Here is a 57671-nt window from a genome sequence, read left to right on the forward strand (position 1 = left end):
TGCCCACACAGTTTGCTTGATAAATTGTTAAAGAGCGTTGACCGTATCTCAGGTCAGGGATGCGTATTCTACGCACTCCGTAGTATTCGTCAAGTTTTTATTTCGAACTTAATTTCCGTTCTTACAAACCCTTGTGACCGTGAGCGACTTGCCCCGTGTCAGTGGATGCGCATTATAGGGAAGCCTCGTTTTAGCGCAAGGGATTTTTGCTAAATAAACGCTACTTTCAACTAACTGCACAAAGTTGCAGCAAGATGGTTGCTTTTAGTACTAATCCACTTCAATTACAGGCTCAATCGCACCAATTCGGGTCACTAGCAGTTGGTCTATCTTATAATTGTCTATATCTACTACTTCAAACTTATAGCCTGCGTGCAAGACAAAGTCGGTGCGCTTAGGGATCTTGCGCAACATATACATCATAAAGCCGGCAATGGTTTCGTAGTTTTCATCGTTCGGAAAATCGTTGATGCTTAGTACTCGCATGACATCTTCTAGCGGAGTTGAGCCTTCTACTAACCAAGAGTTAGCGTCACGCGACACTATATGATCTTCCTGAGACTGCACCAGCTCCCCCATCACGATACTCATCACATCTTTAAGGGTAATAATGCCCACTACCATTGCGTACTCATTCATGATGATAGCGAAGTCTTCACCGGCACTCTTAAAGTGCTCTAACACCTCATACATAGATAAGGTGTCAGGAATAATAAGCGGCGTGCGAATAATGCCCTCTTTTTGTAGCGTTAACGGTTGTTGATGTAGTACCTGCATGAGTATGTCTCGCGAGTCTACGTAACCCACCACTTTGTCTAAGCTATCTTCGCATACCAGAAACTTGGCATGAGGGTGCTCTGCTATCTTATCTTTAATACTCTCTTGGCTTTCTATTAACGTAAAGTAGATAAGACACTCTCGCCCTGTCATCGCCGAAGTGACGGTACGCGATTCCATATCGAATACATTTTCAATCAGGTGGTGTTCTTGTTCTTGCAGCACCCCTGCTTGGGCCCCAGCATCCATCATGGCAATGATGTCTTCTGGTGTGATCTCGTCTTTACGCATCGTGGGTACTTTAAACAGCCGAAAGAATAAATTAGCTAAACCGTTAAAAAACCACACTAATGGCTTGAGTACCACAATAAAAAACGCCATGGGCCGCACCACTGATACGGCGATTCGCTCTGGCGCTATCATAGCCAGCCGCTTGGGCATGAGGTCGGCAAACAGAATGAACAACGAGGTCACCACGAAGAATGACATAAAAAACGCTGTTTTCTCTATCCAAGTACCGTCAAAAAACGATTGCAGCAGATCAGTAAGAAAAGGAGTGAAGGCCGCTTCACCCAAAATACCACCGAGAATGGCCACCGCATTCAAACCAATTTGCACCACGGTGAAAAAGTTACCCGGTTGCTCTTGTAGCAACAGCACCTTTTCTGCGTTGGGATCACCATCATTGGCCATCAGCCTTAACTTTATCTTTCGTGAGGCAGCCAGCGCTATTTCGGATACCGAAAAAAACGAACTAATCGCTACTAGCAACAACAGTACCAGCAGGTTCTCAAAAACAGTCATAGTGATGCTCACCGATAAAAATTAGATAGGATAAAAAGAGAAGCAAAAGCCGGAACAGTTAAGATCAGGATATCACGATACCTCTAGTTAAAAGACACCGAATTGGTGTTTTTAAGCGCCCTGCTCGTGATGGCAAAAAAGAACTATAAACAGAAAGGTGTTATCGTAATACTGACTTACGGAAAAATAAATACGAAGGTAAAAAAAGACTCTATTGATACAACTTAACCACCTGACGGCCGGGTCATCATCATGTTAATAAGGAAGCTATTACTCATTTGGCTGCTTATATGTGCCCTAATGCCAGCATGGGCGCTAGCAGATCAATCCGGCTATTGGTCATTTCAAGACTACCTTAGCGCCTATCCTAAACAGCAATTGTTAACCGAGTCCTTTGCAACTCGAGTCAGGGAAGCCGCCGAACCTTGGGCCCTTGCAACAAAAAAGCCAGTTCAGGTGGCCATGCTGGTGCCCGATATACAAATTTCTGACTATTGGGTTCGTAATAAGCAAAGCTTTATTCTGCGCTTACAAGAAATTGGCCTACCTTTTAACTTAACCAGTTACTCATCTCACCCGGCAACCACCCATAGAGAGCAGGAACAGCAATTAGCCGCTGCGTTAAATAGTGATCCCGATTATCTTATTTTAACGTTAAACTCCCTGCGCCATAGAGTCTTAATCGATAAGATAATGACTCGTGGTAGGCCCAAAGTTATTCTAATGAACATTACCACGCCGCTGAAGCATTTAGGCAAGAAACAACCTTTCTTCTATGTGGGCTTTGACCATAGGGAAGGTACTCGTCTATTAACCGATGCCATTAACCAGATGACAGGAAAACAAGCCAATTATCTGATGTTATATGGCACTCGAGGTTACGTTAGCCAGGCTCGAGGGGATGAATTTATTAGCTTAACCGCAAAGCAACCTGGTTTTATTATGCGTCAGGCTTTTTATACTGATGTCAGTCGAGAGAAAGCCAAGCAAGCAGTATTACAAACGCTGGCAAGTAAGCCTAATATCAACCTTATTTATGCTTGCACCACGGACATTGCCCTTGGTGCCATGGATGCATTAAAAAAATTGAACAAGGAAGAACATATCATTCTCAATGGATGGGGGGGAGGCAGCGCCGAGCTTGATGCTCTAGCTAATGGTCACTTAGACTTAACCGTGATGCGCATGAACGACGACAACGGCGTGGCCATGGCAGAAGCTATTCGCTTGGATCAAGCAGGCAAAGCACATTTTATTCCGCTGGTTTACAGTGGGGATTTTGCCGTGGTTGATAAACATACTTCCGCCACAGAATTGGAGCGCCTGAAAGATTATGCTTTCCGCTACTCCAAGCAATAATTCTCTACCCAACCGCTTGCTCAAGTTAGCTGTAACCATATTGCTACCCCTGCTATTGCTGCTGGCGATGATGTTGCTGATATTGGTCTATCGCAGCACTTCAACCATGATCAATGACAGTATCCGTTATCAATTGCAGGAGATTAATGATCGTTCGCAAAGCCGTCTCGACAGTTATCTGAGCGGACTCGATAATCTTTTATCCACTACGGTGGAAAACCATGAGCTGGCCAACATACTATTGCAAGATGATCGTCAAGCAGCCAAGCAACTGTTACAAAGCACCTTGAGTAACAGCTACGGTGAATACCTAGATTTACTGATCCTGACGCGACAAGATCAGTATTGGACCAACATGAACTCTCCGCTTTATTTATTGGAACACAGCTTAAAACCGCTGATCTCGAATACCCCTTATTATAACAAGTGGTCCAACATAGAATTAGACCCATCGCCGACACCTTTGATAGCAATGATACAGCGTTATCCTATCTTGTCGGTCAACTCCGGGCAGATAACGGGCAGTTTATTCGGCGGCCTGATCCTCAATGATAATTTAACTTTGCTAAGCTTATTAGGTGAAGAGATAAAAAACACTAATTTACAACTGGTATTAAGAGGCAAGCCTATTGGCCCTGTATTGGTGAATACTGATGTTTCCTCTCAGGTTTTCAGCCATGCTTTATCCTCTCAAGAGCAAATGGGACAAGTTCACGGCCACTACTTTAGTCTCCAACCGCTGCTTATTAATGGCGAACCTAGCGAGCTGTCATTGTTATTGTTAAGCGATAAAACCGCCTTTCATCAATTACAAAAAAACTACTTTTATCACCTGTTACTCGCCGTGGTATTGTTGCTAATCGCTCTCTCAGTCGTACTCCTCTATCGAGTAAAAGTAATCACTCGGTATTAGGGCCTGTTGAGATGCAGTCAAAAGCAAGCAAGCCACCTTGATCATGAAGACCAAGGTGGCTTGCTGTTATTACGCGTATCTATAAGCGCTAGCCCACGAGATTACCTCGTTATTATCTGGTTACTCAACAGTCACCGATTTGGCTAGATTTCTCGGCTGATCGACATCGGTGCCTTTTATTAATGCCACATAATAAGACAGCAACTGCAGCGGTATCGTATACACGATAGGAGCGATAGCTGCACTAACGTGGCCGACCTGCATTACGCGCATGGTGGCATCACCTTTAAAGCCCGCCTGTTCATCAGCAAACACATACAATTGTCCGCCCCGCGCCCGCACTTCTTCTACATTAGATTTTAGCTTTTCTAGCAAGTCGTTATTCGGTGCCACTACAATAATCGGCATATCCGCATCGATCAGCGCCAGCGGGCCGTGCTTAAGTTCACCAGCAGCATAAGCTTCGGCATGAATATAAGAGATTTCCTTGAGCTTCAGCGCCCCCTCCATAGCAATCGGATACTGCTCGCCTCGCCCAAGGAATAAGCTGTGATATTTATCGGCAAAATCTTCCGCCAACACCTCAATATCATCCGCCAGCGCTAGGCTATCAACAATGTGCCCCGGCAAGGCGCGCAAGTCCGTGACCAATTCACTTTCGGTGTCCGCAGTCATATTGCCGCGACAACGTCCCACCGCAATGACCAACATCAACAACCCCGCCAGCTGTGTAGTAAACGCCTTAGTTGACGCCACGCCAATTTCGGCACCGGCGCGTGTCATAAAGGTAAGCTCAGATTCGCGTACTAACGATGAGCTCGGCACATTACAGATAGCCAGGCTACTCATAAAGCCTAACTCTTTGCCCAATCGCAATGCCGCTAAGGTATCCGCTGTTTCACCACTCTGCGATAAAGTAATCAGCAGACTGTTGGGTCGGACCACCGATTTTCGATAACGAAACTCAGAAGCAATTTCAATATCGCAAGATACACCAGCCAGCGCTTCAAACCAGTAACGAGCAACCATGCCTGCATGATAAGAAGTGCCACAGGCAATCAACTGGATATGCTCGACCTTTTCGAAGATGTCCCGGGCGCCATTACCAAATGACTCCACTACAACCGCCGTGTCGGTGATCCGACCTTCGAGCGTATCGGTGATGGCCTTGGGCTGCTCGTAGATTTCTTTCAGCATATGGTGGCGATATTCACCTTTATCACCGGCGTCGTGAGTAACATCAGACTCCAGCTCGTCACGCACTACCGGGTTACCGTGGGTATCGAAGATATGAATTTCACGGCGGGTGACTTCAGCCACATCCCCTTCTTCTAAAAATAGAAAACGCCGGGTCACCGGCAATAGCGCCAACTGATCTGAGGCAATAAAGTTCTCACCTAATCCCAGTCCAATCACCAACGGCGAGCCAGAACGTGCCACGACTAAGCGAGAAGGATCACGTACATCCATCAACACGGTACCATAAGCCCCGCGCAGTTCTTTTACCGTGGTTTGCAGCGCCGCTAGCAACGAGTCGCATTGTTGACGGTGATAATGTACTAAGTGAGCAATCACTTCGGTATCGGTATCGGAGCTAAAGACATAGCCTTTTTCTTGCAGCTCTGCCCGCAATTGTTCATGGTTTTCGATGATGCCATTATGCACCACTACGATATCGCCAGATACATGAGGGTGAGCGTTACGTTGTGAAGGCTCGCCATGAGTGGCCCAACGGGTATGGGCAATACCGGTACCACCAGCCAGCGGCTGCACTTCGAGTGCAGCGGCCAGTGCTTGTACCTTGCCAAGCTCACGCAAGCGGCCCAATTGGCCAGAGGCTTGAATGATGGCCACGCCCGCCGAATCGTAACCGCGATACTCAAGACGACGCAGCCCTTCTACCAAAATTTCCGCTACATCACGCTGGGCAACCGCCCCTACAATTCCACACATAAATAGTTCCTTAGGATTTAGGAGCAATAATCAGGTTAATTCCCTTTTGCTCTAATTGTTGCTGCTGCTCAGTTGTGATGCCGCTATCGGTCACTAGGGTATGAATAGCTTCCCAGGGCAGCTCGAGGTTAGGGATTTTGCGGCCAATTTTGTCTGACTCCACCATCACCACCACTTCCCGCGCTACCTCAGCCATTACCCGAGATAATGCAGTTAGCTCGTTAAAGGTGGTGGTACCGCGCTCTAGATCGATACTGTCGGCACCAATAAACAACTGGTCGAAGTCATAAGAACGCAGTACCTGCTCGGCTACTTGGCCTTGAAAAGACTCTGAAGAGGCATCCCAAGTGCCGCCGGTCATCAATAAAGTGGGTTCGGGCTCTAACTCACGCAAAGCATTGGCTACCGCCAGTGAGTTAGTCATCACTACCAAACCATGCTTTTTAGCCAGCTCACCCAACAAGGCGGCGGTAGTGCTGCCGCTATCAATAATAATGCGATTATGATCACGGATACGCTCGGCGGCAGCTTTGGCCAAAGCTTGTTTTTGCTGGGAGACCGGCTCGTTGATGCGCTCGGCGACCATGTCACTGGGCACCAGCACGGCACCCCCATAGCGGCGCAGCAAGAGGCCGTTATTCTCCAGCGCAGTTAAATCTTTACGAATGGTCACTTCGGAGGTGGCAAAGCGTTGGGCTAGCTCATCTACTGTCACTTCTCCCTGCTCATTGAGCAGCGCAATAATAGTATGGCGACGCTGCTGCGTATTGGGTTTAGAAATGTGAACGCTCGGCTTAGCAATGTGGACTTTTGATTTCGACATGTATGCTTTAGATTTCGAATCGAAACAAAATACTAGCAGATCAAAAGATAACGGATCAAGTGTTAATAGCACTAGCGCTTCAAGATGAAAGCACGGCTGCAACCTTTACTATGCAATAGTGAATTAAGATACGGACTAAGGCACTGTAAGCCAGCCTAGACTCTGAGCCAAATAAGATGGAGTGATTCATGATCTGGCGTAAATTATAAATTCCTAATTTACGCTATACTCACATTCCTAACTTAGGATTTTACCTAATTTAATTAAGCAGTTGGATGTTTAAGAAGGCCATTATAATGTCGGTTTTAAGCACATCTCATTCGCCACCAAGCTCAGCACAGTCTGAGCTAGCGCAAGCCAATCTCACACAAGCTAACAGCGGCCAAGTCATCAAAATTCGTGGCGGCGTAGTGGATGTGCGCTTTGCTAATATTGCACCTCGTATTCATGACTTGCTGTATGCCGGCGATGACTCTACAGAAAAAATTCCCATGGAAGTGGCATCATTGCTTGATAACGGCGTAGTGCGCTGTATGTCATTAAGCAGCGTGCAAGGCTTAGGTTTAGGGATGCCCGTAGTGGCCACGGGTGCGCCGATTCAGGTGCCGGTGGGGGATGTGGTATTAGGCCGCATGCTGAATGTATTTGGTGAACCCATCGATAATAAACCCGCTATTGAAGACGCCGAGCGACGTTCAATTCATCAAGATCCCCCGCCTTTAGCGGATCGGGTGGTGCACAGTGAAATTTTAGAAACCGGCATTAAAGCCATCGACTTGCTATCGCCCATCGAGCGCGGCGGTAAAACCGGGCTCTTTGGCGGCGCCGGCGTCGGAAAAACCGTATTAATTACCGAACTGATTAATAATACGGTGCAGCATTATCAAGGAGTGAGTCTGTTTTGCGGCATTGGCGAGCGTTCACGAGAAGCAGAAGAGTTATATCGTGAAATGGGCGAGGCCGGGGTGCGCGATAAAACCGTGATGCTGTTTGGCCAGATGAATGAAGCGCCAGGAGTGCGCTTCTTGGTGGGTAAGTCGGCACTCACTATGGCTGAGTACTTTCGTGACGTGCAACAACAAGACGTACTGCTGCTGATCGATAATGTGTTTCGCTTTGTGCAAGCGGGCTCTGAAGTGTCCGGTTTATTAGGCCGCATGCCCTCGCGCGTGGGTTACCAGCCGACCTTGGCTACCGAGTTGGCATCCTTGCAAGAGCGTATTACCTCTACCAATAAAGCGGCCATTACCTCTATTCAGGCGGTGTATGTGCCAGCGGATGACTTTACCGATCCAGCCGCCGCCCATATTTTCTCGCATCTTTCGGCTTCCGTGGTGTTGTCTCGTAAACGCGCCAGTGAAGGCTTATATCCGGCGGTAGATCCACTGGCATCTGCGTCTGTGATGCTCACGCCTGCGGTAGTGGGCCAGCGCCATTACGATATTGCCCGTGATGTGCGCCGCACCTTGGCGGAATACGAAGAACTGCGCGATATTATTGCCATGTTGGGCATGGAAGAGCTATCCGCCCAAGACCGCGCCGTGGTAGCCAGAGCCCGTCGCCTAGAGCGGTTCTTAACTCAGCCTTTCTTTACTACCGGGTCCTTTACCGGTACGGGCGGTAAGCGGGTCTCAATTAGCGATACTTTAGCGGGCTGTGAAACCATCTTAAACCAAACCCAGTTCGACGATAATGAAATGGACTACTACATGATTGGCTCACTGGCCGACTTGAAACCGGCAGGGTTGGAGCAAGGAGCGGAGCAAAAGCCGAAGCAAGAAATAAAGCAAGAGCAGGAGGTGTGAGCATGACTCAACAGGTGAAAGAGCAGGGCGCGCAGTCATCCAGTCAAACAAAAGCCAAGCTACTGCAGGTTGAGCTGCGCCTGCCTACCCGCGCCTTATTTTCCGGCACTGCCCGTAAGGTGTTTGCCACCGCTCACAACGGCGCCTTTACACTATTGGTTAACCATACCGACTTTGTCACCGCCTTGGTGCCCTCGATACTGATTGTCACCGATGAAACCGGTAGCGAACTCTTTTTCGCCGTCGATGAAGGCATCTTAATAAAGAAAGACCAGCAGGTGCATGTCGCCATTCAGCGTGGGCTACAAGGGGAGTCACTATCAGCCATTAATGACTTAGTGAATACTCACTTCTTTGCGGTGGATGAAGAGGAAAGGGTAGCGCGCTCTGCTTTGTCACGCTTAGAAGCCAATATCGTGCGTCGTTTCGGTGACTTGCGAAAACCTTCTTTATGAGTAGGCAGTGTATGCAACCAGCGATGAGTAACGAATGATGAGTAACCCTAAAAAAGCAGCGGATAAGGCTGCCGAGGCCATGCGCCGCAGTGCACAGCGCACTCAACAGGCGCGCAGCACTAAAAGCGTCAGCCCATTACACGGCTTTAGTACCTTCGGCATTATTGGCTGGTCTATCGCCGTGCCCACGGTGGGCGGCGCCTTTTTAGGCGTGTGGTTAGATAAGATCGCGCCGCAGTCTTTTTCTTGGCCGATGGCGCTGATCTTGGGTGGCATTATGATCGGCGGCATTATCGCTTGGAATTGGATTAATAAAGAAGACAGCAAACAACACCAAAAGTCACCTAAGGATCAGCCATGATGATAGCGAACTGGCCACTATTGGAGCTGGGCATAGCGCTGGAGTTAATACTGGGTTTAGCACTGGGTATAGCGGTAAGCGCGAGCTTTTTTTGGGGCCTAAATTATGGCATCACTCAGGCACTTGACGCACCGCACCCCTCCCGCACCTTATTAATGAGCTTTGTATTACGCATGGCGTTGTTATTGGGTGTGGGTTTTGCGTTGGCGGCAGTGAGCGCCAGCTTATGGCCCTTGTTCGGTTATGTATTGGCCTTTTTTGTAGTGCGCGCAGTGTCGATACGTCGCGCTCGACGCGCCATCTTGGCGGCAAGCACAGATAAAGGAACTCTAGATGCGAGGCAGTAATTGATGCGAAGGACAATCTTATGCAAATGACACCGGATGATACGCTTATTTTCACCCTCGGCAGTTGGGCGGTGAATGCCACTATCGTCAATACTTGGTTGGTGATGGCGCTGTTGGTAGTCGCATCTTGGTTGGTTACCCGTAACTTACGACCCGATGTGCCGCCCAATCGCTGGCGTACCTTATTAGAGCTGATAGTAAAAACCATTCAAGGCCAGATTGAAGAGATCAGCTTAAAGTCGGCGCGCCACGTGTTGTACTTTGCCGGCAGCTTATTCTTATTTATTGCCGCCTCTAATTTACTGACGGTAATACCAGGCTTTATGCCACCAACCTCGTCTTTATCCACCACTATGGCGTTATCGCTGTCGGTGTTGTTGGCAGTGCCGCTATTCGGTATTGCCAGCAATGGCGTTAAGCACTATCTGAAAACCTTTATCCAGCCCTCTATCGTGATGCTGCCGTTTAATATCATCGGCGAATTTTCCCGTGGTATCTCATTGGCGGTGCGTCTTTATGGCAACGTCATGAGTGGCGGCGTAATAGTGGCTATTTTGCTCAGCATAGCGCCGTTTTTCTTTCCGGTACTAATGGATATGTTGGGCTTACTGACCGGACTTATTCAAGCGTATATTTTTGCCATTTTGGCGACCGTTTACATTGCAGCTGCAACTGAAGAATCAACCAAACCTCAGCAACAGGAATCCTTATGACAGATATCGCTATTATTGCCATTGCTTGTGTTTCTATCTTTACCGCCGGTATTACAGTGGCCATTGGCTCCATTGGACCCGCACTGGGTGAAGGCCGTGCTGCGGCGTCGGCCATTGCCGCCATCGCTCAACAACCGGATGCCGCACCTACCTTATCGCGCACCTTGTTTGTGAGCTTAGCAATGATTGAATCTACTGCCATTTATTGTTTCGTGGTGGCCATGATTTTGATTTTTGCCAACCCGTTTTGGGATGCGGTACGCGTGACCACAGGCGGCTAATTCTTTCATTGATAAGGTAATAATATGTCCATTGATTGGATTACCGTATTGGCGCAAATGGCTAATTTTTTACTGTTAGTCTGGCTGCTAAAGCGCTTTCTTTATCGACCTATTCTCGATGGTATAGATGCGCGAGAAGACGAGATTGCCAAACGTATGGCCGAAGCGGGCATTGCCGAGCAACAAGCCAAGGCAGAAGCCGCGCAATATAAAATGCAGCAAACTCAGTTGCATGAGCATAAAGAGCTATTGGTTACTGATGCGCTAAATAATACCAAGGCGCAACGGGATGCCTTATTAAGCGAGGCTCGCGCCAAGCTTGAGCAGGAACAACAAGACTGGCAACGTTTTTTGAGTGCCGAGCGCGCAAAGTTTAGCCAACAATTGCAGCGTAATGGTGAGCAAGCGCTGTTAACGCTCACTCGCAAGGCTTTGCATGACTTGGCAGATGAAAGTCTGGAAGCGGCCATCGTACGCCACGTGGGCAAGCGGCTGGTGCCTTTGGCCAGTGACTTAATTGAGGCGGCCGGCGATACAGACCAAGCGATAGCCTGCACTCGTGAGCCGTTGAGCTTGAATGACCAAGCGCAGTTGCGCAGTGATCTGCAACCATTATTGCCGCAACTGAGCTTAAGTTTTATGACTGATGCCGAACAAGCAGCCGGTTTAATACTGCGAGTAGGCGGCGCTCAAGTGGCTTGGACGCTGGATAGCTACACCGATGAACTGGAAAACCAGTTAAGTAAACGCCATGAATAAATCAGATACTTTAACTAACAACTTACCTGACACCGTATCTGGCCACTTATCTAGCAAAGAGCATGATGCGCAGTTTGCTCACTGGCTCGATAGCTTGGCCGACGTGCCCACGCCAGCACCGGTGATCACCGAGGTGGGCAAGGTGAGCGAAGTGGGCGATGGCATCGCTATCGTCTCTGGATTGGCGCGCGCACTGGCAGACGAACTCTTGCTGTTTGACTGTGGTGTGCTGGGCATAGTGCTGGATCTTGAGCCCGACCGCTTAGGCGTGATCTTATTAGGCCCTTCCGAGCAGATCCGTTTAGGCGAACCAGTGCGCCGCACGCGCAAAGTAGTGAGTGTGCCGGTGGGCAGTGCCTTGTTAGGCCGAGTGGTGGATGCCATGGGCCGCCCCAAAGACGGCTTAGGCACCATTGCTACTACCTTAATACAGCCTATAGAAGCGCCAGCGCCGGGGATTTTAAGCCGTTCGGCAATCGCGCGGCCCTTAGCCAGTGGCATGACTGCTATCGATGCCGCCATTCCGATAGGACTAGGCCAGCGCCAGCTAATTATTGGCGATCGCCAAACCGGTAAAACCTCATTAGCCGTGGATGCCATTCTTAATCAGGCTAATACGGATGTGGTCTGTATTTATTGTGCCATCGGCCAACGCGGCGATGCGGTGGCGCGGGTGATCCGTGCTCTTGAGCACGGCAATATGCTGGCGCGCAGTATCGTGATGGCAGCCGGTGATGAAGAGGCTCCGGGCCTGGCTTATATCGCACCTTATGCGGCCATGACTATGGCCGAGCACTTTTGTAATCAGGGCCAAGACGTACTGATCATCTTCGATGATATGACTCACCATGCCCGGGCTTATCGGGAGTTATCATTGTTGCTAAGACGGCCACCGGGCCGTGAAGCCTTTCCTGGCGATATCTTCTATGTGCATGCTCGATTGTTAGAACGCGCCGGACAATTTACCCAAGAAGCTGGCGGTGGCTCCATTACCGCCTTGCCGGTGGTGGAAACCCAAGCCGAAAACTTATCGGCTTATATCCCCACTAACCTTATCTCTATTACCGATGGTCAAATCTATCTCTCGCCGCGCTTAGTACGTAAAAACCAGTTTCCGGCGGTGGATTTGGGCTTATCTGTGTCGCGGGTCGGCGGCAAGGCTCAAGGGCCGGCATTAAGAGGCGTGGCTGGCAACTTACGGGTGACGCTGTCGCAGTTTGAAGAGCTAGAAGACTTTGCTCGCTTTGGTACCCGCTTAGATGATGCAACCAAGGCGCGCCTCACTCGTGGCACGGCAGTGCGCAATTCCTTACGCCAAGCGGAGCGCGATCCGCAATCGGTGCTAGAGCAATTAGCCGTGCTAATTTCTGCCATGGCCGGGGTATTTGATAGCTTAAGTGAAACTGTCGCCAGTGCCGCCATGCAGCAAGTACGCAGGGCGGCATTGCAACAACTACCGGAGGTGGCGCAACGCGTGGAGGCCAATCAAGCCCTCGACGAACACTATCAGCAAGAGATCCTGGTCATGGCCCGCGCCGTAATTGAAAAGATGCTGATTGAGAGTAATGAGCCGATTGGTACAGCGGCGACAGTCACAGGTAAAGACCAGCCAAACAGCCAGACAAGGAGTGAATAATGGCGCAGACGCTGGAATTCCTCACTCGACAACAGGCTACCCTGACCAGTATTCGCGGCATAGTGCACACCATGAAAACGCTGTCGGCGATTAATGCCAGCCCCTACGAGCAAGCGGCGCAGGCCATTGCCGAATATCGCCACACCTTAGAGCAAGGCTTTGCTGCCTTCGCCTATCGCACCGGACCATTACAAATAGCCCCTTTGCAAACCGAAAGGGCGCAAATTCGCCAGCAACTGTTGGTGGTATTTGGTTCGGATCACGGCTTATGTGGCAGCTATAATGAACTGCTTGCCGAACAGGTGCATCAATATGCGCTTGGCCTTGAGCTTAAACATGAGCCAGTCCTTAAACATAAGCCGCAGCCGCTAACCTTATTGTGCGTGGGTGCGCAAATGAACGATGCCTTACAAGCACTGGGCTTAATTCCCGAGGCCGTACTACTGCCGCCGGCTTCCGCCGATGGCATTGGTCGGTTAGCCACCGAGCTGGTGACCCGCATCGAAGCCTTTAGTCAGGCTCAGGGCTTACATAGCTCTACCGTCAATAGCACGGCAGTCGGCTTAGCCTTTACCCAACGTGCCGAGCATCATCTGCGCGATCCGCATATACAGGCTTTATTGCCGTTAGATCCCAGCTTATTAGCTAGGCCTAAACGCTGGGATTCGCGATCCTTACCCGATTACAATTTGCCGCCAGACACTTTATTGTCGGCGCTGCTGCGCAATTATCTGTTTGCCAGTATCTTTGGCGCCGCCGCCGAAGCCATGGTCACCGAAAATGCCGCCAGGCTGGCGCTAATGCAACAAGCCGAGCAATCGGTAGACGAGCGCTTAGAAGAAGTAAAAGGCGAGCTAAACTACGTGCGCCAAACCGACATCACCAACGAGCTGATGGATGTGATCATCGGGCACTTGGAGTAAGTGCGACATCGAGTCTGTTTGTTAGTCACAAATCCACTCAGTGCTCAGAGGCAACTGGATAGCCTCTTCCTTAGCATCGGAGTTGTCGGCGCAATTAAAAACGCGGCTGTGAAATTCACCGCCGCGTTTGTTTGTGTTTGACTTACAGCTGACAGCTTATCGCTTACGGCTTTTTCTTGGTTGGTCGTGGCCAGTTCTTGATATGACGCTGGGGTACGCGGGTGATCACCAGTTCTTCGGCGGCGACGTCTTTAGTCACTGTACTACCCGCGCCTAGGGTAGCGTTTTTACCGATGCGTACCGGCGCTACTAACTGCGTGTCTGAACCGACGAACACGCCGTCTTCAATGATAGTTTGAAACTTGTTCACACCATCGTAGTTACAGGTAATGGTACCGGCACCAATATTCACACCGTCGCCAATCTCGGCATCACCTAAGTAGCTTAAGTGACCGGCCTTAGAGCCTTTACCTAAACGGGTTTTCTTGATCTCTACGAAGTTACCCACATGGGCATCTTCGCCCAGTACCGCACCTGGGCGTAAACGCGCGAAGGGGCCGGCAGAGCTGGCGCACCCTAATTCGGCTTGCTCGATAATGGAGTAGGGCTTAACAACCGCATCATCACCAATCACGCAGTCTTTAAGAATGGCACCGGCACCAATAACCACGCGATTACCTAAAGTTACCTTACCTTCGATGATCACATTTACATCGATGGTGACTTCTTCACCTACGGTAAGCTCGCCACGCAAATCGAAGCGAGCCGGATCCAGCAAGGTCACGCCATCTCGCATCAAGCGCTCGGCCTGCATTTTTTGATAGGCGCGTTCTAAACTCGCTAGCTGTACCCGGTCGTTGGCGCCTTCCACTTCTGCGGTGCTGGCTGGGTGCACGGTGGCAATCTCGCAACCATCCGCATGGGCCATGGCAAAAATGTCCGTCAGGTAATATTCACCTTGGGCATTATTGTTGTTTAAGGCGCCTAACCAGCGCTTCAATAAACCTGCTTCGGCGACCAGCACTCCAGTGTTCACTTCATTAATAGCTAACTGCTCGGGGTTGGCATCTTTTTGCTCGACAATACCCACCACCTTACCGTTTTCACGCACGATACGGCCATAACCGCTGGGGTTAGCTAACTTTACCGTTAACAGCCCTACACCGCCGATAGGCTTAGCTGCCAACAGGGCCTGTAAGGTATCTGGCTGTAATAACGGCGTATCGCCATATAATACTAATACATTATCGTTATCGGCAATTTCAGGTAGCGCCACAGCAACCGCATGGCCAGTACCTAGCTGTTCAGCCTGATGCACCCAGCTTAAATCTGCGTTAGTAATGCGCGCTTTTAGTTGCTCGGCGCCATGGCCATACACTAAATGAATGCCATCGACCGCGCAGGCTTGTGCAGCCGCAATTACATGACTCACCATGGGGCGATTCGCCACCGGATGCAGCACCTTAGGTAAAGAAGAACGCATGCGGGTGCCTTTACCCGCAGCTAAGATCACAGCCTGTGTTGTCATTAGATTTCCCGTTAATATTTTATGTGAAGCGTTAACGGTGAAGAGTAAAGGGGAAGTGCCTGACCCAAACCTGTCATTCTGGTATCTCTTCACCCTTTACACTTCACTCTTTACCTTTATTACAGCCATTTTGATTTTTTTATAAAAAAAAAGCGACCCTAAGGTCGCTTTTTACGCGCGATTAATAACGCACGTTATCTTTTCAGCAACTGCAACACGCGCAGTTTTGCCACAGCGCGAGCCAGATCGGCGGCCGCTTCGGCATAGTTCACATCCGGAGAGGAACTATGCAACTTAGCTTCTGCCGACCGTTTGGCTTCTTCGGCCTTGGCTTTATCCAGATCTTCGGCGCGAATAGCAGTGTCGGCTAATACTTTGACACTGCTGTTCTGCACTTCCAGCATACCGCCAGAAACATACAGAACTTCTTGTTGACCAGACTTAGTCATATATTGTATTAAGCCTGGACGAATCGACGTCAACAAGGGGGCATGTCCGTAACGGATCCCCAATTCACCCTCAGAGCCGGAAACTGTCACCGCACTAACAGAACCAGAGTACAAAGACTCTTCGGCACTGACAATGTCTAGATGAAAGTTAAAATCGGCCATCAGGTTCTCCTTCGAGGCTTACAGTTTCTTGGCTTTCTCGACCGCTTCGTCGATAGAACCAACCATGTAGAACGCCTGCTCTGGCAACGAGTCGTAGTCACCGTCTAAAATACCTTTAAAACCACTAATGGTATCTTTCAGTGATACATACTTACCAGGAGCACCGGTAAAGACTTCGGCCACGAAGAAAGGCTGAGACAAGAAACGCTCGATTTTACGTGCACGAGATACCGTTTGCTTATCGTCTTCAGACAACTCATCCATACCTAAGATGGCGATGATGTCTTTCAGCTCTTTATAGCGCTGCAGTACAGTTTGCACGCCACGGGCAACGGCGTAATGTTCTTCGCCTACTACCTGTGGGTCCAACTGACGGCTGGTAGAGTCCAGTGGATCAACGGCTGGGTAGATACCCAGAGCGGCAATCTGACGGCTCAGTACTACGGTTGCATCTAAGTGAGCAAACGTGGTCGCTGGTGACGGGTCAGTCAAGTCATCCGCAGGTACGTATACCGCCTGCACAGACGTGATAGAACCGGTCTTGGTTGAAGTGATACGCTCTTGCAGAATACCCATCTCTTCAGCCAGTGTTGGCTGATAACCTACTGCAGAAGGCATACGGCCCAGCAGTGCAGATACTTCAGTACCTGCCAAGGTATAACGGTAGATGTTATCTACGAAGAACAGTACGTCACGACCTTCGTCACGGAACTTTTCAGCCATAGTCAAACCAGTCAGTGCTACGCGCAGACGGTTTCCTGGTGGCTCGTTCATCTGGCCGTATACCAACGATACCTTATCGATAACGTTAGAATCGGTCATTTCGTGATAGAAATCGTTACCTTCACGAGTACGCTCACCTACACCGGCAAACACAGAGAAACCACTGTGCTCGATGGCGATGTTACGGATAAGCTCCATCATGTTTACGGTTTTACCAACACCGGCACCACCGAACAGACCGACTTTACCGCCTTTGGCGAACGGACAAACCAAGTCGATAACCTTGATACCGGTTTCCAACAACTCAGAGCTGTTTGACTGCTCTTCGTAGGTAGGAGCAGTACGATGGATAGACCAGCGCTCTTCTTCGCCGATAGGACCCTTCTCATCGATAGGGTTACCCAGCACGTCCATGATACGACCCAGAGTCGAAACACCTACTGGCACTTTGATTGGGTTGTTGGTGCGCTCGGTTTCCAGACCGCGGCGTAAGCCGTCGGAGGAACCCATAACGATACAGCGTACAACGCCACCGCCAATTTGCTGCTGCACTTCCAGAACTATGCCCTGGTTTTGGCCTTCCGTCGTGATCTTCAGCGCTTCATATACGCGAGGAACCGCATCTTGCGGGAATTCCACGTCTACTACGGCGCCGATGATTTGGACTATGATACCCTTACTCATGTCGAATCCTCTAAACCTTTGAATACCCTTGCCTTTATACGGCACCGGCCCCTGCCACAATCTCGCTCAGCTCTTGGGTAATCGCAGCCTGACGGGCTTTGTTATACACCAATTGCAACTCGTCGATCATGTCACCGGCGTTGTCGGTAGCGGCTTTCATTGCCACCATACGTGCAGCCTGCTCACTGGCGAGGTTTTCTACCACACCCTGATACACTTGTGCTTCCACAAAGCGCACCAGTAGCTTGTCTAATAATGACTTAGGATCTGGCTCATAGAGATAATCCCAGCTGTGGGTGGCAACACTTTCTTCCGCTGCGGGTAAGGGCAACAGTTGATCGATCGTGGGTGTCTGAACCATGGTGTTTTCAAACTTGTTGTACACCAAATACAGTTTGTCTATCTCACCCGTGTTGTATGCTTCAAGCATCACGGTAACGGAGCCAATTAGCTCAGCCAGCGATGGGTTATCACCCAAGCCGCTCTTTGAGGCAATTACTTTACCGCCATAGCGTTTAAAAAAGCCGACCGCCTTGCTACCGATTAGGCCTAAATCAATCTCTGCGCCTTTATCGGACCATGCTTTCATGTCGGTGAGGGCTTGTTTGAACAGGTTAGTGTTCAGGCCACCACACAGGCCCCGATCGGTTGAGATAATGATAAAACCAACGCGCTTAACCTCACGGTCGTCCATATAGGGATGCTTGTATTCCAAGTTCCCTTGCGCGACGTTACCGATCACCTTGCGTATGGTTTCAGCGTATGGGCGGCTGTGGACCATTCGTTCCTGCGCTCTGCGCATTTTCGAGGCGGCCACCATCTCCATAGCGCTGGTGATCTTCTGAGTGTTTTTGACACTCCCGATCTTGCTACGTATTTCTTTTGCGCCGGCCATGTCGCTTCTCCAATTCAGGTGGCAGCAAACGCTGCCACATGGTTACCAGGACTGGGTAGCCTTGAAGCTATCCAGCAACGCAGTAAGCTGGGCAACAACGTCTTTGTTGTAATCCGCTTTCTCGTTGATATCTGCCATAGTGGCAGCATGTTCTGAACTGGCATAAGCGAGCAGGGCAGCTTCGAACGTAGTGATGAGGTTTAGCTCAACATCGTCCAAATAACCGTTTTCAGCGGCAAACAGCACCAAACCCTGTTCTGCAACAGACATAGGGCGGTATTGCTTTTGCTTCATCAGCTCGGTTACTTTCTGGCCGTGATTCAGCTGCTTGCGCGTGGCTTCATCTAGGTCAGAAGAAAATTGAGCAAATGCTGCTAATTCACGGTACTGAGCCAAAGCGGTACGAATACCACCAGACACTTTCTTGATAAGTTTGGTCTGTGCAGCACCACCAACTCGGGATACAGAGATACCCGGATCAACTGCTGGACGAATGCCTGAGTTGAACAGTTCAGTAGTCAAGAAAATCTGACCATCGGTGATCGAAATCACGTTAGTTGGTACAAACGCTGATACGTCACCAGCCTGGGTTTCGATGATTGGCAGAGCGGTCAAAGAACCGGTCTTGCCTTTCACTTCACCATTGGTGAACTTTTCTACGTAGTCGATAGAAACACGTGATGCGCGCTCTAGTAGACGGGAGTGCAAGTAGAAAACGTCACCTGGGTAAGCTTCACGACCTGGCGGTCGACGTAACAGCAAAGAAATCTGACGGTAAGCAACAGCCTGTTTAGACAGGTCATCGTATACGATCAGTGCATCTTCACCGCGGTCACGGAAGAATTCACCCATGGCACAACCGGAGTAAGGCGCCAAGTACTGCAGTGCTGCAGACTCAGAAGCAGAAGCCACTACTACGATAGTGTTGGCCAGTGCGCCATGCTCTTCCAGCTTGCGTACTACGTTAGAGATGGTGGACGCTTTTTGGCCGATGGCCACGTACACACATTTAACGCCAGAGTCTTTCTGGTTGATGATGGCATCAATGGCCAAGGCAGTTTTACCTACCTGACGGTCACCGATGATCAGCTCACGCTGACCACGACCCACTGGGATCATGGCATCAACAGCTTTATAGCCAGTTTGCAGCGGCTCATCAACCGATTGACGGTCGATTACACCCGGTGCAATCATTTCTACTGGTGAAAAGGTATCGGCAACAATGGCGCCTTTACCGTCGATTGGCTCACCCAAGGTGTTAACCACACGACCCAATAGATTACGACCTACTGGAACTTCCAGGATACGGCCGGTAGAGCGTACTTTCATGCCTTCGGCAAGATCCGTATACGGACCCATAACCACGGCACCAACAGAGTCGCGCTCTAAGTTTAATGCCAAGGCGTAAAGTCCGCCTGGCAGTTCAATCATTTCACCTTGCATGATATCAGCAAGACCGTGAACACGGATAATACCGTCACTTACAGAGACGATAGTACCTTCGTTTCGTGCTTCACTGACAACGTTGAATTGCTCAATACGCTGTTTAATCAGCTCGGCAATTTCAGTTGAATTCAGTTGCATGCTCTATTCCCCAATCAAGATTGCAGCGTTTCAGCCAAGCGGGACAGCCTGCCCCGAACACTTCCGTCGATTACTAAGTCACCGGCTTGGATAATAATGCCGGCCATCAATTTTTTATCGACACTGCAATTCAGCTTCACTTTGCGCTCTAGGCGCTTTTCAAGTGAGGCTTGAATCTTGGCCATTTGTTGCTTAGTCAGTTTGGCGGCAGAAACTACATTAGCTTCAACTACCCGGTCCAGATCTGCCTTCATTGCGGCAAATTCTAGAACCACTGCAGGCAACACACTCAAGCGTCCGTTTACGGCCATCACCTTTATCAGGTTCTGACCTTGCTCATCGAGCTGTTCGCCACAGACAGCCAAAAACACGTCGGCCATCTTTTCCGCGTTCAGATTGCTGTTGATAAGGTCTTCAACTTGCTTGTCAGTTGCCACTTGCGCAGCAAAACCCAGCATTATTAACCAGTTATCAACCGCTTTTTTCTCAACGGCAAAATCGAAAGCTGCTTTGGCATAGGGGCGAGCAATGGTTTTCATTTCCATAGCTCTATGTCCCTTACAGTTCAGCTACTACTTTCTCTAAAATGTCGCTATTAGCAGCGGCATCAATTTGACGCTCGAGGATTCTTTCTGCACCTACCAAGGCAAGAGCAGCAACCTGCTTGCGCAGTTCCTCTTTGACACGGTTGCGTTCGGCTTCAACTTCAGCCTGAGCCTGTGTCAGAATTTTTTCACGTTCAGCCTGAGCTTCACGTGTAGCATCCTCGACGATCTGGGCCTTGCGCTTGTTAGCCAGCTCAACAATGTGAGCAGACTGCAGCTTGGCTTCTTTCAACTGTTCAGTTGCATGATCTTGCGCCAATGCCAAATCTTTCTTGGCACGCTCCGCTGAAGATAAACCTTCGGCGATTTCTTTCTGACGACTTTCGATGGCACCCATCAGTGGTGGCCATACAAACTTCATGCAAAACCAAACGAAGATGATAAAGGCGATCGTTTGACCGAGGATTGTTGCGTTCATATTCATCGCAACTCTCCTTTAAAATAGTTAGCAGACTGATTGATAAACCGTGGCATTAAGCAGCAACGGCGAAAATCAGGTACAAAGCCATACCAACAGTAATCATTGGGATTGCGTCAACCAGGCCAACTACGATAAAGAAGTTAGTACGCAGAGCTGGCAGCATGTCAGGCTGGCGAGCAGCACTTTCCATGAACTTACCACCTAGCATAGAAATACCGATAGAAGCAGCAATTGCAGCGAAGCCCAGCATAACGGCGGCAGCGATGTAGATCATTTCCATTTTTTATTCTCCAATTATTAGCGGTTTAAACGACTGCTTGTTAAAATATTGTTATCTTTTGTTATTAATGTTCTTCAGACGCCATTGATAAGTAAACAACGGACAAGATCATGAAGATGAAAGCCTGCAAGGTGATTATCAAAATATGGAAAATCGCCCAAGGCACATTAAGAGCCCATTGAGACCACCACGGTAGTAAACCGGCAATCAAGATGAAAATCATCTCACCAGCATACATGTTACCGAACAGTCGCAAACCTAGCGAAATAGGCTTAGCGATTAGCGATACGGTCTCAAGCACCAAGTTAACAGGGATCAAGGTCCAATGATTCAGTGGTTGCAATGTCAGCTCTTTAACAAAGCCAGACACGCCTTTCTCTTTGATACTGAAGTAAATAATCAAAAAGAACACACCAAATGCCATGGACATGGTGATGTTAACATCGGCGGAAGGAACAACCCTCAGGTAAGGAACACCTAACAATTGTGCGCCATAAGGTATTAAGTCGACTGGTAGTAAGTCCATTGCGTTCATCAAGAAAACCCAGACAAAAATGGTTAGCGCCAACGGGGCCACTAACTTACTTTTACCATGGAAGACGTCTTTAACGGCACCATCTACAAAGCCCACTAACAACTCAACTGCACATTGTAACTTGCCGGGTACACCACTGGTTGCACGAGTTGCAACACTATGGAATAACCACAAGAACAGTATTCCCAGGACAACGGAAACAAGCAAAGAATCGATATTTAACGCCCAAAAACCCGAACCAACCTGTAAATGCGTCAGATGGTGAGAGATATAACCTTGGGAAGTTAAGACATCTCCTGTTGCAGCCATGTGTTTTCCTAGTAACGGTTGTTGAGAGTGAACGAAAGAATCCACTGCATCAGCAATGCTAGGGCGTAAGCCGTAAACAGAGGTGCATGAAGCACTTCCATAAACTTGAGCGCTATCACAAACAACAAGATAGTGCTGCCAAACTTAATCCCAGCCCCGCTGTAAAAGTCCGCCATTACGCTATCAGGCGTAGCATGCTTGGCGTTAAACGCCAAGACTCGCACGCTAAACAGACATTGGGGAACCCAGTAGATTCCGCCCCCTATCAGGGCGGAACGAGCGGCAATCTCACTCTGCATATAAAAAAACAGCGTGCCGACAGCCACTACCAAGAGTAATTGTCCAGACAAAATCACCAGCGCCATTTGCTTGTCGCTAAGGTGCGGCTTCATTTGCTCCACAAGAACTCCTGATACAGTTAAGGGCTTATTGGCCACACCAAGGTGTTGTCAGCTAAGCCCTAAAAAATCAGGTCAAATTATACCCGTGCCCCGCGTAAATGCAATTACAGTAACCTGTTATTTTTATAGGTTAACTTCGGTTTTTCCGAGCATTTACCACGAGTAAACCTCATTGCGTGTTTTTGTTATCTACTCTTCAGGCTCGTCGTTAATGCCAAAGAAATGACTTATTTTATCTAATTCATTCAATGAGTTATAAGATATAACCAACTTACCTTTATCTTTGTGAGTCGATTTAATTTCTACTTTTGCGCCCAGTTTAGCACCCATTTCTTGCTCAAGTTGGCTCATAAGCAAGGATCTGGGCTGCTCCAGCGCCGCCTTTTTAGGCGCAAGTGTTTGTTTCACTAATTTTTCAGTTTCGCGAACCGTGAGGCCTTTTTGGGCAACCAAGCGGGCTAACTCGGTCTGTTGCTCACCGATTATGGCCAATAAGGCACGGGCATGGCCCATTTCTAGCGAACCATGCTCCACTAATTGCTTCACTTCATCGTTAAGCTGAGCCAAACGCAGTAAGTTAGATACGCTACTGCGGCTCTTCCCCACGGCCTCGGCCACGGATAAGTGCGTAAAGCCGAACTCTTCAATCAGGCGTGACAGCGCGCGTGACTCTTCGATAACGTTAAGATCTTCACGCTGAATATTTTCGATCAAGCCAATTGCCATGGCTTCTTGGTCGGCCACATTCTTGATCAAACAGGGTATTTGACTTAAACCTGCAATGCGTGCCGCACGCCAACGGCGCTCGCCAGCCAATATTTCATAGCCGCCATCCGCGAGTGGGCGTACCACTATTGGCTGGATAATGCCTTGTTGGCGAATGGATGTCGCTAGCTCTTCTAGTGCAACCTGAGACATATCACGGCGCGGCTGATATTTACCTGGCTGTAGCTCATTTAAGGTCAGCGTTTGCAGTTCGCCATTGGCACCCGGCTGCGAGTGTGTGTCGGCCTGATGCTGACGCAGATTAGCGGCCGAGCTGGTACTGAGTAGCGCATCTAACCCTTTACCCAAACCGCGTCGTTTCATGTTCATATGATGAGTTCCGAAGATTCTTTAGAGTCCACAGCCAGTTCTTCTCGGCGTAATATTTCCCCAGCCAGTGCTAGATAAGCTTTGGCACCCAAGGAGGACTTATCGTAATACATGGCAGGCTGACCAAAACTGGGAGCCTCGGCCAATCGCACGTTTCGCGGTATCACAGTGCGATACACTTTATCACCAAAATGTGATTTAAGCTGATCGGACACATCATTAGACAGTCTATTTCGATGATCGTACATCGTTCGCAAGATGCCTTCTATTTTAAGATCAGCATTCACTACCGCCGCTAGCTTGCTAATGGTATCCACAAGCGCAGTTAACCCTTCAAGAGCAAAATATTCACACTGCATCGGCACCAATACTGAGTCGGCGGCCGACATTGCATTGACGGTAAGCAAGTTGAGGGAAGGGGGGCAGTCGATAAATATATAATCATAATAATCACGTACCGGAGCCAGCGCTGTACGCAGTCGAGTTTCGCGGGCAAACACTTCCATCAGTTTGATTTCAGCTGCGGTCACGTCGCCATTACCGGCAATTAAGTCATAACCACCACTGGTTTCACGCTCTATCACCTGATCGATAGGTACTTGGTCTACCAGTAGCTCGTAAGCGGTATTCGCCAACTGATATTTGTCGATACCGCTCGCCATGGTGGCATTGCCTTGAGGATCCAAGTCGATTACCAATACCTTGCGCTTAGTTGCGGCCATGGATGCTGCCAAATTGACACAGGTCGTGGTTTTACCCACGCCCCCTTTCTGATTGGCAATGGCAATGACTTTTCCCACCGGATACCTCTACTGGCTGGCTAGTTTGATGACCACCAAGTGGCGGTCTCCGTCCTGCTCGGGCACGGTTAAAGGATAAACCTGATCGAGTGCCAAGTGAGCAGGCAATGATTGTAACTCCTGCTCCGGATATTGTCCTTTTAATGCCAGAAATTGGCCATTAGGGCCGAGCAGATGAGCGCACCAGCTTACCATGTCATCCAGCGAAGCAAAGGCTCGACTTAACACACCGTCAAACTTCTGCTCAGGCTGATAAGCCTCAACACGGCTTTCTACTGCAATCACGTTAGTGAGGCCTAGCTGATGAATAACCATACGAATAAAACGAATACGTTTGCCTAAGCTGTCGAGTAGCACAAACTGCTTATCGGGATTAACGATCGCCAGTGGTAAACCAGGTAAGCCTGGGCCGGTACCTACATCAATAAAGTGGGTGCCCTTCAAATAAGGGCTAACCACTAAACTATCCACAATATGACGACCCACCATGGCTTGAGGATCACGCACCGAGGTTAAATTAAAGGCCTTGTTCCATTTATCGAGCAAGGTGACTAGGGTGACTAACTGATCACGCTGTTGGTCTGAAACGCTCAATTCTGTTTGAGCAAGCAAGCGCTCTAGGGTGCTTTTCAATTGTTCTTTCATCATCACTCTTATGCTGACTTACGCAGTAAACCACGCTTTTTTAAGTGCACTAGTAATATAGAAATCGCCGCCGGTGTCACACCCGGAATACGCGATGCCATGCCTAGTGTTTCTGGTTTTGCCTGGTTGAGCTTGATAATAACCTCATGAGACAAACTAGGCACTTCGTTATAATCTAGCTCCAGTGGCAAACGAGTATGCTCGTTACGCAAATGCTTTTGGATTTCACCTTTTTGTCGCTCGATATAACCGGCGTATTTAACCTGAATCTCTACCTGCTCGGCGGCTTGCTCATGTTCGATACCTGGGCCTATGCCCTCAATTGACATCAACTTTTTGTAATCTAGCTCGGGCCGACGTAACAATTCTTCGAAGGTATGTTCTTTGCTTAACGGTGATTTTAATAATTCATTTACGTTTGCAGCCACTTCATGAGTAGGGCTTATCCAATTATCTCGTAGACGCTGGGTCTCTTGAGTAATCTGCTCCATCTTATCGCAGAACAAAGCCCAGCGATGATCGTCAACCAGGCCCAATTCACGGCCCGCTTCGGTAAGACGAAGATCGGCGTTATCTTCACGCAACAGCAAGCGATATTCAGCGCGGCTAGTAAACATCCGATAAGGTTCTTTAGTGCCTAGGGTGGATAAATCATCCATCATCACGCCCATGTAGGCTTGATCGCGACGAGCAGACCATTCCTCTTTGCCAAACGCTCTTAGTGCAGCATTTAGTCCGGCCAGCAAACCTTGAGCAGCGGCTTCTTCGTAACCGGTAGTGCCGTTAATTTGGCCGGCGAAAAACAAGTTATGCAAACACTTGTTTTCCATGTTGATCTTTAAATCTCTAGGATCGAAATAATCGTATTCAATGGCATAACCGGGCCGCATGATATGTGCTTGCTCAAAACCATTGATCGAACGCACGAGCGCCAACTGCACATCATAGGGCAGACTGGTGGATATACCATTGGGATACAGCTCTGTGCTCGTCAAGCCTTCAGGCTCAACGAAGATCTGATGAGAGGTCTTATCGGCAAACCGCATGATCTTATCTTCGATCGACGGGCAGTAGCGCGGGCCGATCCCGTCGATCACTCCGCCATACATGGGGCTACGATCTAAGTTTTTACGGATAATATCATGGGTTTTTTCATTGGTATGTGTGATGTAGCAAGGGACCTGCTTGGGTTGATCTGCACGACTGCCAATAAATGAAAATACTGGGGTCGGATTATCACCAGGCTGTGCTTGCATCTTAGAAAAATCAACGCTGTTAGCATCAATTCTCGGTGGTGTACCGGTTTTTAATCGGTCAGTACGCAAAGGAAGTTCACGCAATCGCTGAGCTAAGGCGACCGACGGTGGATCACCTGCTCGACCGCCTTTGTAATTATCCATGCCAATGTGGATCAAGCCATTCAGGAAAGTGCCTACGGTTAGCACTACGGTTTTAGCACGAAATCGGAGGCCGGTTTGGGTGATCACACCCACCACGGTATCGCCTTCAAGGATCAGATCATCGCAGGATTGTTGGAAGATCTTTAAATTAGGCTGATTTTCTAAACGGGTTCTAACTGCTTGTCGATAGAGCTGACGATCTGCTTGTGCTCTAGTCGCTCTAACGGCTGGCCCTTTCGATGCATTCAAGGTTCTAAACTGGATCCCCGCGTTATCGGCTGCCATGGCCATGATCCCGCCTAAGGCATCGATCTCTTTTACCAGATGGCCTTTACCGATCCCACCAATGGCCGGGTTGCATGACATTTGTCCCAAAGTATCGATGTTATGGGTTAATAATAGCGTGTTTGCCCCCATACGAGCAGCAGCAGCTGCTGCTTCTGTGCCGGCATGGCCACCACCAACAACAATGACGTCAAACAATTCTTCATAGTGCATAACAGATACTCTTGAGACTAACGGTTTAAGGATCCTGAACGACGATCATTTTAGCTGTTTTATCGTTAGGATGGAAATGCGATCGAGAGGATCCTTGCTGCCCTTAATAGATCTAAGATCTCTTAAGGGATCTTCTATTATGACTACTACTAGTGATCGATCTTTCTGTTAATAACCACTTTTTGATCTTTAAGATCATAAGCTTAAGTACGATCGATAACTGTGTACAACCTTTAGGTAGATCCCTTTGTACCCGTGGGTAACTAGCCTACTTATGCACAGGGGGTAGGGGTGAGTTATTTAATTAAGAGGATAACTATAGGTTAATCACTGGATCTAACCATGGTTATGCACATAGCTGTTTTTTTATGAGGGGGCTGGGGGTGTAGAGCGGCGCGCTAGATCTGTTGATAACTTGGTGGAAGGAATTTTATCATGTAAGAGATCCAACGTAAGTTGGATCTACAATAGAGAAGAGAATAAAGAGATCTAATCACTAGATAGCCAGTGATCGAGCCATTTTTTAGCGATCTCTTCAGGAGGATCTTGCAAGCTCACATCTATAGTTAACAATTTAGCAACTCGCGTTGCCCCTAGAGCTGTTAGCTGATGATCCAAGGTGTGTATGGCGTTGCAGAAGGTATCATAAGCTGAATCACCTAAACCGACCGCTAAATAGTTAAGTTTAGAGAGATTTGGCTGTTGCTGAATGAGTTGCTGATGAAATGGCTGAATATTATCGGGAAGCTCGCCTGCGCCATGAGTAGAGCAGACTAATAATAAGGTGTGTTCAGGCTTGATCAAAATGTGATCAAGCTGGGGAGAAGTGTGAATAACTGCGTGATGACCATTTTTTTGTAGGATCTCAGCTAGCTCATCAGCAAGATCTTCTGCAGAGCCTAAAGTTGAACCCACCAAGAGGATAAAGTGACTCATACTGTTCCTTGGTACAATAAAAGTGGCGATTTTAGCATCATCTGCGGCCTTAGTCGGTGTAAGATGTAGAAGTTAGGGCAGATAAGGTTAAGTACAGGCAGTACAAAAAGGTCTCTGTATAAGCGAATCACTGGGTATTCAGCGGTAATAATGCATAAATATTCTGTTTTTCTTTGCATATGGGATTGACCAGCTGCCGTATCCATATTTCAATAGAAGTGGGCCTCAATCAGTATCCCGACGAAATTTGTACAAAAATAACAAGGAAGATATCGTGACGTATATTCATAACACCATCACCAAACTCAAGAAAACCAGCCCAGCGCAAGCTGAATTCTATCAGGCTGTAGAGGAGGTGCTTGAATCGTTACAGCCCATCCTTGAAACGAATGAGCAGTATCAGTTGAACTCCATTATCGAACGCATTGTTGAGCCTGAGCGCCAATTGATGTTTCGTGTTCCTTGGGTAGATGACCAAGGCAAGATACAGGTTAACAAGGGTTACCGTATCGAATTCAACTCGGCATTAGGTCCTTATAAAGGTGGCCTTCGCTTCCACCCCAGCGTCAACGCTAGCATCATCAAATTCCTCGGCTTCGAACAAATCTTCAAAAACGCATTAACCGGTCTGCCAATTGGCGGCGGCAAAGGCGGTGCTAACTTCGATCCTAAAGGTAAATCTGATGGCGAAATCATGCGTTTTTGTCAGTCTTTCATCAATGAATTGTATCGCCACATTGGCCCCACCAAAGATGTACCCGCCGGAGACATAGGCGTGGGCGCACGTGAAATTGGTTATATGTTTGGTCAATACAAGCGTTTAACTGGTAACTATGACGGTGTATTCACCGGTAAGAGCTTGTTGTGGGGCGGTTCCTTGGTGCGTAAAGAAGCAACCGGCTACGGCTGTGTTTACTTTGCTCAGTATATGTTGGAAGACAAGGGTGACAGTCTGACAGGCAAGCGTTGCTTGGTATCTGGTGCCGGTAACGTGGCTATTTACACCATAGAGAAGCTGTATCAACTGGGTGCTATTCCAGTAAGCTGCTCAGACTCAAGTGGTACTATATACCACGAGTCAGGTATTAATCTTGATACCCTGAAAGAGCTGAAAGAAGTACGCAAGGTTCGCTTGGACGAATATTTGAATGCACATCCCGATGCCAAGTTTATTCCGATCGCTGAATACCCTGAAGACGGCAATGCAGTATGGCGTTTACCTTCTGCTCAATTGGCATTTCCATGTGCAACGCAGAACGAACTGAGCGAAGCCGATGCCAAGGTATTAGTTGCTAATGGCTGTATGGGCGTATCTGAAGGTGCCAACATGCCTTCAACTCAAGATGCAGTAGAAGTATTCTTGGCTGCTAAAATCCACTATGGACCAGGCAAAGCGGCCAATGCAGGTGGTGTTGCCACTAGTCAGTTAGAAATGGCACAGAATGCGAGCATGCAGCACTGGAGCTTCGAAGAAGTAGACGAGAAGCTGAAAGTTATCATGAAGAACATTTATCTGAATGCTAGCGAAACCGCTGCTGAGTTTGGCGAACCACACAACTTGGTACTAGGCGCGAATATTGCTGGTTTCCGTAAAGTAGCAGATGCCATGATAGAGCAGGGCGTAGTGTAAGAAAGCGGTACGTTATACGCTGTACGCGATACGTTAAGGAACATGCCTTTGTAGGCGAACGCTTGCTCTCGCATTACGCCGAAGGCTGAACTCGTTAATCATGTAGAAAAAGCCCCGAACCGTTAGGTTCGGGGCTTTTATTTTTTTGCATCACGCTTGGCATTCAGTTTGTTTTTAACGGACAGCGTATGGCGTACAGCGTTGTTTTCGTTTTACGCTTCACGTTCAACGGCAGTTACTGAAATTTCTACCAGCAGTTCAGGGCGCGCCATGGCGGCTTCTACACAGGCACGTGCCGGTGACTGCCCTTCGGGTACCCAAGCATCCCATACCGCATTCATACCAGCAAAATCTGCCATAGTTTTCAGATATATAGTGGCAGATAACATATGTTCACGGCTGGAGCCTGCGCTTAACAATAACTCATCCACTTTATCCAACATGGTGACCGTTTGTTCGGTAATATCCTTGCTGGCATCTTTACACACTTGGCCACACAAATAGACGATGCCATTATGCTTGACGATGCGACTCATACGTTTAGCAACCTGCTGGCGTTCAATAGTCATGATTGTTCCTGTTAGATTGAGAAAAAGGTGAAGCTCTTCGAGCCACGCTTTACGCCGTACGCTGTTCGTAAAGAAAGACAGTGTTAGCCTTTAACGTATGGCGTATGGCGTAAGGCTTATAGCTTCTCTTAGTAAACAAACATTAACCTCTGTACAGAGGTTGTAAACGTTTAATGAATAAAAGGATGAAATATATGGCGGTGATCACGCAGTTGAATATATACCCGCTTAAATCGGCGGCAGGAATATCTTCAAATGAGGCCTTTGTTACCCGTGAGGGGATCTTAGGTGACCGCCGCTATATGTTAGCCAAACCCGATGGTCGTTTTGTTACAGCTCGTACTCATCCTCGTTTACAAAGTATTCAAGTCACCATAGTCGCGGGAGGCCTAGATCTTCGTTATGGCGATGGGGCGCTCGCGGTGCGTCACTCTGTGTTTCTACAACAACCTATTACCACCACGGTATGGGACGATGACTTTATCGCGTTAAGTACTCATCCTGAATATGATGCCTGGTTCAGCCAGATATTGGGTGAGCCATTACAGCTGGTCTGGTTAGGTGAACACTCGCAACGCTATCGTAAAAGCTTAAACACGGCGGTGAGCTTTGCCGATGGCTATCCTTTATTACTGATCTCAGAAGCCTCGCTGGGCGATCTTAATCTAAGAGCGGATGCGCAGCTGCAGATGTCCCAGTTTCGCACCAACATAGTTGTAGCAGACAGCCGAGCTTTTGAGGAAGACGGTTGGCGGCATATTCGTATCGGTGAGGTTGAATTTTTAGTAGCTAAGCCCTGTAGCCGCTGTGTGATGACCACCATCGAACCAGGAACAGAGCATTTTAATGCCATCAAAGAACCGTTAGCGACCTTATTACGTTATCGACGAGCTGCAGATGGGGAAGTTTATTTCGGTCAAAATCTGATTGCACTTAATGAAGGTCACATCAGGTTAGATGATGAAGTCGAAGTGTTGGAGTATGCGGCCGCCGCTATGTATCCCGACACCGCGCCTAAGCGAAGAGCCTTAGTATGTGTTGGCCGCGAGGCCCTTACACCTGATATAGAAACCTACTGGCTAGCCGCCACCGACGGCAAACCGCTGGCCGACTATCAAGCGGGGCAACACCTACCGATCGCCGTAGATATAGATGGCACTCGTTATGTGCGTTATTACACCCTGAGTTCTAGCCCGACTCGAGCTGACCGTTATGCTATTAGCGTAAAATGCCAACCTGATGGTTTGGTTTCCCCATGGTTGGCTAAACACTTTCAGGTAGGTAATAGGCTGCTAGCCCATGCGCCCGCGGGAGATTTTGTATTGCAGTCGGCTGATCGTTATTTGTTGTTGTCGGCTGGCTCCGGCATGACACCCATGCTATCTATGGTGCGTACACTCGCTGACCGACAGCAGTTAAATGATGTGTTGTTTATTCATGTTTGCCGAACAGCAGCGGATATACCTGCAGCCGAGGAGCTACAGCAATTGGCTGTTAAGTATCAGGGTCTAACGTTAGAGTTTGTACTAACCCAAGATGAAAAAGGCGAGAGCGGTCGGATTACCTTAGCGCACTTGGCGGCTATTACTTGGTTGCAAGAGCGGCAAACCTATCTCTGTGGTCCGGCCGGTTTTATGCAGCAAGCTCGAAGCTGGTTATTGGTGCTGGGGTTACCAGTATCTCGCCTGCAGCAAGAGTATTTTGCTAGTCCGCAAAGCGCCAGTGTTTCACGTGAAACACTGGCCGTGAATATCCAAATAGGTGATCGTAGCTTTACTGGTAATAACCAACAGGACTTACTGACTCAAGCAGAACAACAAGGCATGACGTTACCTTGGTCTTGCCGGGCTGGTATTTGTGGTAGCTGTAAGCAGCAGCTGCTTGCGGGCGAAGTGGATCAACCGCAAGCTCCGGCGTTATCAGCAGCAGAACAAGAAGCCGGCATGATATTAACCTGCTGCTGCGTGCCGCTGACAGATGTGACCTTATAGTGAGGAGTAAAGTGTGAGGAGTGAGGAGGAAACCCCAAGCCTGTAAATTCGGTGTGATACACCTTTCTCCTCACGACTCACGGTTTGATTATCCGTAGACTCTGTCTTCCAGAAGTTGTTTCAGGTCTTTCAGCGTTTTCAGCTGCTTGAGCAGGTTGATGTTACTCTTGATATCAGCCTTGAGCGCCTTGGTGTGTTCCGCGAAGTTTTGGTCGGTGGATATTCTGCCTACATTCCGGAAGCGGTTCCAAATAGTCGACTCCATGCTGTTATTCATGAAGGTCTGTTCATATTGCCGTTCCATATCGCGCAACTGCCGGCGTAACAGTTCATTGATGTCGTCCAGATCCCGCTTCTTCAGCTGACCGATAGCATCGGTATCGCAGTGCTGTCGGTGCAGTTCGATCAGGGTGTAAATATCATTTTCTGTTCTGGCTTCCAGAAGTTGCTGCATTTGCTCATGCCTGACGGTCTTCAGGGAGGCCTCCTGTTCCAAATCTGGATGTAACCGTTTTGCCAGCTGCTTGTAAAGTCGATGAATTAGAGCCTTGCCTACCGCCTGGCCATCGACGGGTTTGGCGTCTTCGGCATCAAAGTGGTCGTCCTGTTTTTCATCGTCTTCTTCTGGCCAGTCCAGGTCGTCTGCCTGTTCTTTCTCCAGCATCCGCTGCATAAATACGGCCGGGCTGTTCAGGAATAGTTCAACTTCCTCATCGTTTATCTCCAGACCTAGTTCCCGGTATATATCACCTTTTATATCCTCACGTTCGGACTGCGATAGCGCGGCTGCCTCGGGCTGGGGATAGAATTGCTTAAGCAGCTCTTCGGCACGGATGAGTAATTCGGATGGGTTCAGCCCATCTTCGATAAAGGGATTGGTAGACAGCATACCCAGCTCTTCCTGTATCCAGCGGAACAGATCGTCCCTTTGCCACTCGGTCAGGGATTTACGGGAGAAAAAGGTCAATAGCCGCTCGATCAGTTGATACTGGGTTCTGGCCTGCTCTCGCTCCAGAGGCAGTATCTCGGAATTGAAGCGATCCACTATCTTGTGAACTCGTTTTTCCTGGCTTGCCAAGCGGGTCTTCTGTTTGTCTATCTTTTCCCAGAGTAACTGAAACTGATCACCGGGTGTTTTTTTGGTTGGTTTGGTAGTGGTGAGCTTGGTCATATTGATGTCTGTAAGAGAAGGATATAGCCATTTTAGAAGCGGTCATTGGTGGAAGGCAAAAATTTACTGCCCACACGATGGCGGGCAGCATGGCATCTTATCGGCTGGCTTCATCTACTAAGTAGAGAATGGACTCGTAGTTGATGCCACTGTGATGGCTGAGGCCCAGCTCACAGGTGCGGCTGTTGCTTATGCCTCTAGTGCAACCGTTAGGTACTTGTTGCTTCAAGGTAGCCAGTGCAGAGGCGTTGAGCTCGGGTAGGGTAAAGCCTTTGTCACCGGCAAAGCCACAGCAGGAGATATGCTCCGGCACCACGACTTTAGTCGCGCAACGTTGTGCTAGATGTAACATTTTATCAGCCAGACCCATACGCTGGCTGCTGCAGGTAATATGCAGCATCACCGTCTCTGGTACGGGTTGTATCGTTAATCGTTCTAACGCGTGCTCTAATACAAAGGTGACAGGTTCAAAAATGGTGAGCGGTAGCGTGAAACTATCTTGACTCAACTTAGCGCAAGGGCTGGTATCCATTAGTATTGGCCAACGACCTTGCTCTGAGGCTTGCCATAAACGAGCTTCTAACTCCTGGACTTTGCTGCTAGCGATATCGAACAACCCTTTGCTTTGATAGGGCATACCGCAACATAAGCTCGTTAACTCATGAGGCAGTACCACATCGAAACCGGCTTTTTCTAGCACCGCTTGAGTTACTTCAGTAAGAGATCGACTGTCTTGGGCATTTGGCGATTGGCCCAGAGTACGGCTCGCGCACGAAGGAAAGTAGACCACCTTGTTTCTAGTTGCTTGCAGACTCTCAGACCGCTTCGATTTCGGCTTAGGTAACTCTTTCTTTAGATCAGGCAGTCGATGTGGATTGGCCGCTGGTAGTTCAGGCAGCCACAAGGGAACCTTATTATGGCTGATCTTACGTAGTCCTTTATTTAAACTCGCAATACTTTTTTTACCTAGTAATTGACGACTCAGGTTAGCTGCATTCAGCCCAATGGCTACCGCTTTGGTGGTGCCGGCAAAGTGCGCTGCGCTCCAGCGAGCAATAGGCTGAAACTTCTGATAACGAGCCGTGCGCAGTTTGCGTACCAAGTCACCGGTGTTAATACCAACTGGGCAGCGTTGTTCACACAAACCGGTCGCCGCGCAGGTATCAATACCTTGATACTCAAATATCTGCTGTAAGCTGTCATCTATAACTTCGTTATTGGTCTGTCGCCGTTGTAATTCACGGTACAGCACGATGCGCTGGCGGGGCGTTAAGCTTAGGTTTTTCGATGGGCAAACGACTTCACAAAAACCACACTCGATACACTTATCAACTAAGGCGTCGGCGGCTGGCAAGGGTTTCAGGTGGCTAAGATGAGCTTTTGGGTCGGCATTCACGATCACGCCGGGGTTGAGAATACCATTAGGATCAAATAATGCTTTAATGCGTTTTACTAGCTGATAGCCATCTTCTCCCCATTCCAGCTCCACAAAAGGCGCCATGTTGCGACCGGTGCCGTGCTCGGCTTTTAACGACCCCTGATACTCCACCGCCACTAGCTGAGTGACGGCGGTCATAAAATGTCCGTAACGATCACGTTCGGCTTGGCTATCAAAGCCCTGAGTGAATACAAAGTGTAAGTTACCGGCTAAGGCATGGCCGAAGATAATGGCTTCGTTATAGCCAAAGAGCTCGAATAGTTCAGTTAGTTTACGCACCGCAGCAGCAAGATGTTCCACGTGAAACGCTACATCTTCAATGACCACGGTAGTGCCTATTTCACGCACTGCGCCTACCGCAGGAAACATACCTTTACGCATGGCCCATAGGTTGGCACACACCTTTTTATCTTGAGTAAAAGGTACTTGATTAAGCTGCCTAAACGTACTGATCACAGCCATGGCTTGGTCACAGCTGTGCTGTAATTGGGTTTCACTTTCGCCGTGTACTTCTATCAAAAGAGCAGCAGCTTCTAAGTCCAGTGTCTTAATAAAGTCTGGCATGCCGGCGTGATCTGCGATAGATCGCAAGGCTCGGCCATCCATTAGTTCAACGGCGGCAACAGACGTGTTGGCGAGTTCGGTGACTGCTAAACAGGTCGTTTCTATATCGGGATACACCAGCAGGCAAGACGCCTTAAATGCATGATCGGGAACTGTGTGGTAGCTAATTTCATTAATGAAACCGAGGGTACCTTCTGAGCCAATCATTAGATGAGTCAGCATATCGAAGGGGTCGGCAAAATCGAGTAGGGCGTTTAGACTATAGCCGGTAGTGTTTTTCAGCCGATACTTATGACGAATGCGATCGCTTAGGGCTTCGTTATTGATAACATCTTCGTGCAGTTGTCGCAGACCGGCCAGTAAGCTGGGCTGTTGCTCGGCGAATTGCGCCTTACTTAACTTGTCTCGAGTGTCGAGATAAGTGCCATCGGCCAGTACTAAGCTCATTCCTGCCAAGGTGCGATAAGAGTTTTGCGCCGTGCCGCAGCACATACCGGACGCATTGTTAGCGGCTATACCACCAATTTTACAGCTGTTGATGGACGCAGGGTCCGGGCCTATTTTACGGCCGAAGGGCGCCAGATATTTGTTGGCATCGGCGCCGAGAACACCAGGCTGTAGGCTTATTTTTTTACCTTGATCGCTAATTTCATGTTGGCGCCAATCATCGGTGAGAGTGATAAGCACGGAGTCCGAAATAGCTTGTCCAGATAGGCTGGTGCCAGCAGCGCGAAAGGTACAGTGTATCGCGTGCTGGCTACATAATTGTAGTACCCGTATCACTTCAGCCGTACTGGCTAGTCGCAAGACCATCTTGGGGAGTAGTCGATAAAAGCTAGCATCGGTGCCGTAAGCAAGACAGAGTGCCGAATCGGTGATGATGCGATTATCTGGTAAAAACAGCTGTAGCTCAGTAACCAGCTGGTGATAGTGGTGTTCCATCAGCGGTCCTCCAAAATTAGCACCACTAGCTGTTTGGGGCCGTGGGCGCCATAGGCCAAGGTTTGCTGGATATCGGCAGTCTTTGAGGGGCCAGAGATCAGCAGCAGATTAGTGGGCATATCATTAGCCCAACCTTGTTCCTTCATCATGGCCGGCAGATTGGTATGTAGCGTCGACGCCTTGAGGATCGCAATATGACACGGGGGAACCAACGACAAGGTGCGCGGTTCTGACACCGAGGGCCAAACGACTAAAGTGCCAGTGGCCGCAATCGCGCCATGGCATGCGGTGATACCGGCATCTATTTGGTTGAATAGCTCGTCTTTCCAGCGTTCCAGCGGTTTATCGAAAGGCAGTTGTTCGCTATGGCCGACCAAAGCTTGAGTTATCTCAGTATGGAAGTCTCCGCCGGTGCCGGTAGCGATGCGCTTTAGTTTCAGCTTATTGATCTGACTTTGCAGCGTAGTAATAAGCTCAGCATGTTTCAGCGTATATACGTCGGCATGATTTTGTTGCAGCAAGTCGATCAATCTAGTGAGCATGGTATCTTGGTCAGCCACCTCCCAAATAGGGTAGTTAGGATCGTTAACGGGCAGCGGTTGTACCTTTGCTTGGCGAAGTCGATTGAGAATAGCGTTACGGGCGGTCGACATTATTTATTCCTCTTGGCCATCAGCTCGCGCAAGGTTTTGGCTGCGGGCTTGGGGGCGGTACGACAACGGGTCCAGGGACCTAGCTTGCTGGGGATCAAGCCACGCAGGCGGGTGGCACACCAACTGCTCATTCGGTATAAGGCCGGGTAGCGGGCAACAAGGCCAAAGCTGCGCCAAGCAAAGGCTTCTAGATTACTTTTAGCCGCTCCTTGGCCACGTAGTGCCGGCACTCCTGGGCGTGGATCTTGTTTCGCTTCTCGCCGCAGTCGCAGCAACATTTCAGGAATGGGGATCCGCACTGGACACACCTCACCGCAGGCGCCGCATAGACTAGAGGCGGTAGGAAGATCTTGAGTGGCTTCCAATCCCATCATGTGCGGCGAGATTATCTGGCCAATGGGGCCCGGATAAACCGTTCCGTAAGCATGGCCGCCAACCCGAGTATAAACAGGGCAGTGGTTCATACAGGCACCGCAACGAATGCACTGCAGAGTCTTACGCATTTCTTCGTCGGCGAAAGCCTGACTACGACCATTATCGAGCAATACTAAATGGACCTCTTTGGGACCATCCAGCTCGCCATTTTTACGTGGTCCACTGATCATATTGAAGTAAGTAGTAATGGTTTGACCCGTTGCTGATCGGGTGAGGGCGCTAAACAGCGGCGGTACATCGGCTAAAAATTCCACTACTTTTTCGATGCCGGTGATAGCAATATGCACATCGGGCACGGTCGTACACATGCGGCCATTGCCCTCGTTCTCTACTAGGCACAAGGTGCCGGTTTCGGCCACCGCGAAGTTCACGCCTGAGATCCCGATATGGGCACTGCGAAATTTTTCGCGCAATACATTGCGCCCGGTTTGAATTAACGAGTCTACGTCCAGCGTATGTTTAAAGCCGGGTACGTGCTCGGTAAACAGCTGAGCTACCTGTTGCTTGTTCTTATGAATAGCCGGCATGATGATGTGCGATGGCGTTTCGTCGCCCAACTGTACAATATACTCACCCATGTCGCTTTCTAGGCAGTCGATGCCTACTTTTTTCATGGCGTGATTGAGCTCTATCTCTTCGCTCACCATCGACTTACCTTTTACCGCCAGCGTGCCGCCATGGGATTGAATAATGTCTGCAAAGAGTGCGTTGGCTTGTTCGACATTTTCGGCCCAGTGCACGCGAATACCGTTGGCGATACACTTGGTTTCTAGCTGTTCTAGTAACGTTGGTAGCTTACTCAGGCAGCGTTGGCGAATCGCCTCTGAACGGTCACGAATAGCGCTTTCTTCATGGGGATCGTTAAAGACACTTTGGCGCTTATCTCGTAGATAATCCATGGCGCCACGGAAGTTAGCGCGTAGCTCAGGATCGGCGAGTGCGGCCTTGGCTTGTGGGTGAAATAGTTGCGGTTTATTGTGCATTTGATCCCTCCAACCGATTCAACAAGAAAGTGGCCAAATGTGTGCCTTGTAGACCTTTTCCCTGATATTCCAGAGCACCATTAATATTGAGTAAACAGCCCCAGTCAGCACTAATTAATTGGTCGGCGTTAGTACCGGTTAAATACTGGGTTTTGTCCTGCACCATGGCTTCGCTGATGGCGGGGTGTCTTACCGAAAAAGTACCGCCAAAACCACAGCACTCACTTTCGTAGGGCTGTTCGCGCAGCTCGACTTGGCTCAGCTGGCCTAGCAGTTGACGACCGGTAATGTGTACTTTCATTTCTCGACGGGCGGCACATGAGGTATGCAACACCACCGAAGTAGCTGGGCCTTGGTCATCTAGCTTAATACGACAGACTTGTACCAGAAATTCAGTTAATTCAAATACCCGTTCACAAAACTGATTGACTGATTGCTCGTGCTCACTGTCAGCAAATAGCCGCCGGTAGTGATGGTGCATCATGCCGCCGCAAGATCCGGACAACACGACCACGGGCCAAGGCTCAGAAAAAAGAGCCATCTGGCTTAGGGCAATAGTCTTTGCATCATCTTCATAGCCGGAGGAATAGGCTGGCTGACCGCAGCAGGTTTGTTTGGGAACATAAATAATCTCGACGCCAGCTAGCTCCAGCAGCTTCATGGCATCTAACCCACTTTGGGGGGAGAACATGTCTATCAAACACGTGGCATAGACATATACCTTTTTAGGCTTAGCTGGATAAATACGAATAGCAGACGACATAAGGTAATTCCTTTCAATAATACGACTTCAAATAGTTGCTTAAAAGCGAGGACCTATTGATAGGCACCTCGCTTTTGTATTATTAGTTTCTTACTCACCCGTAGGTGATATCACTTAAGACAATTTCAATAAGGGATCTGAAACACCCAACCAATAAATGGCAAGCATGCCGATGATGGCTGTGAATATCAGGTAGTAGAGGGTAGGCAATGCCGTTTTACGTAAGGTCGTACCTTCACGACCGAGTAAGCCGACGGTGGCCGACGCGGCAACCACGTTATGGATTGCTATCATGTTACCGGCGGCGGCACCAACAGCTTGCAGCGCAACCATCATGGCGGTAGATACACTCAGCGTTTGGGCAACCTCAAACTGAAACTGCGAGAACATCATGTTGGAGACGGTATTTGAGCCGGCAATAAAGGCCCCTAACGCACCTATAACGCCACTAATGGCAGGAAAGAAGTCTCCGACTAAGTCTGCGGCTACCCGGGCTGTCATTACCGGCATGCTGACAATATCCGCTTCGTTAACGCCTGAGTTAATAAAGATACGAACCATGGGCACGGTAAACATCAGTACGAAACCCGCACCAATAAGCGTACGAGAAGACTCATTGATTGCTGGCACTATGTCTCGGAGTGAGCGGGTTTGCGTAAGTACCGCAACCAAAGAAACCATAACCAGAATGCCACCAGGCAGATACAAAGGTTGAATGCTGGCGCTAACGCCGGCCTCACCCAGAATATTGTTAAAGGCCATACTCCAACTGGTGAGTAATCCTTTGAAGCTGTCACTGGTTCGGCTTAATACCAATAAAATGGGCAGTAGTAAGTAGGGGAACCAAGCTAAGGCTAGGCTGATAGGTTTTTTCTTTAGATCATCGATGTTGATAACTAACGAACCTAACCACTCTTTAGGCCAGTTTTTCTCTTCAGGAAAATCGAAAACAGTTTTGGGTACTAAGAAACCCTTACGCGCTGCGGGTACCACAATAGCCAGTGAGACCAAGCCGCCGATTAGAGAAGGGAATTCAGGTCCCAGCAGCATACCGGTGATGGCGTAAGGAATGGTAAAGGCTAAACCGGCAAAAATAGCGAATGGCAGTATATTTAGTCCTTCCTTCCAGCTTTTATTCTTGCCGAAGAATCGCGTTAGCATAACGGACATGAACAGTGGCATGAAGATGCCAATAATGGCGTGAGTCACAGACACATAGTTGGTTACCGTTTGCAGGTAAGCTTCCCAGCTTGAACCGTTCGCGGCTAAGGTATTGCCGATAGCGTTACTATCCACACCAGAAGTGACACCAACGACTATGGGCGTGCCCACCGCACCAAAGGAGACGGGGGTGCTTTGAATCATCATGCCCATTAATACAGCGGCTAGTGCCGGAAAGCCTAAGGCAACCATTAGCGGAGCCGCTACGGCCGCGGGAGTACCAAACCCTGAAGCACCTTCGATGAAACAGCCAAAGCACCAAGCCACAATAATGGCTTGAATACGTCGATCCGGCGAGATGGCGGTAAAGCCATTACGGATACTGGTGATGGCCCCGGTATGTTTCAAGGTGTTGAGCAGGAGAATGGCGCCAAAGATAATCCACAGTAAAGAGACGGATACCACCAACCCTTGTAAGCTGGAGGCGATCACGCGTGTTACCGTCATATCCCAAGCAAACAGAGCAACCAGTACGGTTAAGATAAATGCCAGTGGCATGGCGCGTTTGGCTGGCCACTGCAGGCCGACTAGTAGAACAGCAGCGAGCAAAATAGGCGTAAAAGCCAGTAATGCTAGCAGAGAATTATTAAGCATAGTGTTCCTTCCTTGGTAAGATGATTACGAGTAATCAAAGCCACCCTACTGCGTGAGAGTAGAAACAGATAGGGTGTTAACAGTATGTAACACTATGCTGTTGTTTTTTCTGAATATATAGACGTAAAGAAACTCACTGTTTCCAAATATGGATGAATTATGCCGAAAACGGATGATCTCGTGCTATTTGCCCAAGTGATTGAGTTGGGTTCTTTCAGCAAGGCGGCTGAAGTTAACGGACTGACTAATTCGGTGGTAAGCAAACGTATTGCCCGCTTAGAAAAAGTACTAGGCACTACGCTTATCCACCGTACTACACGGCGCTTGACGCTCAGCGAGTCCGGCCGCGTGCTGTACCAGCAAGCACTGTTAGTACAGCAAGCATCGAAGGATGCATTTGATGCAGTTACTGGCTTTAGTCAGACACTTCAGGGACAGATTCGAATGTCGGTACCCACTATTTCTGGCGAGTTGCTACTGGCCGAGGCTGTCGCTGAGTTTTGTGATCTGCATCCGACTATCTCAGTCGATATGTCGTTGGATAATCGTTTCGTAGATCAGATTAAAGAAGGCTATGACCTGGTGATTCGTACAGGGCACTTAGAGGACTCTAATCTGATTGCGCGTCACATTATCGACTCGCATTGGACCATTTGTGCTGCACCTCAGTATATTAGTCGTCATGGTAAGCCACAGATTCCAGATGATTTATTACAGCATAATTGTCTTATCTACAGTTATCAGGAAAGCGGAGCGCGCGAATGGCTGTTTACCCAGCACGACAAAATTTATCCGTTGCGGGTGGCTGGTAATTTTTCTACCGACAATGCCGTCGCCTTACGTAAGGCTATGTTGGCTGGCTATGGTCTGGCCTATGTGCCGCGTTGTTTGGTATATCCGGATCTTCAGTCAGGCAATTTAGTTGAGCTGCTACCCCATCAGGTTGGTAAGGTATTGGGTATTTATGCTGTTTACCCTTATAGTCGCCAGCCACCCCGTAAAATAAAGCTGTTGATCGAGCATATTCGGTCTCGCTATATGGATATAAAGCATTACTTTTAACGAGGTTAATTATGATTAAAACCGCCATTATAGGCTACGGCCAGTCCGCCAGTATTTTTCACCTGCCATTTATAGATAGCCTGTCGGATTTTGAACTGGTCGCAATTAGTACTTCTAAGCCAGAAAAGGCGGCACAAGATTGGCCTGAGGTCACGGTATACACCGATGTCGACCAAATGTTGGCTGAATCAGGCGCAGAGTTGGTGGTGATTACTGCACCCAACGAAGTGCATTATGAGCTGGGGCGCAAGGCGCTGAGTATGGGATTGCATGTGGTAATGGAAAACCCAACGGTAACCCAGTTACATCAAGGAGCCGAGCTCATGCGCTTGGCCGAGTGCAATAAACTCTGTTTGATCCCGTTTCATAATCGCCGTTGGGACAGCGACTTTGTGACCTTACAAGCCTTGCTGAAAGCGGGAACACTTGGCCCCATTCATGGCTTTGAGTCTCACTTTGATCGCTTTCGACCTAGAGTAAGAGCCGAGCAGCCGGGAGTGGGTGCGGGTGCTTGGTTTGATTTGGGTGGGCATTTGGTTGATCAGGTACTGGTGCTGTTTGGCAAGCCTCAGTCGGTTACCGCGCGTTGTTTATCTATGCGACCAGGTTCCGAAGTAACCGATTATTTTCATGTGCAGCTGCATTACTCTGATAAAGAAGTGGTATTACACTCCAGCCCTTATCATCCAGGGCCTACTTTGCGCTTTAAGCTGCAAGGCGAGCTAGGTTGTTATATAAAGCGTGGCTTTGATCCGCAAGAAGAGCGTTTGCAAAATGGCATAGTGCCGGACTCGCCTTATCTGGCCAAAGAGGCGGAAGACGATTATGGTATTTTTTATTCCGATGATGATGCTCAAGTGATTGAATCGGAAATTGGTGGTTATCGTCATTTCTATCAGGCTACAGCGCAGGCTATTCGTGGTGAGGGCCCCTTGCCGGTGGAGATGCAAGATGCATTGGACGGGCTTAATATAATTAACCTGGCGGAAAAAAGTTCACTGGAAGGCAAAACGCTTTCTTTGAGTGCCACTACCTTCCGATAGATTAAGACAATAAAACGGCGACCCTGAGGTCGCCGTTTTAAATAGTGTCCGATATTTGATGCTCTTTACTTACTGAGCAGAATATAAGCTATAACGAGGCCGGCGATAAACAGAGTTTCTAATACCACCAACAGTACAGGTTTCCAGCCAACCGAGAGAATGTCTTTTAGCTGAGTACGTACGCCGAGAGCGGCAATGGCGGTTAGCAGCAACCAAGAGGAGCTGCCGGCTAGCGGTTGACTGATGGCTGCAGGGATCCAGTTTAGACTGTTGAGGATAAAGAGTGCGACAAATCCGAGTAGAAAACCGGGAATCGCGACCCCTTTACCGTCGCCGCTTTCTCCGCGTTGACGAGCTGCTCGGCGAATAACAATACCAATGGCCATAACGATCGGCACGAGCATAGCGACACGCAACAGTTTGACGAAAGTACTGAGATCACCCACTTCACTCGACATACTGTAGCCGGCACCCACCACCTGAGCCACATCATGAATGGTGGCACCAATAAATAGGCCCGCTTCTTGAGGAGTCAGATCTAGGCTAGTGCTGATCATCGGATAAAAAATCATCGCCAGTGTACTAAGGGTCGTGACGCTGATCACCGTGAAGAGGGTGTTACGCTTAGTTTGTTCATCTTGTTCAAGTACGCTGCTGATGGCCATGGCTGCCGAGGCGCCACAAATAGCAACCGATCCGCCAGTGAGGGTACCAAAAGCTGAAGAAAACCCCAGCATACGCGCCATCACTATGCCAAAGCCTATGGTTAGCACCACAGATGTGCACACCATTAGCAATGGAGCCCAGCCCAAGGTGAGTACATCACTGAAGGTGATGCGTAACCCGAGCATAGCGACGCCGAGGCGCAGTACTGTTTTAGCGGAGAATTCTAACCCCGGTAGACAGTTAACTTCCTGACTTAGAAAGTTGAAGGCTAGCCCGAGTAATAGCGCCATTAGCATGGCTGGGGCGCCATATTGTTGCGATAGGAAACTGGCGGCGATACCAATGGTAACCGCTACGCAGATACCAGGAAAATAGCGCTTTCTGGTATGTTCAATTTTTTGCAACATGCTCATCATAGGGTTGTTGGTCTCTTCAGCCATGGGGGCAGTCCTTGCTGGTTAATCACTATTAGGGGCCGAGCGTCTGAAAATGGAGGCCTTAGTATGTTCTCATAGTAAGAGGCGGGCTTAAGAGTATCTAATGCCTTTTTATAGAGGCGCTGTTACTTTTATGCATACAATGTTGCATCAATACATTAACGAGCTGAATATGGAAAGCAAATGGCTGCATGATTTCGTTGCCCTAGCCGAGCAAGGTAACTTTTCCAAGGCTGCGGACACGCGTTTTGTGACCCAACCTGCCTTTAGTCGGCGTATTCGTTCGCTGGAGAATTGGTTGGGGGTGCCGCTGGTATGTCGAGATCGCTATCCTATGGTATTAACCGACGCAGGAGAAAGCTTTCTCGAGCAAGCTCGGCTGCTGTTGTCTCAGATTTATGGCATACGAGGGCAGTTACGCCAGAGTCTACACGAACATTGTAGCCTAAACTTTGTGACGCAACCCTCGCTGGCGGTCACCTTCTTTCCCCGCTGGATCCATACATTACGGCCTCAGTTGGAAGATAGTTTGATCCGCTTGAACACCGGGCATTATCACGATGCTATCGAGCAGTTTATGTCTGGCTCAGCCGACTTTTTACTCTGCTTTTCTTGTGACGATGTGAGTCCGGTGTTAAATCAACCGGTGTTGAATCGTCCGGATGTGGAACGGATAGTGGTGGGACAAGACCGGTTGGTGCTGGTTTCGGCGGTAGACGCGACAGGTCATCCGCTGCACTTTTTGTCTGCCGATGTGGCGCTGCGATTATTGTTGTATCCGCCGACGTCTTTTTTGGGCGCGCTTATCCAGCGAAAATGCCTACCCGCATTAAGCGAGCAATCTTATTTTCCGGTATGTGAAAATGCGCTGGGCGAGGGACTGAAGGCTTTGGCGCTACAGGGCGAAGGGGCCAGTATTTTACCTGCGAGCTTGGTCAGAGAAGAGTTAGCGCAGGGGACATTGGTGGAGTTACCGTTGTCAGCATGGGTGCGACTGGATATCGAGCTGTGCTGTCGCCCTCCATTTCGTTCCGAGCAGGTAGCGCTTTGCTGGCAGTTGATCCGCCAGTTGGCTACCTAATAGACGTTTGTTACCCGGACGGCTGTAAATAACCGGCCGGGCAGCGGCTTACTCGGCGCCGTGACGGCGCTGTAGTGCTAAGCCTTGCAGGAAGTTACGCAAAAACTGATCACCACACGCTTGATAATGCTTGTGGCCAATTTTGCGGAACAAAGAAGTGAGCTCAGGCTTTCTTACTGTAAATCCGGCCAACGTTAGCAGGCTAAGAATATCTTCTTCTTTTAGTTCCAGTGCTACACGCAGCTTTTTAAATACCTGATTGTTCATCGGTTCGGCTACGGTATCCGCTTTAGCTGCTGGGCCACCTTCGCGTGGGCCGCGATTTTTTAGGATCAGGCCATCTAAAAAACCCAAAAGTTGCTCATTGCTGCAGCTGTGGTAATTGTCATCTTCTTCTTTGGCCAACAACGCCAAAAATTGTGTTTCGTTGATGGTCACATTACCTAGGTCAAACAGGGCGATAGCCTCTTGGTCTTTCATATCGAGGGAATAGCGAACACGGCGCAGAATATCGTTATTAGTCATTATTTTTTTTGCTCCGTTTTTTTCTCAACTTTCTCAACTTTTCCGTCTTCGGACTTTTCTTCGGCTTTTTTAACGCGAATTTTTTGACCGTCTACTTCCATGCCGTTCAGGCTTTTAATTGCAGCTTTAGCTTGAGCAGGATTAGGCATGAAGGCAAAACCAAAACCTTTGGAGTTTTTGGTGCTGGGGTCCATAACAAGATGAAAATATTGAACCAAGCCGTAAGGGGCTAACAGAGCTAGAATTTTTTCTTCCGTAGTGAGGCGAGATAAGCCTCTAATCATAATTTTCATGTTGTCTCCAATATCATAATACCGCGACGCCTTATCTCAAGGTGATAAGCAGGGTGATATATAGGTGGTAAATAAAATGGGGCTTGGCGTTAACAGCACTTGGCTTAACAGCTGTGCTGCCTAATCAAGAGGGTCGCGAGTGTAGCAGTTTGTTGAGCTGACGTCTGCCTGCTTATGGGCGGGAATGCAGAGGCGATGACATAAAAAAGCCGACCCTTTAGTGTAGTGGTCGGCTGCAAGTTTGTCTCTGTAAGGTGTAAGGAGATAACAAACATCTTACGCTTCACACTTCACCGTTTTGCGATTAACTTTCTAAGTGGCGAACACGCTGGCGCAATATGGAGAAGTCGAATGACTGCCGATTAGGTATCAGCTGCAACAAAGCCGATACCAGCACCGGCACTAAGCTGGCCAGCAAGAAGGATTCTAGCAGGTAGTTGATTTCAGCACCCGGAGCCGGAAACAGCCAGAGTCCGGCAACTAAGCCGGCAGCGGTGCTAAGCACGGCGTTATAACTTTGATAGCGAGCATTATAAAAGCCAAAGAACACCGGGAAGGCGGCAGCACAACAGAGAAGATCGGCCAGTAAAAATAAATACAGCACGCTGAAACCTTGTGAGGCCACTACCAGTACCGGGATAGAGAGCAGCACAATCAGCCAGCGGGATAACCCCAACAATCGATTGGCGCTAAATGTTGGCAACATACGGCGCAAATCCACTACTATCATGCTGGAAATACCGCTAATCGTAGAATCGGCACTGCTCATGATCAGCGCTAAGCCAAAGGGCAATAAACCGATGGCAAACCACAGCGGAATATCAGACAGCAAGACGTTAAACAGCGCCACCGAGCCACTGCCAGGTAAGTCTAAACCAACGAACGCTAAGCCAAATAAGCCCATAATAAAAATAAACACGAAGCTCACTATGCCACTCACAATAAAGCCATTATGAATGGCTTTATTGTCTTGGGCGGCAAATATGCGCTGCCAAGTACCTTGATAGAACAGGCCGGTTAGCACGACGGCAATGAAGAAGGTGAGGCCTGATTTAAAGCCAGACATATCAAACGGATTCAGCAGTTCGGGCGCTTTTTCTTTTAATCCGGCGATAGTGGGTGCTAGCCCACCTACGGCTTGCCAACCAAACATGATTAGTAATAATAAAAACGGCAATATCACTAACATTTGTACGCGGTCGGTAAAAATAGTCACCCGTAAGCCGCCGTATAAGGTGTAGAGCAGGGTGGCGACCATCACAATTGTCGCGGTCACCCACAGCGGCACTGGCGCCAGCAATTCCACCATTTTGGCGATAGCGGTTAAGCCCGCAGTGAGAGAAATAAACATATAGAACATCATGATCACCATGACAAATAAGTACATGGTTCTACCGTAGCGATGCAGTACAAACTCGGTCAGAGTATGGCCTTCTGGGATTAGATCACGTAGGCGCTTACCTAAAGGAATCATCATAAAACGGGGTGCTAAAGAGCCAAGCGCATAACCGGTAACGGCACCAATGCCGCCCCAGGTGGCCGCTTCGGCAGGGCCAAATAAAATCCAGGTGCCTAAAGAAGTCGCCAGCAGCGTCAGCATGGTCGCTGTGCCATTTTGGCTATTGCGAGCCACAATAAAATCTTCGAGGTTGTCTTGCTGGCGGCGCGCATAATATAAGCCAGGAATGGCAAAAAAAGCGGCGAATAAGCAGAGCCATAAAATGGCTTCGGTGGTACTTAGCATGTGTTCTCCCTTTGCCTATCGCAGGCAAACATCACGATAATAGCCAATCATTGACTAAAAATGCCGAGTAACAGTGGGCCGCGCAGGGGGAGAGTGAGGATCAGTCATTTCCTTCCCTTCGCCGGCATTACCCAGATCAGGTTCGAAGGGTTACCGCATCAAGTTACGGAATCTCAGCCAAATTAGGTGCTATTAACAGCACCTAGGCTCCCCTAGGAGTGGAGCAAAGAGTAAGAATAAATATGATGCTTGTCAAATATCTGAAGTGCAGCGCTAAGCGCCCAGCGCCAAGCTAATAGAAAAACCAACACCAAGGCTATTTTTGCAACGGAAGAACACGGAACGCACGGAAAAATAGTGATCAGATCTGAAAAGTGATTTTTATAGTAAGAGCCAAGGCTAAACATGGACAAAGATGATAGGTAACAAAGGATTGAATATGTAGGTTGGTTTGGGTGTTGTCCCTTATGCCGTTTTCCTACGAGCGTTAGTATGACGGCATAAAAAAAGCCCCAAACCTACAAGTTGGGGCTTATTATGTTGCTGGGCGCTGGGCGCTGGGCGCTGGGCGCTTAGTGTTTGCTTGTCCGCTTCACTCTTTACGCTTCACCCTTCACGTTAAGTTACTTAACAGCCCAGCTAATGACTTCACCGGCGCGGATAGGCACCAGCTTATTACCGCCTAGTGGCAAGGTGTCGGGTACTGTCCATGGCTCTTTCACCAAGGTAATAGTATCGGAGTTACGCGGCTGACCGTAAAAGTCTGGGCCATAATGGCTAGTAAAAGCTTCGAGCTTATCTAGTGCACCCGCATCTTCGAAGGCTTCGGCATATAGCTCAACCGCGGCGTGTGATGTATAGGCGCCAGCACAACCACAGGCGGTTTCTTTATTCTGCTGAAAGTGCGGTGCCGAGTCAGTACCCATAAAAAACTTCTTATTGCCACTGGTGGCCGCTCGCACTAAAGCTTGCTGATGGGTATTGCGCTTTAAGATCGGTAAGCAGTAGAAGTGTGGGCGAATACCACCAACCAGCATGTGATTACGGTTAAACAGTAAGTGGTGCACGGTAATGGTGGCGGCCACGTTATCACCGGCCTGCTCAACGAACTTGACTGCATGCTTGGTGGTAATGTGCTCGAGTACGATTTTTAGTGTAGGAAAATCACGTACTACATCGGGCAGTATGGTCTCGAGAAAGACTTTTTCACGGTCAAAAATATCAATGCTCGGATCGGTCACTTCACCATGTACTAATAACAGGATGCCGGTTTCTTGCATCACTTCCAGCACCGAATAAATATTTTTAACGTCGGTTACACCAGAGTCTGAGTTAGTGGTCGCACCGGCCGGATACAACTTGCAGGCAACAATTTTGCCACTGGCCTTGGCGCGACGAATTTCTTCTGGATCTGTTTTATCGGTTAAGTACAAGCTCATCAGCGGCTCAAACTGGCTGCCTTGAGGGCGTACTGCCGTTATCTTGTGGTAATAATCCAGCGCCAGCTCGGTAGTGGTGGCGGGCGGCAGCAGGTTAGGCATCACGAGTGCGCGGCCTAAGTAGCGGCTAGCGTCGGCAACGGTGTCTTTTAGTTGCTCGCCATCACGCAAGTGTAAGTGCCAGTCATCGGGGCGGGTGATGGTTAGGGTGGTCTTTTGTGAGGTCATCTCGGCGGGTTCTCCATTACATCCAGATTGTCATTATCCACTGCCAAGCGACATTAACCAAATCTTAGCAAGCGGTCAGCTTTCAGCTAAAGAACATACATCGTTTTTGCAGTCTTACCGGGCTTGCTCCGGTATCTCGCTTTAGTCAGGTTCTGTATTGCTTATGTTTTTATTTTTCTTCCGGCTTACCGTTTATAGCTGACCGCTTCCAGCTCCCCGCAGGGGTATGCTATGGTCTAGGTCGTGACACGGGGTGTCTGGCAGTAAAGCTGTCTGGCTGAGATAACACCCGTCGAACCTGATCCAGTTCATACTGGCGAAGGGATGTCAGCCATTCGGCTCACGGCAACTGCTGCCCGTCCATGCCTTCGCCTCTAACTCTTAGAGGTAGCAATGCAAACTTCCATTAATTTTAACGAACAATTGGTACTGGTTACCGGCGGCGCCCGCGGGTTGGGCGAACATCTGGTGCGTGCCTTTCTGCGTGAAGGCGCCAAAGTGGTCATCAACTATTTGACCAGTGCTGAGGCCGCCAATCAACTAGCGGCAGATTACCCCGAACAGGCGCTGGCGCTGCAAGCGGATGTGACCGATGCCGTTGCCGTACAAACCTTGTTTGCCAAGGCACAAGCGCACTTTGGCCAGCCAATTACTACCGTGATTAATAACGCATTACCGGCTTTCTCCTTTAATGGTGATGCCCGTGAAAATGCCGATCAGCTAAGCTGGAGCAACGTGCAGCAGCAATTTGAAGGCATCGTAAAGGGCGCGTTGAATACCACACAAGCTGCCTTGCCTGGCATGCGGCACGCGGGTTTTGGGCGCATCGTTAACGTCGGTACTAATCTGTTTCAAAATCCAGTAGTGCCGTATCACGACTACACCGCCGCTAAAGCAGCTCTGTTGTCGCTGACCCGTACGCTTTCCCAAGATTTAGGCCCCGACCAGATAACCGTTAACATGGTGTCCGGCGGCTTGCTGCGCACTACCGATGCCTCAGCTGCTACCCCCGAAGCGGTATTTGATTACATTGCCGCCGCTACACCGTTGCGTCGCGTCACCACCCCTGCTGAATTTGCCGATGCTACTTTATTCTTCGCCTCCCCATGGTCCCGCTCGGTTACCGGCCAGAACCTGGTGGTAGACGGCGGCTTGGTGAAAAACTAATGGCAGCCGCAAACGAAAAGTCGCGCATGATGCACCTCAATTTATTTTTAATGGGTTGTGGTCATCACAAAGGCGCCTGGCGTCATCCTAATTCGTCGGTTGAGCGATTAGGCGACATTAGTTATTACGAGCAATTGGCGCAAACCGCCGAGCGTGGCAAATTGGATGCGGTGTTTTTTGCCGATGGCCAGTCGGCAGGTAATGTCTCCGATGGCAGCCCTTGGTTTTTAGAGCCGCTAACCGCCATGGCCGCCATGAGCCGCGCTACGGACGAGATTGGTTTTATTAGCACCGTTTCTAGCACCTTTTATACGCCATTTCATGCGGCGAGAATGATGGCCTCCCTGGATCATATCTCCGGTGGTCGCATGGGCTGGAACGTGGTGACCTCGATGTTCGATGTTGAAGCGCGTAATCACAACTACGAGGCTATGCCGGTGCATGCCGACCGCTATCGCCGTGCCGACGAGTTTGTGGATGCGGTACTTAAGCTGTGGGATTCTTGGGCTGCTGATGCCCTAAGTTTTGATCGCTTTGGCCATTATGCGGATCCGGATAAGGTTAAACCGATCAATCACCAAGGCGAGTTTTTCTTGGTCGATGGCCCATTAAACGTGCCGCGACCACCTCAAGGGCATCCGGTGTTGTTTCAGGCTGGCGCCTCTGAGCAAGGGCGTGAGTTAGCCGCACGCCGTGCCGAAGCTATTTATGCGGTGGCCTACGACTTGCCCGCCGCTCAAGACTATTATCGCGATATTAAACGCCGCGTTAATGCCGCCGGTCGTGGTGTGGATGTGCCGATCATGCCGGGCTTAGTTACCTATGTGGCGGCCACCGAAGCAGAGGCTAAAGCCAAACAGCGCGAGCTGGACGAGTTATTACCGGCAGAAGCCTCATTGCGCCAGCTCGGGATTTATACTGAACAAGACTGCATGAACTGGAATCTGGATGCACCCGTGCCGGCCTTGCCATCGCTGGATGCCTTTACCGGCCCTAAAGGTCGCTATAGCACTATTTTGCGGATTATCGACACCGAGCAACCGACGGTACGGCAACTGCTGGGTCGCCTAGCGGCCGGTGGCGGACACTGCACCATGGTGGGTACGCCGGAGCAAATTGCCGATAAAATGGAACTGTGGTTTAGAAGCGAGGGTGCCGATGGTTTTAACCTAATGCCTCCGTCGTTGCCAGCAGGCATAGAAGACTTCGTTGATCAGGTAGTGCCAGAACTACAGCGTCGCGGCCTATTCCGCACCGAGTATCAGAGCCGCACCTTGCGCGGACACTTAGGGTTGGCTAAGCCATAACTAAGAATTAATAGGGAGCCGCCTTATAAGCAACAAACATTTATAGTGTTTGTTGTTTATAAGGCGAATAGAACAAAAGGTACGACTTCTTCGGCGATACTGACATAACTAATCCGCTTTAGTATCGCCATTGCTTTTCACGTCACACCTATTACCAGCGAGTTAACCTTTCACGAATAACCATGGTTGTAGAGTTCGAGCAAATAATCCCAGAAGAGGTCTACCTCTGGCTTAACCGTATGTCTGAAGCGATAAAGCAGAATTTTCAGATCTACGGTATGGAGCGGAGATGGCAGGATTACTAACTGCTTGTTCTGTAATTCGTTTTGTATCAGGCTGGATGGTAGCCACGCTACACCGCAACCTTGCATCGCCATGGCTTTTAGGCCTTCGGCCAGTGCATTCTCACAAACGATGGTACATTGAATGTCAGGCGGAATCTTGGCGATGCACTGCTCCTTTATGAGGTTGCCCAAGTAGGAGTCATCAGGGTAAGCCAGCAGTTTGAAGGGAGCATGGTTTTCTATCGAATAGAGAGCTGTACCATTGCTCTTCACCGCCGACACAGGTACCAACTTGTCAGCACCCACCTGAATACAGCTTGTGTCGTTACGTGATAGCTGAGCGATATTCTCGTCGGTAGAGAAGGTAAGCAAAAAATCACCCATGCCGGACATGAAAGATTCCATTATATCGTGCAGATTACCCGCATTCAGCTTGACCAAGTTGGTGCCAACCAGAGGCTCCAAGGTCCTGATCCAGCGCGGAAAAAAGGATACCGCCGGGGAATGCTGAGAAAAAAACACCAGACTCTCACGTGGTTCTTGCCCTTGTAGTCGCTCACGCACTCGGTAAGTATCGTGAATCATTCGTTTGGCCTCTTCAGCGAACGCCAAGCCGTTCACGGTTAGAGTGGTGGGATATTTTCCCCGGTCTACCAAGCTAATACCTAACCAATTTTCCAGTGAACGAATACGTCGGCTAAAAGCAGGCTGAGTGACGAAGCGAGCCTCGGCCGCCTTAGAAAAACTGCCATGTTCGCTTAATGCTACGAAATCCGTTAACCATTTTAATTCCATTTAAATCAAATCCTTAGATAAAATTAATTATAGCTATACCGAAAAGTAATCGCCTGCGGAGCCAAGATAGCATTGGTTGGCTAAGAAATCCTATTCCAATATGACGTTGTTGCAACTTTGTGCAAACAATGTTTTTTAAATGAGATAGGAGTGTTACCCATGCTTTTGGCCCGTTATCCGCGTCTTCATTTCGCACACCTTAATACCCCCCTTGAGCCGATGCCTCAGCTGACCAAGTTGCTGGATGGTCCCACCTTGTGGATCAAACGTGATGACTGCACCGGCCTGGCTGGCGGTGGCAACAAGACTCGCAAACTGGAATTCCTGATGGCCGATGCCCTAGAGCACGATGCCGACACCATTATTACCCAGGGCGCTACCCAGTCTAACCACGCTCGCCAGACCGTGGCTATCGCCACCAAGCTGGGCATGGACTGTCATATCTTGCTAGAAGATCGCACCAACTCTGAGGATGCCGATTACGTCTATAACGGCAACGTGATGCTTGATCAGTTATTTGGTGGCCAGCTAAGCAAGTATCCGGGTGGCACTGACATGAATGCGGCGATGGAAGAACTTGCCGCGAAGCTGAAAGCCGAAGGTAAGAAGCCTTATATCATTCCTGGTGGCGGTTCCAATGAAATTGGTGCCTTAGGTTATGTTAACTGTGCGCTGGAATTATTAGGCCAGGCGAATGATCTCGGCTTGCGCATTGATCATCTAGTACATGCCACCGGCTCGGCAGGTACTCAGGCCGGCTTAGTGGCGGGTTTGTACGGCAGCAACAGCCAAATACCGGTGCTTGGTATCGGCGTGCGAGTGCCTCGTGAACAGCAGGAAGCCAACGTGTTCCGTCTAGCAGAGCGTACCGCCGAGAAGTTAGGTATTCCCGGTGTAATCAAACGCGAGGATGTGGTGGCCAACTGTGATTACGTAGGTGAAGGCTACGGCATTCCTGCCGAAAGTACCCTAGAAGCCATCGAGCTATTTGCCCGCCATGAAGGCATTCTGCTGGATCCGGTTTACTCCGGAAAAGGTGCAGCAGGCCTTATCGATTTGATCCGTAAGGGCCATTTCAAGAAAGGGGAAAACATCGTGTTTTTGCATACCGGTGGCAGCCAAGCGCTATTCGGTTATCGCGAAGTATTTAATCTCCCTAAATATAGTTAACCTGCGCGCCCGGTCCCTCTTGGAGGGACCGGGCCAGCAAGGGCAGGGCAGCATGCCTTGCTAATAACCAGAGCTTCCTTTTTAACAGGTGTAATACCATGGAATATCTTAAAAGAGCGGCAGCAGAAGACGATGTAGCACAGGAAGATGAGCGCATTCAGGCGGTGGTCAAGGAAATGCTGACCCGGATCAAACTTGAGGGTGAATCGGTGATACGTGAGTATGCCAAGCAGTTTGATGGCTGGCAGGGCGACTTTGTGCTCACCGAACAGAAGAAGCTGGCGTTGATCGAACAGGTGCCTCAGCGGGTGAAAGACGACATTGATTTTGCCCATCGCCAGATCAAACGCTTTGCCGAAGCGCAGCGCGACAGCCTGCAGTCTTTCGAAATTGAAACTGAAGAAGGTGTACGACTGGGTCAGCAGATCCTGCCAGTCGAATGTGCCGGTTGTTACGTGCCCGGCGGGCGTTATGCCCATGCGGCTTCTGCACTGATGAGTGTGGCCACCGCCAAGGCTGCGGGTGTGCCTTTCATCGTGGCCTGTTCCCCGCCCCGGGGTGACAGCATCAATCCGGCCGTGGCTTACGCCATGCATGTGGCGGGTGCTGATGTGATACTGGAGATGGGTGGTGTGCATGCCATAGCTACCATGGCTTATGGTCTTTTTACCAACAGACCTGCCGATATTCTGGTCGGGCCGGGCAATGCCTATGTGGCTGAAGCCAAACGCATGCTGTTCGGCGAGGTCGGCATTGATGTCTTCGCTGGTCCAACCGAGTCTGCCATTATCGCCGACAAGCACGCCGATCCCATGACCATTGCCGTCGACTTGGTCTCACAGGCTGAGCACGGGCCTAACTCTCCGGTCTGGCTGTTTACCGACAGCCGCGAGTTGGGTGAAAAGGTGATGGAGATTATGCCCAAAGTGATCGCTGATATGCCTAACGCTGATGTCTGCGAAGCAGCTTGGCGCGATCACGGCGTGGTGATTTTGGGTGATAGTCGCGAAGAGGTAGCCAAGATTAGCGACGAGTGGGCCTGTGAGCACTTGCAGATTCTGGCGGACGACTTGGAGTGGTGGAAAGCAAATCTGAATAACTATGGTTCCCTATTTTTGGGCGAAGGCAGTACCGTCACTCACGGTGACAAGTGTTCCGGTACTAACCACATATTGCCAACCAAGAAAGCTGCTCGTTATAGCGGCGGGCTAAATGTGCAGAAGTTCATGAAAATACTGACTTACCAAGAACTAAGTGAAGAAGCTAACTTGGTATTTAGCGCCGTGGGCTCTCGAATTTCTCGCACCGAAGGTATGGAAGGCCACGCTCGTGCATGTGACTGGCGCCTACATAAGTACTTTCCTGAGACAGAGTGGGACTTTCACGTTTATAAACAAGATCGTTATTGCTGAATCAGATAGGCAGGTGCCTAGGACTAGGTACCTGCCTGGAGAGATGTTATGACCAAATTCAATAAATCGTTTACCCAGCAGGAATCCATTCCTGAAGACGGCATTGAGAAGGCTATTGCGGTGATGCGCAGCGGGCGTCTACATAGATATAATTCTTTAGCCGGGGAACCGACGGAGACTGAACTGCTGGAGCAGGAATTTGCTACCTATTTGGGTAGCCGTTACAGTCTAGCCTGTGCCTCTGGTGGTTATGCACTACACATTGCCATGCGCACTGTGGGTGTCCAACTGGGCGATAAGGTGTTGTGTAACGCCTTTACTCTGGCTCCGGTTCCTGGTGCCATCAATAATGCTGGTGCGGTGCCAATATTGGTAGAAACCAGTGATGATTACACCATCGATCTTGACGATCTAGAGCTAAAAGCCGCAGCGGACGATGTCCATTACTTGCTGTTGTCCCATATGCGCGGTCATCTTGCAGACATGGACCGGCTGATGAGTATTTGCGAGCGGCATCAGATTATCGTAATCGAAGATTGTGCCCACACCATGGGAGCCAGCTGGAATGGCCGTAAAAGTGGCACTTTCGGCCGAGTAGCCTGCTTTAGCACCCAAACCTACAAGCATATCAACTCCGGCGAGGGCGGTTTTCTCACTACCGACGACGACGACGTGATGGCTAAAGCCATTATGTATTCCGGTTCTTACATGCTGTATGGGCGCCATCTGGCCGCTCCTCCGAAAGAAGCCTTTGCCCGAATTCGTTTTGAAACGCCCAACTATAGCGGTCGGATGGATAATCTGCGCGCAGCAATATTACGGCCTCAGCTCAAAAACCTAGATGAACAGTGCCGGCGCTGGAACCAACTTTACAACGCGACCGCCGAAGGGCTGAGCCAAGTAGCAGGCATTCGTTTGCCGGTTCGTCCCGCGGCGGAATCTTTTGTCGGCAGTTCCATCCAGTTTTCTCTGCCGGATCAGTCACCTGCGATCATAGCCCGCTTTATAACGCGTTGCGAAGAGCAGGGAGTACCGCTCAAATGGTTCGGTGATGCGGATCCTAAGGGTTACACCAGCCGCTTTGACAGCTGGCAATACATGGGCCAGATGCCATCGCTGCCCGATACCCGCCGCGTGCTGGCGACCATGTGTGATATGCGATTACCGCTGACGTTTGTTGAGGCGGATTGTCGGCTGATTACCCAGATTATCGTGGAAGTATTTGAAGAGGTTTGCGGCTCCTCGGGGAACGGATAACTCCCTGCACGGCTGAACAAATTCCAGTTTCATGGATGCAAAACACACAAAATACATTGAGGTAATGAATATGTTCTCTATGACGAAGTTAGCAAAATGCCTGACCGTTTCTCTTGCCTGCGCTTCTGCAGCCCTGCCGGTGCTGGCGGATGCCAAGACCATGCGACTGGGCATGGGTGATCCGCTGGACTCGGATCAAGGTGCCTACGCCAGTCGCTTTAAGGATCTCGTGGAATATTATTCCGCCGGCGATATTAAGGTGACCCTATATCCCAACGGCGCTATCGGCTCGGAAACTGAGATGGTGCAGAATACACGACTAGGGTCGCTGGATATGGCGCTGGTCGGTATCGGTAACGTGACCCCCTTTTCCAAGGAGTTGGGGGTGCTGACCATGCCTTATGTTATCAAAAACACTTCCGATGCCGTCACTATTACCACCGGCTCTCTGGGGGATCATTGGAATCAACTGGCCCAGAAGCAAGTCGGCGTCAATATTCTGGGTTGGACCTACTCCAACTTCCGCCACTTAACCAACTCCAAGCGGCCAGTCAAGAACCTTGCAGACGTACAGGGGCTGAAGGTTCGAGTGCCGCAAAACCCGATCATGCTGGCCTCATGGGAGGCATGGGGCGCTAATCCTATTTCTATGGCGTGGACCGAAACGTTCACGGCACTTCAGCAGGGCGTGATTGACGGCCAAGATAATCCCTACATCGTCAACAACACCATGAAATTCTACGAAATTCAGGATTACGTGACCGAAATTCATCATCAGTACTCGCTACAGCCCTTGCTGATCGGCAAGCGTACCTTCGACAAAATGAGCGATGAAGAACGTAACCTTCTGACTCGTGCCGGTCTTGAAGCGCAGCAGTATGGACTGGTTTTCCAGATTTCTGAGGCCGAAAACGCGAAGCAGAACATGATCGATAACGGCATGGAAGT

The 57671-nt window shown here is 49.3% G+C and carries 53 protein-coding genes and 2 riboswitches (1 of these 55 running past the window's edge); of the genes, 22 read left to right on the forward strand and 31 right to left on the reverse strand.

Features of this window, described 5'->3' with window-relative positions; translation table 11 throughout:
* Positions 1–270: 270 nt before the first annotated feature.
* On the reverse strand, positions 271–1581 hold the full coding sequence (locus tag ACFQ1C_RS09725; protein ID WP_379558413.1) for a hemolysin family protein: 1311 nt from the start codon (positions 1579–1581) through the stop codon (positions 271–273).
* 300 nt (positions 1582–1881) lie between these two features.
* Here ACFQ1C_RS09725 and ACFQ1C_RS09730 point away from each other — a divergent pair, with 300 nt between their 5' ends.
* Both ACFQ1C_RS09730 and ACFQ1C_RS09735 read left to right on the forward strand, forming a co-directional pair.
* Positions 1882–2940, forward strand: a complete 1059-nt coding sequence (locus tag ACFQ1C_RS09730; protein WP_379558414.1) for a substrate-binding domain-containing protein — start codon at positions 1882–1884, stop codon at positions 2938–2940.
* Positions 2915–3853, forward strand: coding sequence for a LuxQ periplasmic sensor domain-containing protein (locus tag ACFQ1C_RS09735; RefSeq protein WP_379558415.1), 939 nt, complete (start codon positions 2915–2917; stop codon positions 3851–3853). The genes ACFQ1C_RS09730 and ACFQ1C_RS09735 overlap by 26 nt, the downstream gene beginning before the upstream one ends.
* A 120-nt stretch (positions 3854–3973) precedes the next feature.
* Here ACFQ1C_RS09735 and glmS read toward each other — a convergent pair whose 3' ends face one another.
* Positions 3974–5806, reverse strand: coding sequence for a glutamine--fructose-6-phosphate transaminase (isomerizing) (glmS, locus tag ACFQ1C_RS09740; RefSeq protein WP_379558416.1), 1833 nt, complete (start codon positions 5804–5806; stop codon positions 3974–3976).
* A 10-nt stretch (positions 5807–5816) separates the two neighbouring features.
* Entirely contained in the window at positions 5817–6587 is a 771-nt protein-coding gene (locus tag ACFQ1C_RS09745) for a DeoR/GlpR family DNA-binding transcription regulator (protein ID WP_379558586.1), read from the reverse strand.
* Positions 6588–6925: 338 nt separating this feature from the next.
* Here ACFQ1C_RS09745 and atpD (ACFQ1C_RS09750) point away from each other — a divergent pair, with 338 nt between their 5' ends.
* Genes atpD (ACFQ1C_RS09750) through ACFQ1C_RS09790 form a run of 9 tightly spaced genes read left to right on the forward strand, consistent with a single transcriptional unit; the run spans position 6926 to position 13909 of the window.
* Positions 6926–8434, forward strand: coding sequence for a F0F1 ATP synthase subunit beta (gene atpD / locus ACFQ1C_RS09750; RefSeq protein WP_379558417.1), 1509 nt, complete (start codon positions 6926–6928; stop codon positions 8432–8434).
* A gap of 2 nt (positions 8435–8436) precedes the next feature.
* Positions 8437–8889: a F0F1 ATP synthase subunit epsilon gene (locus tag ACFQ1C_RS09755; protein ID WP_379558418.1), complete on the forward strand. Its 453-nt coding sequence runs from the start codon at positions 8437–8439 to the stop codon at positions 8887–8889.
* Between the two features lie 34 nt (positions 8890–8923).
* On the forward strand, positions 8924–9250 hold the full coding sequence (locus ACFQ1C_RS09760; protein ID WP_379558419.1) for an AtpZ/AtpI family protein: 327 nt from the start codon (positions 8924–8926) through the stop codon (positions 9248–9250).
* Complete coding sequence (locus tag ACFQ1C_RS09765) at positions 9247–9597, forward strand: N-ATPase subunit AtpR (RefSeq protein WP_379558420.1); 351 nt, start codon at positions 9247–9249, stop codon at positions 9595–9597. The genes ACFQ1C_RS09760 and ACFQ1C_RS09765 overlap by 4 nt, the downstream gene beginning before the upstream one ends.
* A 20-nt stretch (positions 9598–9617) precedes the next feature.
* Entirely contained in the window at positions 9618–10310 is a 693-nt protein-coding gene (locus ACFQ1C_RS09770; RefSeq protein ID WP_379558421.1) for a F0F1 ATP synthase subunit A, read from the forward strand.
* Positions 10307–10591 (forward strand): F0F1 ATP synthase subunit C, encoded by a 285-nt coding sequence (locus ACFQ1C_RS09775; RefSeq protein WP_379558422.1) that lies wholly within the window; start codon positions 10307–10309, stop codon positions 10589–10591. The genes ACFQ1C_RS09770 and ACFQ1C_RS09775 overlap by 4 nt, the downstream gene beginning before the upstream one ends.
* A 24-nt stretch (positions 10592–10615) precedes the next feature.
* Positions 10616–11350: a F0F1 ATP synthase subunit B family protein gene (locus ACFQ1C_RS09780; RefSeq protein WP_379558423.1), complete on the forward strand. Its 735-nt coding sequence runs from the start codon at positions 10616–10618 to the stop codon at positions 11348–11350.
* Positions 11343–12986: a F0F1 ATP synthase subunit alpha gene (locus ACFQ1C_RS09785; RefSeq protein WP_379558424.1), complete on the forward strand. Its 1644-nt coding sequence runs from the start codon at positions 11343–11345 to the stop codon at positions 12984–12986. The genes ACFQ1C_RS09780 and ACFQ1C_RS09785 overlap by 8 nt, the downstream gene beginning before the upstream one ends.
* Positions 12986–13909: a F0F1 ATP synthase subunit gamma gene (locus ACFQ1C_RS09790; protein WP_379558425.1), complete on the forward strand. Its 924-nt coding sequence runs from the start codon at positions 12986–12988 to the stop codon at positions 13907–13909. Before ACFQ1C_RS09785 ends, ACFQ1C_RS09790 begins: the two co-directional genes overlap by 1 nt.
* Positions 13910–14072: 163 nt before the next feature.
* On the opposite strand, the gene glmU is transcribed toward ACFQ1C_RS09790, so the two are convergent.
* The 15 genes from glmU to mioC form a co-directional block, all read right to left on the reverse strand.
* The gene (gene glmU / locus ACFQ1C_RS09795) at positions 14073–15437 is read right to left on the reverse strand and encodes a bifunctional UDP-N-acetylglucosamine diphosphorylase/glucosamine-1-phosphate N-acetyltransferase GlmU (RefSeq protein WP_379558426.1); all 1365 of its coding nucleotides are present in this window, start codon (positions 15435–15437) and stop codon (positions 14073–14075) included.
* 194 nt (positions 15438–15631) lie between these two features.
* Positions 15632–16048: a F0F1 ATP synthase subunit epsilon gene (locus ACFQ1C_RS09800; RefSeq protein ID WP_379558427.1), complete on the reverse strand. Its 417-nt coding sequence runs from the start codon at positions 16046–16048 to the stop codon at positions 15632–15634.
* Positions 16049–16066: 18 nt separating this feature from the next.
* Positions 16067–17455: a F0F1 ATP synthase subunit beta gene (gene atpD / locus ACFQ1C_RS09805; protein WP_379558428.1), complete on the reverse strand. Its 1389-nt coding sequence runs from the start codon at positions 17453–17455 to the stop codon at positions 16067–16069.
* Positions 17456–17489: 34 nt separating this feature from the next.
* Positions 17490–18350, reverse strand: a complete 861-nt coding sequence (gene atpG, locus ACFQ1C_RS09810; RefSeq protein ID WP_379558429.1) for a F0F1 ATP synthase subunit gamma — start codon at positions 18348–18350, stop codon at positions 17490–17492.
* Positions 18351–18392: 42 nt separating this feature from the next.
* Positions 18393–19934 (reverse strand): F0F1 ATP synthase subunit alpha, encoded by a 1542-nt coding sequence (atpA, locus tag ACFQ1C_RS09815; RefSeq protein WP_379558430.1) that lies wholly within the window; start codon positions 19932–19934, stop codon positions 18393–18395.
* 14 nt (positions 19935–19948) lie between these two features.
* Positions 19949–20479, reverse strand: a complete 531-nt coding sequence (gene atpH / locus ACFQ1C_RS09820; RefSeq protein ID WP_379558431.1) for a F0F1 ATP synthase subunit delta — start codon at positions 20477–20479, stop codon at positions 19949–19951.
* A 13-nt stretch (positions 20480–20492) separates the two neighbouring features.
* Positions 20493–20963, reverse strand: a complete 471-nt coding sequence (gene atpF, locus ACFQ1C_RS09825; protein ID WP_379558432.1) for a F0F1 ATP synthase subunit B — start codon at positions 20961–20963, stop codon at positions 20493–20495.
* Between the two features lie 49 nt (positions 20964–21012).
* Positions 21013–21240, reverse strand: coding sequence for a F0F1 ATP synthase subunit C (gene atpE / locus ACFQ1C_RS09830; RefSeq protein WP_087035980.1), 228 nt, complete (start codon positions 21238–21240; stop codon positions 21013–21015).
* A gap of 64 nt (positions 21241–21304) precedes the next feature.
* Positions 21305–22084, reverse strand: coding sequence for a F0F1 ATP synthase subunit A (atpB, locus tag ACFQ1C_RS09835; RefSeq protein ID WP_379558433.1), 780 nt, complete (start codon positions 22082–22084; stop codon positions 21305–21307).
* A gap of 8 nt (positions 22085–22092) precedes the next feature.
* Positions 22093–22476, reverse strand: a complete 384-nt coding sequence (locus ACFQ1C_RS09840; RefSeq protein ID WP_379558587.1) for an ATP synthase subunit I — start codon at positions 22474–22476, stop codon at positions 22093–22095.
* Positions 22477–22674: 198 nt separating this feature from the next.
* Positions 22675–23580 carry a ParB/RepB/Spo0J family partition protein gene (locus ACFQ1C_RS09845; RefSeq protein ID WP_379558434.1) on the reverse strand — a complete coding sequence of 302 codons (906 nt, stop codon included), beginning with the start codon at positions 23578–23580 and terminating at the stop codon, positions 22675–22677.
* Entirely contained in the window at positions 23577–24380 is an 804-nt protein-coding gene (locus ACFQ1C_RS09850) for a ParA family protein (RefSeq protein WP_379558435.1), read from the reverse strand. The genes ACFQ1C_RS09845 and ACFQ1C_RS09850 overlap by 4 nt, the downstream gene beginning before the upstream one ends.
* 9 nt (positions 24381–24389) lie before the next feature.
* Positions 24390–25025 (reverse strand): 16S rRNA (guanine(527)-N(7))-methyltransferase RsmG, encoded by a 636-nt coding sequence (gene rsmG / locus ACFQ1C_RS09855; protein ID WP_379558436.1) that lies wholly within the window; start codon positions 25023–25025, stop codon positions 24390–24392.
* A gap of 8 nt (positions 25026–25033) precedes the next feature.
* Entirely contained in the window at positions 25034–26923 is a 1890-nt protein-coding gene (gene mnmG, locus ACFQ1C_RS09860) for a tRNA uridine-5-carboxymethylaminomethyl(34) synthesis enzyme MnmG (protein ID WP_379558437.1), read from the reverse strand.
* A gap of 489 nt (positions 26924–27412) precedes the next feature.
* Positions 27413–27859, reverse strand: a complete 447-nt coding sequence (gene mioC / locus ACFQ1C_RS09865) for an FMN-binding protein MioC (protein ID WP_379558438.1) — start codon at positions 27857–27859, stop codon at positions 27413–27415.
* A gap of 274 nt (positions 27860–28133) precedes the next feature.
* On the opposite strand from mioC, the gene gdhA reads away from it, so the two are divergent.
* Positions 28134–29489: an NADP-specific glutamate dehydrogenase gene (gdhA, locus tag ACFQ1C_RS09870; RefSeq protein WP_379558439.1), complete on the forward strand. Its 1356-nt coding sequence runs from the start codon at positions 28134–28136 to the stop codon at positions 29487–29489.
* Positions 29490–29701: 212 nt separating this feature from the next.
* On the opposite strand, the gene ACFQ1C_RS09875 is transcribed toward gdhA, so the two are convergent.
* The gene (locus ACFQ1C_RS09875) at positions 29702–30058 is read right to left on the reverse strand and encodes a RidA family protein (RefSeq protein WP_379558440.1); all 357 of its coding nucleotides are present in this window, start codon (positions 30056–30058) and stop codon (positions 29702–29704) included.
* A gap of 194 nt (positions 30059–30252) precedes the next feature.
* Here ACFQ1C_RS09875 and ACFQ1C_RS09880 point away from each other — a divergent pair, with 194 nt between their 5' ends.
* Positions 30253–32049 (forward strand): MOSC N-terminal beta barrel domain-containing protein, encoded by a 1797-nt coding sequence (locus ACFQ1C_RS09880; protein ID WP_379558441.1) that lies wholly within the window; start codon positions 30253–30255, stop codon positions 32047–32049.
* 88 nt (positions 32050–32137) lie between these two features.
* Here the strand turns inward: ACFQ1C_RS09880 and ACFQ1C_RS09885 are convergent, their stop codons facing one another.
* From ACFQ1C_RS09885 to ACFQ1C_RS09910, 6 genes are all read right to left on the reverse strand, one after another.
* Positions 32138–33220 carry a hypothetical protein gene (locus tag ACFQ1C_RS09885; RefSeq protein WP_379558442.1) on the reverse strand — a complete coding sequence of 361 codons (1083 nt, stop codon included), beginning with the start codon at positions 33218–33220 and terminating at the stop codon, positions 32138–32140.
* A 97-nt stretch (positions 33221–33317) separates the two neighbouring features.
* Positions 33318–36164 carry an FAD-binding and (Fe-S)-binding domain-containing protein gene (locus ACFQ1C_RS09890; protein ID WP_379558443.1) on the reverse strand — a complete coding sequence of 949 codons (2847 nt, stop codon included), beginning with the start codon at positions 36162–36164 and terminating at the stop codon, positions 33318–33320.
* On the reverse strand, positions 36164–36817 hold the full coding sequence (locus ACFQ1C_RS09895) for a LutC/YkgG family protein (RefSeq protein ID WP_379558444.1): 654 nt from the start codon (positions 36815–36817) through the stop codon (positions 36164–36166). The genes ACFQ1C_RS09890 and ACFQ1C_RS09895 overlap by 1 nt, the downstream gene beginning before the upstream one ends.
* Complete coding sequence (locus tag ACFQ1C_RS09900; protein ID WP_379558445.1) at positions 36817–38235, reverse strand: LutB/LldF family L-lactate oxidation iron-sulfur protein; 1419 nt, start codon at positions 38233–38235, stop codon at positions 36817–36819. Before ACFQ1C_RS09900 ends, ACFQ1C_RS09895 begins: the two co-directional genes overlap by 1 nt.
* A complete protein-coding gene (locus ACFQ1C_RS09905) occupies positions 38225–38998 on the reverse strand; it encodes a (Fe-S)-binding protein (RefSeq protein WP_379558446.1) in 774 nt (257 codons plus the stop codon). The genes ACFQ1C_RS09900 and ACFQ1C_RS09905 overlap by 11 nt, the downstream gene beginning before the upstream one ends.
* 114 nt (positions 38999–39112) lie before the next feature.
* A complete protein-coding gene (locus ACFQ1C_RS09910) occupies positions 39113–40813 on the reverse strand; it encodes an L-lactate permease (protein WP_379558447.1) in 1701 nt (566 codons plus the stop codon).
* Positions 40814–40972: 159 nt separating this feature from the next.
* Here ACFQ1C_RS09910 and ACFQ1C_RS09915 point away from each other — a divergent pair, with 159 nt between their 5' ends.
* Together ACFQ1C_RS09915 and ACFQ1C_RS09920 are read left to right on the forward strand one after the other, a co-directional pair.
* The gene (locus tag ACFQ1C_RS09915; protein WP_379558448.1) at positions 40973–41875 is read left to right on the forward strand and encodes a LysR family transcriptional regulator; all 903 of its coding nucleotides are present in this window, start codon (positions 40973–40975) and stop codon (positions 41873–41875) included.
* A gap of 11 nt (positions 41876–41886) precedes the next feature.
* Complete coding sequence (locus ACFQ1C_RS09920) at positions 41887–42918, forward strand: Gfo/Idh/MocA family oxidoreductase (RefSeq protein ID WP_379558449.1); 1032 nt, start codon at positions 41887–41889, stop codon at positions 42916–42918.
* Between the two features lie 65 nt (positions 42919–42983).
* Here the strand turns inward: ACFQ1C_RS09920 and ACFQ1C_RS09925 are convergent, their stop codons facing one another.
* Entirely contained in the window at positions 42984–44024 is a 1041-nt protein-coding gene (locus ACFQ1C_RS09925) for a YeiH family protein (RefSeq protein ID WP_379558450.1), read from the reverse strand.
* Positions 44025–44193: 169 nt separating this feature from the next.
* On the opposite strand from ACFQ1C_RS09925, the gene ACFQ1C_RS09930 reads away from it, so the two are divergent.
* Positions 44194–45102: a LysR family transcriptional regulator gene (locus ACFQ1C_RS09930; RefSeq protein ID WP_379558451.1), complete on the forward strand. Its 909-nt coding sequence runs from the start codon at positions 44194–44196 to the stop codon at positions 45100–45102.
* A 48-nt stretch (positions 45103–45150) separates the two neighbouring features.
* On the opposite strand, the gene ACFQ1C_RS09935 is transcribed toward ACFQ1C_RS09930, so the two are convergent.
* The 4 genes from ACFQ1C_RS09935 to pyrC all read right to left on the reverse strand — a co-directional run bounded on the left by ACFQ1C_RS09935 (position 45151) and on the right by pyrC (position 49331).
* A complete protein-coding gene (locus ACFQ1C_RS09935) occupies positions 45151–45627 on the reverse strand; it encodes a YehS family protein (protein ID WP_379558452.1) in 477 nt (158 codons plus the stop codon).
* Entirely contained in the window at positions 45627–45920 is a 294-nt protein-coding gene (locus tag ACFQ1C_RS09940) for an RNA recognition motif domain-containing protein (RefSeq protein ID WP_379558453.1), read from the reverse strand. Before ACFQ1C_RS09940 ends, ACFQ1C_RS09935 begins: the two co-directional genes overlap by 1 nt.
* Before the next feature lie 304 nt (positions 45921–46224).
* Complete coding sequence (locus tag ACFQ1C_RS09945) at positions 46225–47664, reverse strand: sodium:solute symporter family transporter (RefSeq protein WP_379558454.1); 1440 nt, start codon at positions 47662–47664, stop codon at positions 46225–46227.
* A 96-nt stretch (positions 47665–47760) separates the two neighbouring features.
* Positions 47761–47888: riboswitch (TPP riboswitch) on the reverse strand.
* A 399-nt stretch (positions 47889–48287) separates the two neighbouring features.
* On the reverse strand, positions 48288–49331 hold the full coding sequence (pyrC, locus tag ACFQ1C_RS09950) for a dihydroorotase (RefSeq protein WP_379558455.1): 1044 nt from the start codon (positions 49329–49331) through the stop codon (positions 48288–48290).
* Between the two features lie 239 nt (positions 49332–49570).
* Positions 49571–49673, forward strand: a riboswitch (TPP riboswitch).
* 51 nt (positions 49674–49724) lie between these two features.
* Between pyrC and ACFQ1C_RS09955 the strand changes: the two genes are divergently transcribed.
* A complete protein-coding gene (locus ACFQ1C_RS09955; protein WP_379558456.1) occupies positions 49725–50498 on the forward strand; it encodes a 3-oxoacyl-ACP reductase in 774 nt (257 codons plus the stop codon).
* A complete protein-coding gene (locus ACFQ1C_RS09960; RefSeq protein ID WP_379558457.1) occupies positions 50498–51805 on the forward strand; it encodes an LLM class flavin-dependent oxidoreductase in 1308 nt (435 codons plus the stop codon). The genes ACFQ1C_RS09955 and ACFQ1C_RS09960 overlap by 1 nt, the downstream gene beginning before the upstream one ends.
* Before the next feature lie 170 nt (positions 51806–51975).
* Here ACFQ1C_RS09960 and ACFQ1C_RS09965 read toward each other — a convergent pair whose 3' ends face one another.
* Positions 51976–52884, reverse strand: a complete 909-nt coding sequence (locus ACFQ1C_RS09965) for a LysR family transcriptional regulator (protein WP_379558458.1) — start codon at positions 52882–52884, stop codon at positions 51976–51978.
* A gap of 159 nt (positions 52885–53043) precedes the next feature.
* Here ACFQ1C_RS09965 and ACFQ1C_RS09970 point away from each other — a divergent pair, with 159 nt between their 5' ends.
* The 4 genes from ACFQ1C_RS09970 to ACFQ1C_RS09985 form a co-directional block, all read left to right on the forward strand.
* Complete coding sequence (locus ACFQ1C_RS09970) at positions 53044–54054, forward strand: D-cysteine desulfhydrase (RefSeq protein WP_379558459.1); 1011 nt, start codon at positions 53044–53046, stop codon at positions 54052–54054.
* Positions 54055–54152: 98 nt separating this feature from the next.
* Positions 54153–55466 carry a histidinol dehydrogenase gene (gene hisD / locus ACFQ1C_RS09975; RefSeq protein ID WP_379558460.1) on the forward strand — a complete coding sequence of 438 codons (1314 nt, stop codon included), beginning with the start codon at positions 54153–54155 and terminating at the stop codon, positions 55464–55466.
* A gap of 48 nt (positions 55467–55514) precedes the next feature.
* Complete coding sequence (locus tag ACFQ1C_RS09980) at positions 55515–56723, forward strand: DegT/DnrJ/EryC1/StrS family aminotransferase (RefSeq protein ID WP_379558461.1); 1209 nt, start codon at positions 55515–55517, stop codon at positions 56721–56723.
* Between the two features lie 79 nt (positions 56724–56802).
* A protein-coding gene (locus ACFQ1C_RS09985) for a TRAP transporter substrate-binding protein (RefSeq protein WP_379558462.1) crosses the window boundary here: on the forward strand, positions 56803–57671 show its 5' portion. Its footprint extends 121 nt past the window's final position; the window shows 869 of its 990 coding nt (coding positions 1–869); its start codon is at positions 56803–56805; its stop codon lies off the right edge, out of view.

The sequence above is a fragment of the Oceanisphaera ostreae genome, from assembly GCF_042676125.1.
Lineage (GTDB): Bacteria > Pseudomonadota > Gammaproteobacteria > Enterobacterales > Aeromonadaceae > Oceanimonas > Oceanimonas ostreae.

Excerpts from the sequence above, each read along its gene's own strand:
- ACFQ1C_RS09725 (WP_379558413.1), bottom strand. The coding sequence starts at position 1,581 with ATGACTGTTTTTGAGAACCTGCTGGTACTGTTGTTGCTAGTAGCGATT.
- ACFQ1C_RS09730 (WP_379558414.1), top strand. The coding sequence starts at position 1,882 with ATGCCAGCATGGGCGCTAGCAGATCAATCCGGCTATTGGTCATTTCAA.
- ACFQ1C_RS09735 (WP_379558415.1), top strand. The coding sequence starts at position 2,915 with ATGCTTTCCGCTACTCCAAGCAATAATTCTCTACCCAACCGCTTGCTC.
- glmS (WP_379558416.1), bottom strand. The coding sequence starts at position 5,806 with ATGTGTGGAATTGTAGGGGCGGTTGCCCAGCGTGATGTAGCGGAAATT.
- atpD (WP_379558417.1), top strand. The coding sequence starts at position 6,926 with ATGTCGGTTTTAAGCACATCTCATTCGCCACCAAGCTCAGCACAGTCT.
- ACFQ1C_RS09755 (WP_379558418.1), top strand. The coding sequence starts at position 8,437 with ATGACTCAACAGGTGAAAGAGCAGGGCGCGCAGTCATCCAGTCAAACA.
- ACFQ1C_RS09760 (WP_379558419.1), top strand. The coding sequence starts at position 8,924 with ATGATGAGTAACCCTAAAAAAGCAGCGGATAAGGCTGCCGAGGCCATG.
- ACFQ1C_RS09765 (WP_379558420.1), top strand. The coding sequence starts at position 9,247 with ATGATGATAGCGAACTGGCCACTATTGGAGCTGGGCATAGCGCTGGAG.
- ACFQ1C_RS09770 (WP_379558421.1), top strand. The coding sequence starts at position 9,618 with ATGCAAATGACACCGGATGATACGCTTATTTTCACCCTCGGCAGTTGG.
- ACFQ1C_RS09775 (WP_379558422.1), top strand. The coding sequence starts at position 10,307 with ATGACAGATATCGCTATTATTGCCATTGCTTGTGTTTCTATCTTTACC.
- ACFQ1C_RS09780 (WP_379558423.1), top strand. The coding sequence starts at position 10,616 with ATGTCCATTGATTGGATTACCGTATTGGCGCAAATGGCTAATTTTTTA.
- ACFQ1C_RS09785 (WP_379558424.1), top strand. The coding sequence starts at position 11,343 with ATGAATAAATCAGATACTTTAACTAACAACTTACCTGACACCGTATCT.
- ACFQ1C_RS09790 (WP_379558425.1), top strand. The coding sequence starts at position 12,986 with ATGGCGCAGACGCTGGAATTCCTCACTCGACAACAGGCTACCCTGACC.
- glmU (WP_379558426.1), bottom strand. The coding sequence starts at position 15,437 with ATGACAACACAGGCTGTGATCTTAGCTGCGGGTAAAGGCACCCGCATG.
- ACFQ1C_RS09800 (WP_379558427.1), bottom strand. The coding sequence starts at position 16,048 with ATGGCCGATTTTAACTTTCATCTAGACATTGTCAGTGCCGAAGAGTCT.
- atpD (WP_379558428.1), bottom strand. The coding sequence starts at position 17,455 with ATGAGTAAGGGTATCATAGTCCAAATCATCGGCGCCGTAGTAGACGTG.
- atpG (WP_379558429.1), bottom strand. The coding sequence starts at position 18,350 with ATGGCCGGCGCAAAAGAAATACGTAGCAAGATCGGGAGTGTCAAAAAC.
- atpA (WP_379558430.1), bottom strand. The coding sequence starts at position 19,934 with ATGCAACTGAATTCAACTGAAATTGCCGAGCTGATTAAACAGCGTATT.
- atpH (WP_379558431.1), bottom strand. The coding sequence starts at position 20,479 with ATGGAAATGAAAACCATTGCTCGCCCCTATGCCAAAGCAGCTTTCGAT.
- atpF (WP_379558432.1), bottom strand. The coding sequence starts at position 20,963 with ATGAATATGAACGCAACAATCCTCGGTCAAACGATCGCCTTTATCATC.
- atpE (WP_087035980.1), bottom strand. The coding sequence starts at position 21,240 with ATGGAAATGATCTACATCGCTGCCGCCGTTATGCTGGGCTTCGCTGCA.
- atpB (WP_379558433.1), bottom strand. The coding sequence starts at position 22,084 with ATGGCTGCAACAGGAGATGTCTTAACTTCCCAAGGTTATATCTCTCAC.
- ACFQ1C_RS09840 (WP_379558587.1), bottom strand. The coding sequence starts at position 22,476 with ATGAAGCCGCACCTTAGCGACAAGCAAATGGCGCTGGTGATTTTGTCT.
- ACFQ1C_RS09845 (WP_379558434.1), bottom strand. The coding sequence starts at position 23,580 with ATGAACATGAAACGACGCGGTTTGGGTAAAGGGTTAGATGCGCTACTC.
- rsmG (WP_379558436.1), bottom strand. The coding sequence starts at position 25,025 with ATGAAAGAACAATTGAAAAGCACCCTAGAGCGCTTGCTTGCTCAAACA.
- mnmG (WP_379558437.1), bottom strand. The coding sequence starts at position 26,923 with ATGCACTATGAAGAATTGTTTGACGTCATTGTTGTTGGTGGTGGCCAT.
- mioC (WP_379558438.1), bottom strand. The coding sequence starts at position 27,859 with ATGAGTCACTTTATCCTCTTGGTGGGTTCAACTTTAGGCTCTGCAGAA.
- ACFQ1C_RS09875 (WP_379558440.1), bottom strand. The coding sequence starts at position 30,058 with ATGACTATTGAACGCCAGCAGGTTGCTAAACGTATGAGTCGCATCGTC.
- ACFQ1C_RS09880 (WP_379558441.1), top strand. The coding sequence starts at position 30,253 with ATGGCGGTGATCACGCAGTTGAATATATACCCGCTTAAATCGGCGGCA.
- ACFQ1C_RS09885 (WP_379558442.1), bottom strand. The coding sequence starts at position 33,220 with ATGACCAAGCTCACCACTACCAAACCAACCAAAAAAACACCCGGTGAT.
- ACFQ1C_RS09890 (WP_379558443.1), bottom strand. The coding sequence starts at position 36,164 with ATGGAACACCACTATCACCAGCTGGTTACTGAGCTACAGCTGTTTTTA.
- ACFQ1C_RS09895 (WP_379558444.1), bottom strand. The coding sequence starts at position 36,817 with ATGTCGACCGCCCGTAACGCTATTCTCAATCGACTTCGCCAAGCAAAG.
- ACFQ1C_RS09900 (WP_379558445.1), bottom strand. The coding sequence starts at position 38,235 with ATGCACAATAAACCGCAACTATTTCACCCACAAGCCAAGGCCGCACTC.
- ACFQ1C_RS09905 (WP_379558446.1), bottom strand. The coding sequence starts at position 38,998 with ATGTCGTCTGCTATTCGTATTTATCCAGCTAAGCCTAAAAAGGTATAT.
- ACFQ1C_RS09910 (WP_379558447.1), bottom strand. The coding sequence starts at position 40,813 with ATGCTTAATAATTCTCTGCTAGCATTACTGGCTTTTACGCCTATTTTG.
- ACFQ1C_RS09915 (WP_379558448.1), top strand. The coding sequence starts at position 40,973 with ATGCCGAAAACGGATGATCTCGTGCTATTTGCCCAAGTGATTGAGTTG.
- ACFQ1C_RS09920 (WP_379558449.1), top strand. The coding sequence starts at position 41,887 with ATGATTAAAACCGCCATTATAGGCTACGGCCAGTCCGCCAGTATTTTT.
- ACFQ1C_RS09925 (WP_379558450.1), bottom strand. The coding sequence starts at position 44,024 with ATGGCTGAAGAGACCAACAACCCTATGATGAGCATGTTGCAAAAAATT.
- ACFQ1C_RS09930 (WP_379558451.1), top strand. The coding sequence starts at position 44,194 with ATGGAAAGCAAATGGCTGCATGATTTCGTTGCCCTAGCCGAGCAAGGT.
- ACFQ1C_RS09935 (WP_379558452.1), bottom strand. The coding sequence starts at position 45,627 with ATGACTAATAACGATATTCTGCGCCGTGTTCGCTATTCCCTCGATATG.
- ACFQ1C_RS09940 (WP_379558453.1), bottom strand. The coding sequence starts at position 45,920 with ATGAAAATTATGATTAGAGGCTTATCTCGCCTCACTACGGAAGAAAAA.
- ACFQ1C_RS09945 (WP_379558454.1), bottom strand. The coding sequence starts at position 47,664 with ATGCTAAGTACCACCGAAGCCATTTTATGGCTCTGCTTATTCGCCGCT.
- pyrC (WP_379558455.1), bottom strand. The coding sequence starts at position 49,331 with ATGACCTCACAAAAGACCACCCTAACCATCACCCGCCCCGATGACTGG.
- ACFQ1C_RS09955 (WP_379558456.1), top strand. The coding sequence starts at position 49,725 with ATGCAAACTTCCATTAATTTTAACGAACAATTGGTACTGGTTACCGGC.
- ACFQ1C_RS09960 (WP_379558457.1), top strand. The coding sequence starts at position 50,498 with ATGGCAGCCGCAAACGAAAAGTCGCGCATGATGCACCTCAATTTATTT.
- ACFQ1C_RS09965 (WP_379558458.1), bottom strand. The coding sequence starts at position 52,884 with ATGGAATTAAAATGGTTAACGGATTTCGTAGCATTAAGCGAACATGGC.
- ACFQ1C_RS09970 (WP_379558459.1), top strand. The coding sequence starts at position 53,044 with ATGCTTTTGGCCCGTTATCCGCGTCTTCATTTCGCACACCTTAATACC.
- hisD (WP_379558460.1), top strand. The coding sequence starts at position 54,153 with ATGGAATATCTTAAAAGAGCGGCAGCAGAAGACGATGTAGCACAGGAA.
- ACFQ1C_RS09980 (WP_379558461.1), top strand. The coding sequence starts at position 55,515 with ATGACCAAATTCAATAAATCGTTTACCCAGCAGGAATCCATTCCTGAA.